Genomic DNA, 57,671 nt, shown 5'->3' with positions numbered 1-57,671 from the left:
TATTATCCACACTGTCAGCCCAGCCGTGCAATTGCACGAGAAATTGCGCGAATTCCGGGTACGACGCGGAACACGAGCAGCGAGGAGATCGCCGTGCCGTCCATACCGAACGGAGTCCGGGCCAGCTCCCTGGACGTCGACTGGATCAAGAGCCGTCACAGCGGCGCCGAGGGCAACTGTGTCGAGGTCGCCCCCCTGATCGACGGAAGCGTCGCGATGCGCAACTCACGCGATCCCGACGGACCCGCGCTCGTCTACACCCCCGCCGAGGTCGCCGCTTTCCTGGCCGGCGCCAAGGACGGGGAGTTCGACCATCTGACCTGAAATCGCCGTCGCCGGAGCCGGCTCCGGCGCTCCCGGGACGGTCCGGTCCGGGTGGCCCGGCCGTGGTACGGGTGACCCGGATCCGGCCCCGCCCCGGGGCGATCACGTCAACTCCCCGTCTGCCGACGGCACCTGCGCGGGTCCGCGGCCCGCGCGGTGCGATAGTGTCGATGTCCCTTTTGCTGTCTGCCGGGAGTCAGGATGTCCGCCGATTCACCGCGCGTCTCCCGCCTCCAGCCGTATCTGGACCGCGCCGAGCCCGCCCCGACCCTGCTGAAGATGCTGGTCGGTGTGCAGCTCGCGGGTCTGCGCGAGGACGCGGAGCTGAGTCAGGAGCAGGCCGCGCGCAGGGTGGGCTTCAGCCCGGCGAAGCTGTCGCGGATCGAGGCGGGCAAGGGCCGCAAGCCACCGACGGAGACCGATGTCCGCGCGCTGCTCGCTCTCTACGAGGTCGATGCGTACGAGACCTCCGTGCTGATCGAGCTGCTTCAGCGGGCGGGGCGGCCGGGCTGGTGGCAGCGCTATGACAAGCGGCTGATGCCGGAGTGGTTCGACCGGCTGGTGGGGCTCCAGGAGGCCGCCGCGTCCATCCGTACGTTCGAGCTCCAGTATGTGCCGGGCCTGTTGCAGACGCGGAGGTACGCCGAGGCGGTCGTCCGCCGGGGTCTGCCCGTGGCGCCCGAGCACGAGGTGCGGCGCCGGGTCGAACTGCGGACCCGGCGCACCCGGCTGCTGGACCGTGAGGATCCGCCCCGGCTGTGGGCGGTCCTTGATGAATCGGTACTGCTGCGGGTGCTGGGCGACCGGGCGGCGATGCGGGAGCAGCTCGCGCACCTCATCGAGATGGCGCAGCGTCCGCACATCACGGTGCAGGTGGTGCCGCTCGATGTCACCGACGCCTCGGCGCCGGTCATACCGATCACCTTTCTGCGCTTCGACGGACTCGATCTGCCGGACATCGTGTATCTGGAGCACATCAAGAGCGCGAACTTCCTGGAGGACCGGGACGAGACGGAGGAGTACCGCCTCACCCTGGACCGGCTGGCCGACGACGCGCTCACCCCGCGCGAGACCCTGAAGCTGCTGCGGTCGACGCGGGAGGAGCGCTACCCGGAGCAGTGAGGGCGCCGCGTGGGGCGAGATCGCCGGCCCCCGGCGGGACAGTCGCCGGGGTCTGTCACCGGACGCGGCCGACGCCGCCGTACTCGATCCATTCGTGGGTGAGCTGGCGGGGGGCGACCTCGGAGTCGGGGCGCCAGGTGGAGACCTCGACCAGGCCGGGGTCCAGGATCTCCAGGCCGTCGAAGAGGGCGGCGACGTCGCTCGGCTCGCGGACCCGGCCCCAGTGGCCCTGGGTGGCCTGGTTCATGAAGTCGGTGACGAACGTGCGTACCTCGGGGTCCTCGCTGACCAGCTGGCACATCACCAGGTAGCTGCCGGGCGCGAGGCGCTCCTTGAACCGCTCGACCACGGCCTGCGGGCCGTCGGTGTCGCTGTCCGGGATGCAGTGGAAGACCGAGTTGAACAGCACCGCCACCGGCTGGTCGAAGTCGATCAGCCGCCCGGTGTCGGCGTGGCCGAGTATCTCGGCGGTGCCGCGCATGTCGGCGTGGATCACGGCGGTGCGCTCGTCCTGCTCCAGCAGGGCCCGGCCGTGCACCAGGACCATCGGGTCGTTGTCGACGTACACCACGTGCGCGGTGGGGTCGTGGCGCTGGGCGACCTGGTGGACGTTGTTCTGGGTGGGCAGGCCGGAGCCGTGGTCGAGGAACTGCCGGATGCCGAGATCCTGGGCGAGCACCTTGACGACCCGCTGGAGGAAGCGGCGGTTGTTGACGGCGAGGCGGCGGGTGCTGGGGACGACCTTGTCCAGCTGCTCGCAGGCCGCGCGGTCGGCCGCGTAGTTGTCCTTGCCGCCGATGTAGTAGTCGTACATCCGGGCGGCTGTCGGGACATTGGCGTCGATCTCCGTGGACAGCTTCTTACCCGTGCTCATCGATCCCCCAGCTCCGTACCGCGCCCTGCGTACTGGCCTTGCAGGCTGTACATCCTAGGGACCCCGCAGTCACCCGGGCCAGTGCGGGGCGAAGATCACGGCAGGGATTCGGTCACGGTTCCGGGTCGGCGCCGAAGGGTCAAGTCGGCCGGGGTGCAATCGAGTTGAGCCCGGGAGAGGCGGATGGGGGTGGATGCCCTGGTCACAGGCGGCGGCCCGGTCCGGCAGAGGACGCTTAGGGTAGGCTAACCTTCTCCGCGTGAGTACTGGTGAAGAGCGGCCGGGCCTGCGCGGCCATCAGCTGTCGGCCACCGCCGTGACGGTGGCGTACGACGGTGTCGACGTCGTGCACGACGCGGCCCTCACCCTGCGGCCCGGCCAGGTGACCGCGTTGGTGGGGCCGAACGGCAGCGGCAAGTCGACGCTGCTGCGGACCCTCGCGCGGCTGCAACGGCCGCGCCGGGCCGAGGTCGTCATCGACGGCGGCATCGACGCACTGGCCCTGTCGCCGCGCGCGTTCTCCCGTCAGGTCGCCCTGCTCACCCAGGCCCGGCCCACGCCCAGCGGGCTGACCGTGCGGGACGTGGTCGAGTTCGGCCGCTACCCCTACCGGGGCCGCTGGGGCGGCGCCGACCCGGGCGGCCGGGCCGCCGTGGACCGCGCGCTGGCGCTGACCGGGGTCGCCGAGCTGGCCGGGCGCGGGGCGGAGCATCTGTCCGGCGGCCAGCTCCAGCGGGTGTGGCTGGCCGGCTGTCTCGCGCAGGAGACCGGCGTGCTGCTGCTCGACGAGCCCACCACCTATCTCGACCTGCGCTACCAGGTGGAACTCCTGGACCTGGTGCGCGACCTGGCCGACGGGCACGGCATCGCCGTCGGGGTCGTGCTGCACGACCTCGACCAGGCGGCGGCCGTGGCCGACCGGATCGTCCTGCTGGCCGCCGGGCGGATCGTCGCCGACGGATTCCCCGAGGACGTACTGACCCCGGAGCGCCTGGGCGAGGTCTACGGCATCCGGATCGAGGTCGACACCGATCCCCTCACCGGCCGGCTGCGCACCCGCGCGATCGGCCGTCACCACACCCGAAGCGAAAGGCTCCGCACCACCTCATGAGACGACACACCCTGCTCACCGTCTGTGCCGTCGCCGCCGGGGCGCTGGCCCTGTCCGCCTGTGGCACCACCGAGCCCGCCGCCGACCCGTCCGAGTCGTCCGCCGGCGCCCTCACCCTGACCGACGCCTCCGGAGCCGAGGTCAAGCTCGACGGTCCCGCGAAGAAGGTCGTGGGCACCGAGTGGAACGTCGTCGAACACCTCGTCAGCCTGGGCGTGGACCCGGTCGGGGTGGCCGACATCGAGGGCTACGGCCTCTGGGACACCTCGGCCCCGCTGACGAACGAGCCCAAGGAGATCGGCACCCGGGGCGAGCCCAGCATGGACGCCATCGCCTCGCTGTCGCCGGACCTGATCGTCACCACCACCGACCTGCCGGACGCGGCCGTCGAGCAGCTGCGTGACGTCGCCCCGGTGCTCAAGGTGCGCTCCGCCGACTCGGCCGACCAGCTCGGCCAGCTGAACAAGAACCTGGATCTGATCGCCGAGGCGACCGGCACCACCGAGCAGGCCGAGCAGATCAAGAAGGACTTCGACGCGAAGATCGCCGAGGGCAAACAGGCCCTCGCGGACGCCGGGCTGAACGGCACCGAGATCGCCTTCGCCGACGGCTATGTCACCTCCAACCAGGTGTCCCTGCGGCCCTACACCAGCACCTCGCTGATCGGCGAGGTCAACGAACGGCTCGGGCTCAAGAACGCCTGGACCGTCGAGGGCGACGCGGACTACGGGCTGGGCGCCACGGACGTCGAGGGGCTCACCACGCTCGGCGACGACGTCCAGTTCGCCTACATAGGCAACGAGGGTGACGCGGCCAGTGACCCCTTCGCGGGCGAGCTTCAGGACGACGCGGTGTGGACATCGCTGCCGTTCGTGGAGGCCGGGGACGCGCACCGGCTGCCCGACGGCATCTGGATGTTCGGCGGCCAGCCGTCCATGTCGGCGTACGTCGACGGCGTCGTCGCCGCGCTGACGAAGTAACGCGATGGCGGTCACCGCACCCACCTCCACCGCCGACGCGGCGGCCGGGCCGTCCCGGGCGGGCGCCGCCGCGGTGACGGCCGGGCTGGTGCTGCTGGTGGCGGCCCTGGCCGTCGTCGACATCACCCAGGGCACGGCCGCCGTGGGACCGGCCGAGGTGGTCAAGGCGCTCACCGGCCGGGCCGAGGCGGGCGACGCGTCGGTCGTCATCGAGTCCCGGCTGCCGCGCATGACCGCCGGGATCCTGGTCGGGGTCGCGCTCGGCATGGCGGGCGCCGCGCTCCAGGCCGTGAGCCGCAATGTGCTCGCCGCGCCGGACACGCTCGCGGTCAACGCGGGCTCCTACGCGGCGCTCGGTCTCGCCTCCGTCACCGGTATCTCGCTGCCGCTGCTGGCGTCCTCCGGGGTCGCCTTCGCCGGCGGGCTGGCCGCGGCGGGCGTGGTGCTCGCCCTGTCGGGCCTGGGCGCCACAACCGTACGGCTGGTGCTGGCCGGTACCGCGCTCGCGCTGGGGCTCACCTCCATCACCGAGGGCATGCTGCTGCTGTTCCCGCAGGAGACCGAGGGTCTCTACCAGTGGAACCAGGGCAGCATCGCGCAGAGCGGCTTCGACGGGGTGGCGCAGATGGCGCCGCTGGTGCTGGCCGGACTGGCCGGACTGCTGCTGGCGGCCCGCCGGATGGACGCGCTGGCGCTCGGCGACGACGCGGCCGGCGGGCTCGGTGTCCCGGTCCGCGCCACCCGTATCACGGTGGTCGTGCTGGGTGTGCTGCTGTCGGCCGCCGCGGTCACGCTGGCCGGGCCCATCGGGTTCGTCGGGCTGTGCGCCCCGGCGCTGATGCGCGCGCTCGCCCGCCGGCGGCGGGGGTTGACCCGGAGCCGGGTGGGTGTGCCGGTCGCGGGGCTGATCGGCGCCGCCCTGGTGCTGGGCGCGGACGTGGTGCTGCGCGCCCTCGTCCCGGGGGACACGGCGGTGGCCGTGCCGACCGGGGTCGTCACCAGTCTCATCGGTGCCGTGTTCCTGGTCGTGATGGCGTCGCGGGCACGGGACACCGGGGGTACGGCGGCCCAGGACCGGCTGCGCATCCGCAGCCGTACGGTCTTCCTGGCCGTCACCGCCGTGCTGGTGGTGGCCCTGATCGGGGTCACCGTCGCCGCTGTTCTGCTCGGCGACAGCAAGCTGCTCCTCGGCGATGTCGTCAACTGGGCGCAGGGCCGGGCCGGGCGGACGGTGTCGTTCGTGCTGGACACCCGGGTGCCTCGGGTGCTGGCGGCGCTGGGCGCGGGCGCGGCGCTCGCGCTGGCGGGCACGCTGGTGCAGGCGGTCACCCGCAATCCGCTGGCCGAGCCGGCCGTGCTCGGTGTGTCCGGGGGTGCCGCGCTGGGCGCAGTGCTGCTGGTGACGACCGTGCCGGCCGCCGGGACCTGGGGGATCGCGGGCGCGGCCTTCGCCGGGTCGGCGGCCGCCGCGTTCGTGGTGTTCGGGCTGGCGGCGCGCGACGGCTTCCGGCAGAACCGGCTGGTGCTGGTCGGTATCGGTGTGGCGGCCGGTACGACGGCCCTGATCAGCCTGCTCATCGTGCTGACCGATCCGTTCAACGCGACGAAGGCGCTGACCTGGCTGTCGGGTTCGACGTACGGCAGGACCCTGCCGGATGTGCTGCCGATCGCCGGGGTGCTGCTGGCCGGGGTGGTGGTCGCGGTGACCCGGCGCCGGGAGCTGGACCTGGTGGCGCTGGACGAGGACACGCCCCGGCTGCTCGGGCTGAACCTGGCGCGCGGGCGGCTGGGCTTCCTGGTGCTGGGCGTGCTGCTGAGCGCCACGGCGGTGGCGGCGGCCGGCACGATCGCCTTCGTCGGCCTGGTGGCCCCGCACGCGGCCCGTGCCCTGGTGGGCCGTCAGCACAGTCGTGTGGTCCCGGTCGCGGTCCTGCTCGGCGCGGTCCTGGTCTGCGCGGCGGATCTGCTGGGCCGCACGGTCATCGCCCCCGCCCAGCTCGGGGCGGGCCTGATGACGGCGGTGATCGGGACGCCGTACTTCTTGTATCTGCTGGTGCGGAGCCGGTGAGGGGCGTGCGGGCGACCCGTGGCCGGTCCCGGACGCCGCCTGCGAGGTGCCGGGTCACCCGCCCGGCGGCCGCCTGAGTACGGTGGCCTCGCCGTCGTGAGTATCCGCGCTCAGGGCGGCGGGGTTGGGGCCGCCGAGACTGGCGGCAGGATCGTCGTCCGTCGTGGGAGGCAGTTGTGCTGAGTCGTGCCGCCGGGGTGCTGGCGCCCGTTCTGGGGCGTCTGACGGTGAGCCGTGAGGTGGTGACGGCGGTGCCGGCCGGGTCGGTCTTCGTCGCCAACCATGACTCCATGGCCGACCCGGTGGTGGTGCTGGCCGCGCTGCGGCGGCTCGGGGTGGAACCGGCGGTCATGGCGACGGCGGGGCTGTGGCGGGTGCCGGTGCTGGGCGGGGCGCTGACGCGGGAGGGGCACATACCCGTGCACCGCCGCTCGGCGCGGGCCGCCGACGCGCTGGACCTCGCGGTGGCGGCGCTGGCGGCCGGGCGGCATGTGCTGATCTACGGCGAGGGCGGTTTGCCGGAGCGCACGGACGCGGCGCCCGGCCCGCCGGAGCGGTTCCGCACCGGCCCGGCCCGGCTCGCGGCCAGGTCCGGTGCCCTGATCGTGCCGGTCGGACACGCGGGCGCCCGCCGGGTCTCCTCCGGTTCCACGGCGAAGCAACTGGCGGGGGTCGTCACGTCCCCGCTGCGGCGCCCGCACCTCCATGTCCATGTGGGCACCCCGCTGCGGCTTCCCTCGGACGCCGAGCACGCCACCCTCCTCGCACACCGGGCGGTGAGCACGGCGTGGGGGCGGGCCGTACGGGCGGTGGGCGAGCCGGTGTGACGCACAGGACGGTGCGGCCTCTCTCGCCGGGTGGCGTGGAGGGGGGCGGCGGGCCGGGGCGTGCCTACTCCGTCGGCGGGCGGCTGCCGGGGGCCATGTGCCGGGGCGGTCACGGGGTCGTGGAGCGCCGGGGAATCGGTCCGGACGGTCGTCCTGCGGGTGTTGAGGTCGATCGGCAGCACCATGTTGTCCTCGCTGCCGTCGTAGCGGTGATCGGTGGCGTGCTCGGTGGCGCCGAACGCGTCGAGCAGCCCCGGCAGGCACGACGGGGCCCGGCAGGCACGACGGGGCCTGGTGCGTCACGCGGCAGGCTCCGTCCCGGCATGGCGGAAGTCGGCGCGCGGGAGCGCGGCGGCGCGAGGACCACCACCGCGCCCGGCCACATGGTCAACGGCAGTGGCTGCCCGGCCCGGCGGGAGCGCGGCAGGCTCGGCGGCAGGCCCCGCCGGGACCGGCGCGAGCCCGGCCGACGAGTGGCGCAGCCTCCGCCCCGCCCGGTGGAAGCCCGGCGGCCGCCACCGACCCGGGGCCCGACGGAGGACTCAGCAGCAGTGGCCGTCGCCCGGCGCGGCCGGGGTCTCCGTCCGGCAGAAGCAGGACGCGGCGATCGGTACATCGGCCAGGGCCGTGGCGAACTTCAGCTGTGGTGCGACGACCGCGGCTTCCGCCGTACGCCCGAGCCGTACCAGGCACTCGTGGAACCCGTGCAGGGACCAGACATTGCCGGGGTGGCGGCAGGCACGCGGGAGGGTGTCGTCGAGGCCCAGGTCCGCGCGGTAGACGGCCTCGGCCTCGGCGACCCGTCCCTGTTCCAGGAGCAGGGCGCCATAGGCGTGCCGGGGCGGCTGCATCCAGCCCCAGGGCTCGTCGTACGGCAGGGTGTCGGACAGCTCGACCGACCGCTCCAGCGCGGCGAAGGCGGCGTCGAAGTCGCCCTTGCGGTACTCCAGTTCGCCGTCCAGCATGGCCGCGGCGATGGCGAGGATGTCGGCGCACGTGTTGTTGAACAGGATGCGCGTCTCCTGGACCCGGCCCACCGCCTCGCGGAACCGTTCGCGTTCCGTCTCGGCCTCGGCGACCCGCCCGGTCGCGGAGAGGGCGACCCCACGGCCGTAGCGCAGCATCGCGGTGGTCGTGCTGTACAGCTCCGGGTCGGCGGGGAGCGGCAGTTCGAGGAGGTCGGACCAGCGGCCGAACCGGATCAGCGCGTGCACGCGCATGGCCAGGAACCCCTCCAGCCAGTCGGCCATGGGCGGGCTCTGCACCCGTAGCAACTCCTCCGGTACGGCGTCCTCCAGTTGCCCGGCCGCCGCCAGGGCCACCTCCGACCGGCCGAGGAACATCGCCCCGTAGATCTTGAAGTGGATGTTGTGGCAGCGGTAGAGGGTGTAGAAGTTCATCGCGCCGGAGTGGGCGACGGTCTTCGCGTCGACGGCGATCGCGGCATCGTTGTCCGACACGACGCGCCGGTAGTCCCCGCACAGCACCTCCAGGTGCGAGGGCATGTGCGCGAGATGCCCGGCGTCGGGGACCAGTCCGCGCAGCCGGTCGGCGACGGTCAGCGCGCTCTCCGGGTCCGGGGACATCTCCATGAGGTGGATGTAGAGATGCACGATTCCGGGGTGGTCGCGTCCGCCGGGGGCGGCGAGCGCCGCGTCGAGGACGGCCTTCGCCTCGACCGTACGGGCGCCGGCGGCGGGCTCGCCGGTGCGCAGGTCCCACAGCTGCCAGGGGGTGAGGTTCATCAGCGCGTCCGCGTAGAGGGTGGCGACGTCGAGGTCGCCGGGGGCGCTCTCATGGGCGGCGCGCATGCGCTCGGCGTACGGCGCGTTCCACACCGCGCAGTCCTCGACGGGGGCCGCCTGCGGATAGCGGGCCCGCAGCGCCTCGATCAGCGCCCGCTCGGCCGGGGTGACACCGGCCGCCGCCCGCTCGTGCGCCCGCTCGACGGCCGCGTGGGTGCGCTCGACGGTACGGGCGAGGTCCCGCTCGTCGAAGAACTCCCAGGGTTTGTTGTAGTTGGGGCCGAGCGCGTAGGCGACTCCCCAGTGGGCCATGGCGCAGCCGGGGTCGGCCTCGGCGGCCCGCTCGAAACAGCGGACGGCTTCCTCGTGGTGGAAGGCGTACGTCCACACCAGGCCGCGGTCGAACCAGCGCTGGGCCTTCGGGGAGGTGGTGGTCACGGGACGGGTGTGGGTGCCGAGATCGAAGTCGTACCTGTCCTCGTCCTCGTACTCGTACTCGTACTCGCCGGAAGCTGTCTCGTCCCGTGCCTGGCCGTTCATGGGTACCTCCCGAGCCGTGCGCCGCGCCGGACCGGTGACCGGCTCTCGCGGGCACCCAGGGTAGACGTGATCTCCCGCATACGGTGAGGAATCACCCCGGCCCGACCCGCGCGGCCTCGGCTGAGCCCCGCCCCCCCTGGTCACCACGTCGAGGGGGGTAACCCCCTGCCCTTGGCCAACCGGACCCGCTCAGCGAAGTACCAAGGGAGGTACTTAGAGGTGAAGCACCCGCTGGGTCAGTTCCCGGTACTGCCTCAGCGCGATCCGGAACTCGGCGGACGACGCCTCAGGGTTCTGTTCCTCCCAGGCCGCGCGGAGGACCCGCCTGCGTTCCGCCAGGGCGGCGACGAGATGGGCGGTGGCCTCGTCGTACGCGCTCTCGGCCTCCTCCAGCGCCTGGAGCGGGCTCTCGTCGAAGGTGTTGAGGGCGTGGCCGAGGCGGACGGCGGTCTTGTCGCGCTCGGCGGCCGGAATCAGCGGCTCCGGGCCTCGGCCACGGCGCTCGGCGGTGCGGCGGGACTGGTCCGCGGGCTGCTGGGCGCGAGTCTGGTCGTACATCGTCATGTGCCGCTTTCGTTGCGATGGCGGTCACCTTGATGATCATCAGGATGACCCTGCTGGACCCTGCTCCGGGCTTTCGCGGTCACTGTGCGCACTGTGCGGGAGAACCCGGCCCTCTCGACCACCTGCCGCTCGGCATGCGGGATGGGCCGGCCCGCGGTGTCGTGCTGCCAGTCAACGTCCGGCGGGGGTTCATGTCAAAGGCGACGCATCCCGGGAGCGGCGCGGTTCTCGCGGCGATCTCCCTGCCGGGCGTCTCCCGTGCTCAGAGCCGCCGCACCCGTCGGCCCTCGGCCGTGCTCCCGGTGAGCGCGGCCAGAAGATCCGCGGCCTCCGTGCGGCAGGCGTCGGCCTTCGCCGTCTCTCCGGTGCTCGCGTGCAGGCCGGCCAGCGCGCGCAGCGTGTACGCCTGCCACTGGCGGTCGCCGAGCCTGCGGAAGGCGGTGAGGCTGTCCTCGTAGTACGTCACGGCGTCCTGGGGGTGGCCCATGTTCTGGTGGCCGCAGCCGACGTCCACCACGGTCCCCCGCGCTCCGGCCCAGCTGCGGGCCAGCGCCAGTGTCGCTTCCTCCACGTCGTCGGGGGGTTCGCTGTACGCCCGGTGGATCGCGCGCCGGGTCCGTAACGCCCCCAGATCCGCGTACTCGTGCCCGATGAGGTCCAACCGATCCGCCCCCGCCGCCGACCCGCACACCCCGTACCCGTACCCCGTAACTGGGGCTCCGCACCCTGCGCGGTGGGGCGTCCGTTTCTCGCTAGAGGTCGAGTTGGTACCTCAGGGTCGTGTGCGTGGGGACGTAGCCGAGGCTGTCGTTGATGCGTTTCATGGGGGTGTTGCGGGCGGCGGTGTCGGTGAGGAGGCCGCCGAGGTGGGGATGGCGGCCGTGGGCTCGTCTGATCGACTCGGCCTTCATCCAGAGGCCGAGACCGTGTCCGCGGTGCTCGGGCAGGACGCCGGTGCCGTAGTGCTGGGCGTCGCCCGTGCCGTCGCCGGGGACGACGAGTTCGGTGAACCCGGCGATCGAGTCGTCGGCGGTGTCGACGGCGACGACCGTGTGCAGGTGGTCGCCGCGGTCCTCGACAGCCTTCGCGGCGGCCCGGACCCGGTCCACGTCCCAGGTCACGGTGGCGTGGTCGGCGTCGTCCATGGGCATGTCGTCCATGGCACGGCGTGCGGCGGCGAAGGTCCGGGCGAGGCCGTCGGGGACAGTTCCCTGCCAGGAGGCCAGCCGGTAGCCCGGATGCGGACGCGCGATGATCTCGCCGAGGGCGGTGGAGTCGATGTCCGTCAGGGGCAGGCGGGTGTGCGTCAGGGTGAGGACCTTGCGGAAGCCGTGCGCGGGCAGGAAGTGATCGCCGGGCGATCCGGCCTCCGCCCCTGCGGCGACACGGCGTCTGCCGTTGTCCCGGGCGGCGGTCAGGACGGTGTCCAGGAGCCGCGAACCGACGCGCCTGCGTCGCTCCACGGGGTGGACGTGGAGCGTCAGTTCGGCGAGGTGCGCCTGTGCGGGGTCGGTGAACAGACGGAGGAAGGCCGTCCCGACCGGTACGGAATCGGCGTCACATGCCAGCCAGGCGAGGCGTCTGCTGTGCGGGCCGTGGGCGGGGTCGGTGAGTGGGGTGATGCGCAGGGACAAGGTGTCTCCGTCGGTCAAGTGGGCGCCGGTCAGCGGGCGTGCAGCAGGTTCTCTGTGTAGGCGGCCAGGCGGGTGGCTGTTCTCGGGTCGAGGGTTTTCAGGGTCCGGTCCACCGGGCGGCCCCGGTCGATCGCGGTCAGCGGGTCCGCGGGCGGCTGGTCGATCCACTGGACGACCGGCCGGACCGCGTCGGCCACCGGGCGGGCGAAGAGCGTCGCGAGCAGTTTGATCGAGCCTCGGATCACCGGGTTCGGGTGGCCGTCGGTGCCGCTGCGGGTGAAGCCGGGGTGGTAGAGGACGTAGCGGGCCCTGCTGCCGGACCGGGCGGCGAACCGGACGCCCAGCAGGTCGTTCGCCCGCCCCGCCTGGAGTTGGGCGCGGACCTGGTGGTAGCGGCGAGTCAGCTGGGGGTCCTCCCAGTGGATCCGGCCCGCCGTGTTTCCGACGCCGGCGACGTTGATGATCACGGGATCGGAGCCGGCGTCGAGGAGGGGGCTCAGCCGGTGACTGAGCAGATAGCGGCTCAGGTAGTACAGCGCGAAGGTGGACTCCAGTCCCTCTACAGTCTCCGTGCGTCTCGGGCTCACCCGGTTGGCGAACAGGGCGAGCGCGTCGAGGGTGTCGTACTGCTCGCCGATGCGGGCGATCACGCGCTCGGTCTCGGCGATGGAGGACAGATCCGCCCGGAGGAACCGCAGGTTCGGGTCCGCGGCCCGGTCGAGCAGCGCACGGCCCTTGGCCTCGCTGCTGCCGATCACGGTGACGCGGTCGCCCCTGGCCAGCCGTTCCAGGGCGGTCAGGCGGCATCAGCGAGGCGCGGGCGCGGCACGGCGGCGGGTAGCCGGTAGCCGGTCCTGAGCAGGTCGTCGGACCTGGCTGTCGGTGATCAGGCGGTCAGCGGGGCCGCCCCGCCTCACCTGGTCCGCCGCGGACGAGTCAGCGGGGCCGTCGCTTCACCTGGTCCGCCGCGGACGGCGGGGCGACGGCCTCGTACCGGTGGCTCGGAGCGGTGGCCGCCGCGTGGCCGGCGCCGCGGCCCTCGGCTCGGGCGACGATCAGACCGGCGCTCACCCGGATCGCGGTTTGGGTGAAGTCGTCGGCCGGGTCCGGGCCGATGGCCGCCGCGAGTGTGCCGTCGTCGTCGAACACGACGCGTGGCCGGGGCAGTTCCCCGGTCGCGAAGACCCGGCGCAGACAGCCGACGAGATCGGCGACGCGGAGTCGGGCCAGTCGGCCGAGTTCAGCGGGGTCGCCCGTCACGACGACGAGGGTCACCTTGTCGTCCGGGCGGGCCGAGCGCAGTGCCTCGTCGGCCGCGGACAGACGGCGTACTCCCAGGACGACCACCACGCCGTCGTCGCCGAGGTCGACCGGGCGGCCGTCGATCTCGTCGCGCAGGCCGTCGGGGGCCTGCCACTCGTCCTGCGTCGGCCGTGCGGGGGCGACGAAGGGCAGGTGGGGCGGGACCGCGTCGTCTAGGGGGGCGAGGTCGGCCAGGTGTTCGGCGGCACGGGCCAGGTCGAACGGGTCGCCGGCCCCGGGGGCGTTCTCGGCGAGACTCGCCGCGCCGTGCAGGAGGGTGAGCGCCAGCCCCGCCAGGCGTACCGTCCGGGTGCGCGGCGGGGTGTGCGGTTCGAGGGCGAGGGCGAGCAGGAGGGCTTCGAAGCGGACGAGTTCGGCCAGGGCCGCCCGGGTCGGCTCGGTGTCGAGCACTCCGGACAGTGAGCGCAGTTGAAGATGCCCGCTCCCCGGGGTGTCGCCCGCGAGGGGCAGTCGTTCGAGCCAGACCCGGGCGAACGCGCCGAGTGCCCGGGCCACGGAGTCGGGGGATCGCGCCGGAGGCTCGGCGGCGGCGCGGGCCCGCTCGGCGAGGTCGGCGAGCACGGCGAGGTAGAGCGCGCGCTTGCCGGTGAAGTTGGAGTAGACCGCTCCTCTGGTCAGTTCGGCCCGCTCGGCGATCCGGTCGATCTTGGCCTCGCCGTAGCCGTGCTCGGCGAACTCCCGCCGGGCCGCGACCAGGACCGCCGCGCGGGTCCGTTCCTGCTGCTGGGCCCGGGTCAGCCTCACCATCGTGTTCCCTTCCGGTCCTGTTCCGTTCCGGTCCTGTTCCGGTCCTGGCGTGTCATGATACCGAGAGCATCCGAATGACAGCATCATCCGAGTGATGGAAACATGGGGATCACTCCATAGGGAGCCAGACATGAACAGGCCCGATACCCGCACGGTGGACACCAACCTTCTCGTGCTGCACGCCCTGCGCTGCGTCGGCGCCTCCGGCTTCGGCCGGCTGAGCCTGGTCACGGGGCTGGACGAGTCCGCCGTCGAGTCCGAGGTGCTCGATCTCGAAGCCGTCGGGCTCGTCAGGCGGGTGCCCGGCGCCATGTCCGGCTGGTGGCTGACGGACGCCGGTCGGGCCGCGGACGCCGAGCGGATCACCGCCGAACTGGAGGCGGCCGGTGCGCGCGGCGCGGTGGGGGCGGCCTACGACCGGTTCCTCGTCCTCAACCCGGAACTGCTCGACCTCTGCACGGCCTGGCAGCTCCGGTCCGTCGACGGCAGCACGGTCGCCAACGACCACGGCGATCCCGGCTACGACTCCCGGGTCCTGGACCGCTTCGCCGATCTCGACCGGCGCGCGGCGACCGTCCGGGCCGAACTGGCCGCGGTGCTGCCCCGGTTCGGCCGCTACGGCGTCCGTCTCACCGATGCCCTCGATCGCGCCGCCTCCGGCGAGCTGGAGTACGTGACCGACAGCCTCGCGTCGTACCACACCGTCTGGGCGGAGCTGCACGAGGACCTGCTCGCCACCCTCGGGTTGCGGCGATGACCTGGATTCGCGCGCTCGGTGCCCAGGTCGAGGAGACGGCGGAAATCCTGGGTGGCAAGGCGCACGGCCTCGTCCTGCTGCACCGGCTCGGCCTGCGGGTGCCGCCCGGATTCGTCGTCACCACCGGGGCCTGCCGTGCCTTTCTGCGGGCCGGACGCCTCCCCGAGGGACTGGACACCGAGCTGACCGCCGCCGTCGCCGGTCTCGAACGCTCCACCGGGCGGGTCTTCGGCGGGCCCCGCACACCACTGGCGGTGTCCGTCCGTTCCGGAGCCGGGGTGTCGATGCCCGGCATGATGAGCACGATCCTCAACCTCGGCCTCACCACCGGGGCCACCGCGGGGCTGGCCGAGGAGACGGGTGACCGGGCCTTCGCCGAGGACGCGCGGCGGCGCTTCCTGTCGAGTTTCACGTCCGCCGTCACCGGCGCAGGGACGGCCGATGAGCCGGGCGGCGGCGGCACGGGATGCGCTCGTCCCGTCCCGGACGACCCGAACCGGCAGCTGGAGCAGGCCGTCCGGGCCGTCTTCTCCTCCTGGAACACCCCCCGCGCACAGACCTACCGCACGGTGCACGGCCTCCCGCACGACCGGGGCACCGCCGTGATCGTCCAGGCGATGGTGTTCGGGAACCGCGACGATCACAGCGGCAGCGGGGTCGCGTTCAGCCGCGATCCCAACACCGGCGAGAAGATCCCCTTCGGTGAGGTCCTCTTCCGGCGCCAGGGCGACGATGTCGTCTCCGGGCGGTCGACGACCCGGCCGCTGCGCGCACTCGCCGCACGGGAACCGGCCGTGTGGACCGCGCTGCTCGACGCGCTGACGCGGATCGAGGGGCATTACCGCGACGCCTGCTACGTCGAGTTCACGTACGAGGCGGGTGAGCTGTGGATCCTCCAGGTCCGGCCCGGCCGGTTCGTCGGCGGTGCCGCGATCCGCGTCGCCACCGAACTCGCCGACGAGCGGGTCATCGGGCGTCACGAAGCGCTGCTCAGGGTCTCGCCGCGGCAGCTGCGACACGCCCGCACCCCACGCATCGCGTCCGGCGAGGAGGCCGATGTCCTCGCCCGGGGGATCGGTGCCTGTCCCGGCGTGGCGGTCGGCCGGGTGGCGACCTCCGCGGACACGGCGGTACGGATGGCCCGGGACTCGCCCGTCATCCTCGTACGCCCGGAGACCTCCCCGGACGACATGCACGGTCTTGCCGCCGCCGCGGGAATCGTCACCGCCCGTGGCGGCCCGGCCAGCCATGCCGCGGTCGTCGCGCGCGCCATGGGAAAGCCCGCGGTGGTGGGCGTCGCCGGCCTGACCTTCGGCATCGACGGCGGCGACGGCTCGGTGAGATGCGACGGGCGCGGCATCGGCGACGGCACGCTCATCACCCTCGACGGAACCAGTGGCGAGGTCGCGCTGGGCCGTCCCCGCGTTGTCACCGACGCGGCCGGTGAGCACCTCCGCCGGCTGCTCGCATGGGCCGACGATGTCTCGGGCGACCACCGTGAACGCGATGAATCCCGGCGCCTGGAGGCGGCCCACGCCGTGCTGCGCCCTACACCGGCTCACCCCAACCCCACCGTGCCCTGATGGCGAGCGGCAGCCGGAACTGATCATGACGGCGGTGCGGCGCGGGATGCTTCTCGCTCAGGTGGCAGAACCGCGCGTCCGTGCCCCGCGCCGTGCGGGGCACGGACTCCCGTGCGGGTGGGAAAGGGTCAGCGGCGGGCCGCCGTCGCACTGATCGTGAAGGTGGTGGGTGAGTCGTTCTTCGTGGCGCTCTGTCCGGGACGGAGGTTGGTGATGGTGGTGCCGGTGAACGTGCCGGTGCCGGTCACCCCGGTAGTGACCCAGATGCCATGGGCGGCCGGGCCGTCGATGGTGTTGTTCGTGAGCGTCACATTCACGTTCTTACGGTCGATGTAGAGGCCGGACCGCAGCGCGCCGCGCAGCACATTGTCCTTGAGCGTCACATTCGTGTACGCGTTCGGGAACTGCGAGGTGGTGGAGGGCGAGCTGATGCGCACCCCGTGGCGGGTGCCGTTCCAGCCGCCTCCGCCGTTCAGGACGTTGCCGGTGACGGTGGCCGACTCCAGCGGGTGGCCGCTGTCGCCGAAGACACCGATGTCCAGCGCGCTGTTCGAGGACACACTGTTGACCAGGTTGTTGGTCATCTGGATGTTGCGGCCGCCCGCGATGCGCAGCCCGTTCGCCCACCACGTCGCGACGGCCGTGTTGCCGATCACCTTGGCGTCGCTGAGCTGCCCGTTGGTACCGGACGCTCCGGCGTCCGCGTAGACCGCGAAGGAGTCGTCGCCGGTGCCGCGGGCGAAGTTGTTCTGCACCGTGATGTTGTAGCCCAGCTTGTCCGGGTTGGGGGTGTTGCTGTTGTTGATGTTGTAGCCGTCGCCGTAGGTGTCGGCGGTGCGGCTGTCCCGGATGACTCCGTTGCTGCCGGACAGCCAGTTGGCGTCGGTGTGCCGGGTCCACAGCCGCTCCACGAGCCAGCCGCCCGCACCCGAGGCGTTGATGCCGTAGTCCGCGCCGCCTGCGCCGCCGATCCCGCGCCACACGGCGTTCGTGTCGATCTGGAGATCACTCAGCTTCGTACCGGAGCCGACCAGGACCTGCGAGCGCTGCGTCGCGGGCAGCGGCACCTTGCGGTACAGGGTCGAGTGCCACATGCCCGCGCCGCGCACGGTCACCCCGGTGAAGTCCAGCGGCTTGCTTCCCACGAGGCTGTTGGTGAGGTACTTGCCCGACGGGATCCACACCGTCTTGCCCTGCGTACGGGCGGCGTTGACGGTGTTCTGGATGGCCACGGTGGAGTCGGTCGTGAAGCCGGGGTCGGCGCCGTAGTCGACCACCGACAGGGAGTTCGCCGGGCGGGCGACGGCCGCGCCGACCTGCTCCAGGTCGATCGAGTCGACCGCGTAGAAGGCGGCCGTGTTCGCGGCGTCCTTCTTCAGCGTGATGGTGGCGTTGGCGGGGATCGCCGCGCCGGTGACCCGGACCGGGAACTCGTTGTAGAAGTGGTACGCCTCGCCGCCCGCGTTCGGGTCGTCCGGGTTGGTGGTGGCGTTGCGGTAGTTCCATGCCTGCTTCGAGCTGAGGGTGATCGCCTGCCGGAAGCTGCCGTTCACATACAGGTTGAGGGTCGCGTCGAGACCGCCACCGCCCGCGGTGTCCGGGATCGCCGCCCTGACCACCAGCGAGTTGGCGCTCTTGCCCGAGCTGTTCTTGACCGATATCGCGTGCCCGGTCGCCTTCAGCTCGGCCAGCGCGTAGCCGGATGCCTCGCTTTCGAGGGTGGCCTTCGTCGGTGCCGGGTCGCCCGGCTTGATCGACCGGACCAGCGCGCCCCCGGCCAGGGTGCCGCCCTCCGCCTCGACGGTGGTGAACGGTGTGGTGGCTCCGGCCTGTGCGGCCACCGCCCGGCTGCTCGCCTCGGCGGGGACCGCGGCCTGCGCTTCGTTCTCGGGCAGGACGGTCAGGACTCCGCCGCCGAGCATTGCCGCTCCGGCGAGCCAGACGGACAGTCGCTTCGTCGTGCCTTGCCTGACTGTTGTGCCTTGCCTGACTGTTGTGCCTTGCCTGGCTGTCGTGCCTTGCACAGCTGTCTTGCGTTGCATGGCATGCCTCTCAAGGTGAAAGGTGCGTGGACTGGACGTGGTGCGGTGGCGACGGCGGAGGTGAGCCGCCGCCCGTGCGGAAAGCGGAGCGGGATCACTCCGCTCCTCGGTTCCTCCGCTCGGCTCACGCCGAGACACAACCGGTCGCCGGTGTCGCGGCCGGGGCGAGGTGTGTGAGGGGTGCGGGGCGTGCGTCGTACGGGTGCGATCAGCACGCCGCGCCGGGGTGGGGCCATGTCCTCGGGTCGAGGACAGCTCGTGTCGGCCGAGGGGCAGTTGGGGGCGTACTAGGGCCGCCCGGGGATGGCGCGGCGACCGCCCAAGGGCCCTTCAGGCCCAGGTGGTCCGGGCAGGACCCCGCCTCAGCCGAGCAGCAGCGACCTCGGCTGGACGGACAGGACTTGGTCGAGGACCAGGGAGGCGGCGCCGATCGCGGCGACGTTCTCGCCGAGGGTGGTGGAGGCGACGACGGTCGGATGGGTCGCCTTGACGAAGGGCGAGCGGGCCACCATCGCCTCGATCGGCGGGAACATGTGCTCGCCGAGCACCTGCCACGCCGGTCCGCCGAAGACGATCGTGTCGACGTCGAGCAAGGTCGCCGCCGCGCAGACGCCCCGGCCGACCCTGAGGGCGAGGCGCTCGATGATGCCGCCCGCCCGCCGGTCCCCCTCGGCGGCCAGTTCGGCCAGCCGCCGCAGACCGCGCTGGGCGTCCGCCGGATCGACCACGGAGAACTCGGCACCGAGGACACCCAGCGCGATGGCCTCGTCCACCAGGGTGTGGATCGAACAGGCCGCGCCCAGCCCGCCGACCTCACCCGCGTTGCCGGACACCCCGCGCAGCACGGTGTCCTCCACCACGAGCCCCATGCCGGAACCGGTGCCGAGGTAGAAGAAGAGCAGGTTGCGGCTGTCGCGGGCGGCGCCCGCCCAGCGCTCGGCGACCACGGCCGCGGTGACGTCCTTGTCGAGCAGCGCCGGGAAGCCGGTCGCCTCACTGAGCCGGTCGCGCAGCGGGTAGCGCCCCCACCCATGCAGCTCCGGCGGGTCCACGACCGACCCCGCCGCGGCGTCGATCGGGCCCGGCGCGGCGATACCGAGGCCGAGGACCCGGTCCGCGTCGATGCCCGCCTCCGTCAGCAGCTCGGCCACCGAGGCGGCCATGTCGGCGACCGTGCCGTCGGTGTCGCCGCCGCTCGGGGTGCGCCGGCTGCGCTGGGCCACGACCGTGCCGAGCAGGTCCACCAGGATGCAGGTGATGACGGCCGGGTCCAGGTGGATGCCCACGGCGTAGCGAGCCGCCGGGACGATCTCCAGGAGGGTGCGCGGTTTTCCGGTGCCGGTGCTGTGCTTGCCGGACTCCCGGGCCACGCCCTGGTCGAGGAGGCGGCGGGTGATGTTGGAGACGGTCTGGGCGGACAGCCCGGTGGCCTTGGCCAGCTCCACCCTGCTCAGGCCCGAGGTGTGACGCCGTATGGCGTCGAGTACGACGGACTCGTTGAAGTCAGCCATGCGCGGCAGATTGGTGCCACGCCGGACGGCGGGCTTCGCGGTGCTCTCCGCCGTACCGGAGCCGGCCGCCTTGCCGGTGCGCGCCACTTTGCCGGTGCTCGCCACTTTGCCCGTGCTCGCCGCCTTGCCGGCACTCGTCGCCCCACCGGCGCTGTCGGCTCCACCGGCGCTGTCCGCCAGGCCGGCGCGCTCCGCCGTACCGGCTGCCGCCGCCTTACCGGCGCGCGCCGCCTTACCGGCTCTCTCCGTCTTGCTGGTCACCAGGTCCCTCCGGCTGCCCATCGCAGGAATCGTACACACAGAGAACGCACAGGCCAGGCGGGTGTACGCGGCTCGCCCGCCCGGCCGTGCGGCGGATCAAGTGCTCTCGTCCGCGCCCGCCGGTCGCAGGCGCAGGGTGCGGATCTGGAAGGGCCGCAGCCGCAGGTCGACGGCGTCCCCGGTGCGCGGCAGCTCCCGCTCGGGCCGCTCCAGGAGGTCACAGTCACTCACGGCGGCGAGCGGGAAGCCCGCGGTCAGTCGCGCCGACGCGGCGCCCCCGAACGCCTCGTACAGCCGCACCACCACATCGCCGCTGCGGTCGTCGGCGAGCTTGACCGACTCGACCACCACGTCGGTGGTGTCGAGGCCGATCAGCGCCTCGGCCCGCGCGGGCGCGGGGCGCAGTGGCAGGTTCAGGGCGTAGCCGCCGGCCACGGCCTCCTCGATGCCGGCGCCCGCGAGCAGGGCGTACGTGAATTGGTGCCGGCCTCGGTCGGCGTCGGGGTCCGGGCTGTGCGGGGCGCGCAGCAGGGAGAGCCGGACCGTGGTGGTGGTGCCCCCGTCGGAGTCGCGGGTGTCACGGCGCACATCGTGGCCGTACGTCGAGTCGTTGAGGAGGGCCGCGCCCCAGCGCCGCTCGCCCACATGCACCCAGCGGTGCGCCCACAGTTCGAAGCGGGCCGCGTCCCAGCTGGTGTTCTCGTGCGTGGGCCGCTGGACATGGCCGAACTGGATCTCGGCGCTCTCCCGCTCGGCGTGCACGTCCAGCGGCCAGGCGGCCTTGAGGACGGTGTCACGCTCCTGCCAGTCGATGTCGCCCCGGACGGTGACCTGCCGGCTCTCGGCGGCCAGCTCGACGTACTGGACGAACCGCGAGGCCCCGTGGACCCGCTCGACCCGGACCGAGGCGAGCAGCGGCCCTTCGTCCACGAGGGTCACCGACTCGGCCCGGTCGAGATCGCGGACCACGTCCCGGTAGTACGTGTCGATGTTCCACGCCGACCACAGGTTGGGGTCGTCGGGGTGGAGCTGGAGGAGGTTGCCCGCAGAGCCGGGGGCGATGGCCTCGCGCCGCGCCGCGTGGTCGTACACGGAGGTGATCAGTCCGCGCCGGTCCACCTCGACGGTCACGACGCCGTTGCCGAGGACGAAGCCGCCGTCCTTGGCGGTGGCGGAGACGGGCTGCGCGGGGGCGTCCACCGCACCGCCCGAGGCCAGCGCGTCCACCTCGGCGAGCACCGCGGTGCGCCCGTCGGACAGCGGCTGCCCGGCCGGGAACGGCTGTCCGCCGGTCGTCGGTTCCCCGGCGATGACGGCGACCTCGCGGCGGGCGTAGGGGCCGGCGTTGAGGAACGCGGGGCCGCCGGGCAGGTGCCCGGCCGCGTCCGCGATCAGCGTCTCCAGCTCCGCGCGGATCTCCGCGTACTCGCGCTCGGCCTGCTGATGAACCCAGGCGATGGAGGAGCCCGGCAGGATGTCGTGGAACTGGTTGAGCAGCACCCGCTGCCACAGCGACGCGAGGTGCTCGTACGGGTAGGGCGCCCCGGCCCGCAGCGCGGCGGTGGCCGCCCACAGCTCGGCCTCGCGCAACAGGGCCTCGCTGCGGCGGTTGCCGCGCTTGGTGCGGGCCTGACTGGTGTACGTACCGCGATGGTTCTCCAGGTACAACTCGCCGCGCCACACCGGCAGTTGGTCGCGTTCGGCGCGGGCCGCCGTGAAGAACGCGTCGGGGGATTCGATGACGACCTTGGGTGAGCCTTCGAGGTCGCGCAGGCGGCGGGCCTTCTCCAGCATGGAGCGGCTGGGGCCGCCACCGCCGTCGCCGTAGCCGAACGGCACCAGGGAGCGGGTGGCCACGCCCTTGTCGGTGAAGGTGGTCTCCGCGTGGGCGAGTTCCGCGCCGGTGAGCGCGGCGGTGTAGCTGTCGACGGGCGGGAAGTGGGTGAAGATGCGGGTGCCGTCGATGCCTTCCCAGTCGAAGGTGTGGTGCGGCAGCTTGTTGGTCTCGTTCCAGGAGAGTTTCTGGGTGAGGAACCAGCTGGCACCTGCCAGCCGGGCCAGCTGCGGATACGCGGCGGTGTAGCCGAAGGAGTCGGGGAGCCAGACGCCGTGCTGCTCGATGCCGAACTCCTCGGCGAAGAAGCGCCTGCCGTACACCAGCTGGCGGGCGAGGGCCTCGCCGCCCGGCAGGTTGCCGTCGGCCTCGACCCACATGCCGCCGACCGGGGCCCAGGTGCCGTCCTCGGCGGCCTTCTTCATCCGCGCGAAGATCTCCGGGCGCCGCTCCTTGATCCACGCGTACTGCTGGGCCGAGGAGCAGGCGAAGACCAGCTCGGGGTACTCCTGGGCGAGGGTGGTCATATTGGTGAAGGTGCGGGCGCACTTGCGGACGGTCTCGCGTACGGGCCACAGCCACGCGGAGTCGATGTGCGCGTGGCCGACCGCGGCGAGGGTGTGCGCGGAGGCGTGCGCGGGCCGGGACAGCACGTCGGACAGGCGCTCGCGGGCCGCCGCCGCGGTGTCCGCGACGCGGGTCGGGTCGATGGCGTCGGCGGCGCGGCGCAGGGCGTGCAGGATCTCGTGGCGGCGTGAGGAGCCGATGGGCAGCTCGTGCATCAGCTCGTCGAGCACCTCGATGTCGTGGATGAGGTGCCAGACGGCGTCCTCGCGCACGGCGATCTCGGCCTGTTCGAGGCGGTAGATGTGCGCGTCGCCGGAGGTCTCCAGGGAGCCGTGGTGCAGATGCAGGCCCGCGCTGCCGACGATGGGCGGGTTGGCGGCCAGTTCGATCAGCAGGTCGATCCGGTCGCCGCCGGTGGCGTGCTCGGTGAGCAGCACCGTGCGGTTGTAGGGGTGCAGGCCCTGGAGCGGGGCGCCCTCGGCGTCGTGGACCAGGCCCTCGGCCTGGCCGCCGGGTCCCTTGGTGAGGTCGAAGCCGAGGTCGAAGACGGCCTCGACGCGCCGGCCCGTCCAGTCCTCGGGGAGGTCGGCCCGCGCCCGCAGCCAGGTGGTGGCCCAGGGGCGGCCCCAGGTGGAGCCGAGGGTGAAGGGTTCGTAGTCGGCGGCCAGCGCGTCCGCGACCGGGACCGGTTCGCCGTCCACGAACCAGGCGCTCAGCGTGAAGGGCCGTGCGGCGCTGTAGAGGGCGGGACGGATCACCCGGTCGAGGAGTTTGCGGATCCGGTCCTCGATGATCCGGCGGTCGTCATGCACGGCGGAAGTCCTTCCAGGGGTCGTACGAGGGGTCGGGCGCGGGCAGCCGGATGGTGTCGCGGGCCCCGTCCGGCCAGGTCACCTCCGCGCACAGGTCGGTGTCCTGGGCACGGGTGGCGACCTCGGGCAGGGCGGCGGGGTCGGTGCCGCCCAGATGGATCAGGGCGATGTGCAGGGTGCCGGGGGTCGCGGGCCCGTCGGTCGTGACGACGGGTGTCGCCGACGCGGCCCCCATCGCGTTGCTGTCGATGCCGGACACGACGGAGGCGTGGGGGAGGTGATGCGTCCCGATGATGACGGAGACGGGTCCGGCTTCGGCCGCGACCCGGGCGGTGGCGGGGTGGAGGGCTCTGTCCCCGGCATTCCCGTCCCGGGCATCCCTGTCCCCGGCGTTCCCGTCCCCGGCATTCCCGTCCGGGGCATCCCTGTCCCCGGGACGCCCGTCCTCGGCGTTCCCGCCACCGGCAGACCCGTCCCCGGCATTCCCGCCACCGGCACGCCCGTCCCCGGCAATCCCACCACCAGCATCCCCCAGCCCGGGAGCCCCTCCCCCGCCGGCCCTCGCCCCGGCAGCCCTCGCCCCCGGGGCGACCGCCCCGGTGTCGGCCGCCCCGGTCGCGACCGCCCACCCCCCGATCCGCAGCACCTGCCCGTCCGTGCTGCCCGGCGCCGGGTCGACCCGCACGGCGCGTACCTCGATCGTGCCGCGGAGTGCGGAGCCGACCGTGATCCAGGGGCCCAGTGTGTACGGGGTGTCGGGGCCGCCGAAGGGGTCCCAGGTGGCGTCGGCGGGCCAGTGGGCGCGGCTGCGTGAGACGGCGGTGGTGTCGCCGAAGGAGACGCGGGTCGCCGGGCGCCGGTGCGAGGCGCGTCCGGCCGCGTCGAGCAGCACCACCGCGCTGTCCAGCGGGTCGGCGTCCGCGCAGGACCCCGTACCGGCGGTGGGGTCGCCCGGGGTCTCGGGCGCGGTGTGCGTCGAGTAGGCGAACCGCGCGTAGCAGGGGTCGTCGGCGTGCGGCCGGATCGGGTCGGCGTGGTCGCCGCCGTGGTTCACGACCCGGACGATCCCGTCGGCCGAGGTGCCCGAGACCAGCCAGCCGGGTGCCGCCAGCGCCCGCCCGAAGTCGCCCTGTTCGACGGCGAGGGGGGTTTCCGGGCTGGTCCACACGGGGTGGTCCGGCGGGAGTGCGAGCCCGATGAAGCCCTTGCTGGCCCAGTACGGGGACGCCGGTCCCGAGTACACCTGGAGCACACCCCGGTACGGCCGGTGCCAGCCGAGGGTGAGCAGGCCGTTCTCGTCGGTGGCGCCGTGCCGCGTGAAGTGGTCCAGCATGCGGGTGGCGAGCGCGCGGGTCTCGCCGGGCGCGAGCGGCGTGGCCTCGAACAGGGCGCCGGTCCACAGCGAGGCGAGGGCCGCGTGCCGGTAGGTGAGCGAGCGGCCCTGCACCAGCGGTGAGCCGTTCGCGCCCACCAGGAGACGCTGGTCGGCGAGGAACCGGGTGAGCCGGGCCCGGTAGCGGTCGAGCAGCCCGGCGGGCGTGGCGTCCCCGAGGATGCGGCAGAACCACAGCGGGTACAGGTGCATGGCCCAGCCGTTGTAGTGGTCGAAGTTGCGCGGTTCCCCGCCGGTGAGCCCGTCGGAGTACCAGCCGTCGCCCGCGTACCAGCCGTCGGTGAGGCCGATCGTGCGGTCCAGGTCCTGCTGGTGCCACTGACCGCCCACGGTGCGGGCGAAGGCCTCCGTGATGCCCTGGAACCAGATCCAATTGTTGCCGGGCATCAGATTGCCGGTCATCGGGGCCAGCCAGTCCAGGATCCGCTGTCTGACCTTGTCGTCGAGCCGGTCCCAGATCCATGGCCGGGTCTCGTGCAGCGCGAGCGCGATGGACGCGGCCTCCACCTTGGCCTGGTTGCACTCGGCGAAGACCGGCCAGCGCTCGGGGTGCGCCGGGTCGGTGCCGGTGGCGAGACCGGCGGCGTACCAGCCGGCCAGGCCGTGCGGATCGGCGCCGCGCGCCCCCGCCAGCCGGAAGGCGGCCAGCAGGAACGTACGGGCGAAGCCCTCCAGGCCGTCGCTGAGCACACCGTTGGCGCTCGGCACTCCGGGCAGATGGATCAGGGAGTGCCCATCGGTGGCGTACGGCCGTACGGCGAGCAGCATCCGGTCCGCGGTCCGCTCCCAGTGGGCGCGGTCCTCGGCGGGGGTGCGGGTCATGGCGTGCGGGTCTCCCTCGTCATGAGGTGCGGGCTTCACTTGTCATCACGGTCAGGTCTTCCTCGTTATCGGCTACGGCCCTTCCGGTCATCAGCTACGGGCTTCCCGGTCATGAGGTACGGGCTTCCCGGTCATCAGCTACGGGCTCCCTCGTCACGGGGTACGGGCTTCCCCCGTCACGGCGTACGGACTTCCCGGGGTCATGAGGTACAGGCTCCCTGATCATGCGCTCCGCGCCTCCCACGCCTGCTCGTACTCGGCGCGGATCTGGTCGCCGGCCTCCTTGCGCCAGGTGTTCATCGCGTCGTCCCAGTCACTCACCGGGCGGCGGCCCTGCATGATGCCCTTGCGGATGTCGTCCAGGCCGGTCTGGAGCAGGCCCGACTTCCTTGCGTTGGTCGGCGAGTACAGCGCCTCGGCCGGGTTGGGCCGCCGCTGTCCGATCGCCTGCTTCTGGAAGGCGTACTGCCGGCTCACGATCTCCGGCTTGGCCGGGTAGTAGAGCGTGAAGGGCGCGTCGGTGGCGAAGATCGTCGGCAGGGTGACTTCGGCGCCGCCCTGGGCGGTGAGGATCGGGTCGGTGCCCCGCAGGGTGTGGTCCGGTCCCTGGACGCCGTACTTGCGCAGCAGATAGCCGTCGGTGCCGAACGGGGTGGCCAGGGCGTCGAGAGCGCGCAGGATCTGCTGGATGCGCGCCTTGGGCGCCTTCTTGAGGATGAGCGTGGCGTAGCTGGACTGGCCCTGCCACTGCACCCCCGGGCCGCCGTCCCAGCCCGGCGCCATCATGTAGCCGATCTCCATGTCCTTCGCGTTGGGGCCGTAGACGGTGTAGTAGTCGTTCCAGGCGACCGGGCCGTCGGGGTTCATGACGGTATGTCCGGTGCCGAACCACTCCTTGGCCTTGCCGATCACCGTGTAGGTGTCCGGGTGCATGAGCCCGGCCTTGGTGAGCGAGCGCACCGCGTCCAGGGCCTGCTTGGCCTCCTCGGTCTCGTGGTACCAGGTGAAGCGGCCGTTCTCCTCGCCCCACTTGTTCGGGGCGCCCAGGGACTGCATCGCGAACTCCCAGGCGGTGACGCTCTCGCCGAGCGCGTACCGGTTCGCCTTGGGGTCGGTGACGTCCTTGCAGAGCTGCTCGAACTCGCGCCAGCTGGTCGGGTTCGGGTCGACGCCGAGTTGCTTGAGCAGGTCGAGACGGACGAAGTTGGGGCCGCCGGACAGCGGCCGGGGCATCGGGACGGAGTAGATCCCGCCGTTGAGGACGGTCATGCCCCAGGAGGCGGTGGGGATGTTGGCGAGGTGCGGGTAGTCACGTACGGCGTCGCCGGACAGATACGGGGTGAGGTCCTCGAAGAGGGTGCTCAGCATGTCAGGGGAGGCCGCGGCGTTCGAGTTCGGCGGCAGCATCAGCATGGCGTCGGGCAGATCGCCGCCCGCGATGGTGACCGCGAACTTGCTGGGGTAGTCGGCGACGGGGGTGATCTGGAAGTTGAGGTCGCAGCCGACGTACTGGTTCAGGGCCTGCCACATGGTGTTACGGTCCACGGGCGGCGGCACCGGGTTGAAGATGAGGTTCATGATGTCGATCGGGTCGCCCTTGGCGGGCGGTCCGTCGGGGAAGGCCCGGACGGGGTCCTTCGGGTAGTTCAGATAGCCGGGGGCCACGCCGTCCGCGGTCGCGGGCATGGAGGTCTCGACGCCCTGGTACGGGAGGTACGTGGGCAGCGGCACCTGGGCGTTGGCCGCGGCGGTCGACACCGGGCGGTGGTCACCGCAGGCGGAGAGCGTCAGGCCCGCCGCGACACCGGCGGCCGAGGCGAGGAAGCCGCGGCGGCTGAGTTTGTTCGTCACCGTGTTGATCACCGTGTTCATCCCTTCACCGCTCCGACCATCACGCCCTTGTTCATGTGCCGCTGGAGGAACGGGTAGATCAGCACGATGGGCACGATCGAGAGCATCAGAATCGCCGCTTGCAGGGACTGCACGGGGGGTATGGCGGCACCGGCCGCCACATCCACCTGACCACCACTGAGCTGCGCGTTGTTGACGACATAGGTCCGCAGCACCATCTGCATGGGCCATTTGGCGGTGTCGTTCATGTAGAGCATCGCGTTGAAGAAGGCGTTCCAGTACGTCACCGCGTAGAACAGGCCGATGACGGCGACCGACGCCTTCGACAGGGGCAGCACGATCCGCAGCAGGATCTTCAGTTCGGAGGCGCCGTCGATCCGGGCGGCGTCGATGAGTTCCTGCGGCAGCCCCATGAAGAACGACCGCAGCACGATCACATTGAAGGCGTTGATCACGCCGGGCAGGATCAGTGACCAGTAGCTGTTGATCAGGCCGAGTTGCTTGACCATGAGGTAGCTGGGGATGACGCCGGGCACGAACAGCATGGACATCAGCAGCAGCATCAGGACCGGCTGGTGCCCGAAGGACCCGGGCCGGCTGAGCCCGTAGGCCAGGAAGATGGAGCAGACGAGGCTGAGCGCGGTGCCGACGACGGTGACCCCGACACTGACCAGCATGGCCTGGGAGACCAGGCCACCGGAGAGCAGCGCCGAGTAGGAGTCGAAGGTGATGTCGTCGGGCCACAGGACGTATCCGCCGGCCTCGGTGACCTGAGCCGAGCCGGCGACCGATGTCGAGATGATCGCGAGGAAGGGCAGCACGACCAGGATCACGCAGACCAGCAGGATCACGGACTTCAGCGCCCGCCACGGCAGCGCGCCGGGGGTCTCGCCGGGTATCGCGCTGTAGTGGCGCTGGGGCCGCTTCCCCTGCTGGGGAGGCTTCGGCTTGCGGCGCACCGGGTGCGCCGGATCGAGCGTGGTCACTTGCGGTACACACCTTCCTCGCCGAAGAAGTGGGCGATCTTGTTGGCGCCCAGGACGAGCACGACTCCCACGAGGCCCTTCACCAGGCCGACCGCGGCGCTGACGCCCCACTGCCCGCCGATGACACCGTTGTTGTAGACATAGGTGTCCAGGACCTCGCTGTTCTCCAGGCCGACGCCCTGCTGTTGCAGCACGATCTGCTCGAAGCCCACGGACAGCGCGTCGCCCAGGCGCAGGATGAGCAGCAGGATGACCAGGCCGCGCAGGGCGGGCAGGGTGACATGCCAGGTCTGCCGCCGGCGGCTGGCGCCGTCCATGGCGGCGGCCTCGTAGAGGTTGTGGTCGACGCGGGACAGCGCGGCGAGGAAGAGGATGGTGCCCCAGCCGGTGTCCTTCCAGATCACCTGGGAGGTCAGCAGGGTCTTGAACAGTTCGGGGTCGCCGATGATGCTCCAGGTGCCCATGTCCTGGGCCTGGAGGAACAGGTTGAGCATGCCGGCGTTGCCCAGCATCTGCTGGAACAGGGCGACGATGACCACCCAGGACAGGAAGTGCGGCAGGTACAGGACGTTCTGGACCCACTTCTTGATCCGCTCGCTGACCAAACTGTTGAGCGTCAGGGCGAGGAGGATCGGCGCGGGGAACACGAACACGACCTGGATCAGGGTCAGCTGGAGGGTGTTCGACAGGGCCCGCAGGAACCCTTCGTCACCGTTGAAGATGACGGAGAAGTTCTCGAATCCGCTCCAGGGGCTGTGCAGGATGCCGATGTAGGGCTGGTAGTCCTGGAACGCGATCACATTGCCGAGCAGCGGCACATAGTGGAACAGCAGCAGGACGGCGAGGCCCGGGAGCACGAACCTGAACAGGGCGAGATCCCGGCGGCGGTGCGGCTTCGGTCGGCGCAGGCGGCCCCTGTCCGGCCGCCGGCCCTTCTCGGCCACGTCCGTGGCCGGTGGTTGCAGAGTTGTCATGTGGTACGGCCTTTCGAGAGACGGGCACCTTCGGCCGATCCCTGGGCGGGTGGGTTGATCGAGTCGAGGGGGGAGCCCCTGCCATGGGGGTGCGGGTGCGGGGTGTCCTGGTGGAACGTGTGGTGTCCCGGGCGGTGGACGCTCAGGCCAGGCGTTTGAGGCGGTCGCGGGTGACCTCGCCGAGCAGTGGCTCACCGGCCAGCCAGCGGGCGGTCTCGTCGACGGCGTAGGCGCCCAGGCGGCGTACCTCGCTGCCCTGCGCGCCCGCGATGTGCGGGGTGAGCAGGACGTTGGGCAGGGAGTACAGGGGGTGGCCCGGCGGGAGGGGCTCGGGGTCCGTCACATCGAGGTAGGTCTCCAGGCGGCCCGAGACACACTCCTCCGTGAGGGCCTCGGTGTCCACGAGGGCGCCGCGCGCGGTGTTGATGAGCGCGCCGCCGTCGGGGATCAGGGCCAGCATCCGCGCGTCGAGCAGTCCCGTGGTCTCGGGCAGCAGCGGTGCGTGCACGCTGACCACCGTGGAGCGCCGGCACAGCTCGGCGAGTCCGACGCGCTCGGCACCGAGCCGCCGGGCCTCGTCGTCGGTGACGTACGGGTCGGTGACCAGTACCCGGTAGCCGGCGTCGGCGCGGCGGAGTCCTTCGATGACCCCGCGGCCGATCCGGGAGGCGCCGATGATGCCCACGGTGAGCCCGTCGCCGCCGGGGCGGCCCGCGAAGTCCGGCCAGTCGTCCCGGTATCCGGCGGCCGTCGTCAGGGTGCGGCGGGCGGCGAGGGTGATGAGGGCGAGGGTGTACGAGACGACGGGACCGGCGTTGGCGTCGGCGGCCGACGAGACGGTGATCCCGCGGTCCCACACGGCGTCGCTGACCAGTTCCTTGACGGTGCCCGCGGCGTGCAGCACGGCTCGTAGCCGGGGTGCGCGGGCGACGACGTCGGCGGTCAGTCGCGGGCAGCCCCAGCCGGTGAGCAGGATCTCCGCGTCGGCCAGTGCGTCGGGGCAGGTGGCCGGTGACCAGGGCTCGACGGTGACGAGGTCGGTGAGTTCGGCGAGGCGCGCGTAGGTGTCCGGTGGCAGGACGAGGTCGATGATGCCGGGGTTCATGACGCAGACCGCCCTGGGGCGTGCGGGGTGTTCGGCTCGTGCGGTCATGAGCGGTCCTTAGTGGTGCGGGAGGAGAGGAGGCGAGAGGAGTGGGGCGGGGCGGTGTGCTCCTCGGGCTGGGGGTTGGTGCCGCGCGGGTACGCCGGCCGTCAGGTGCCGCCGTACCCGCGCGGGGCTTCTCAGGTGCGGGGCAGGCGCAGGGTCAGCAGCTGGAAGGGGCGCAGGCTCAGCACCAGCGCGCCGTCCCGCTCGGCCGGCCGTTCCTCGTCCGGGAGCGGGCGTTCCAGCAGGTCCGCCGGTACGGCCCGGTCGGCGGCCACGCCTTCGACCCGGAGCGTGGTGCGGGCCCGGCCGCCGCCCGCCTCGTACAGCCGGACCACCAGGTCACCGCTGCGGTCGTCGGCGAGCTTCACGGCGCTGACCACCACGGCGTCGTTGTCCACGCTCACCAGCGGGGCGACCTGTTCCACGGATCCGGTGACCCGCCGCTCGGGCAGGTTGGCCCGGTAGCCCTCGCGGACCGCGTCGCCGATCGTGGCGCCCGGCACCAGCGCGTGGTGGAACCGGTGAACACCCTGGTCGGTCTCCGGGTCGGGGTAGCGCGGCGCCCGCAGCAGGGAGGCCCGGACGGTCGTCGTGGTGCCCCCGTCGGCGCCGGTACGCACCGCGCGGGTCACATCGTGGCCGTACGTGGCGTCGTTGACGACGGCGACGCCGAAGCCCGGCTCGTCGACGTGCACGAAACGGTGGTTGCATGCCTCGAACTTGGCCCACTCCCAGCTGGTGTTCTGGTGGGTGGGCCGGTAGGTGTGCCCGAACTGGGTCTCGGAGGCGTACCGGTCGGCCTTCACATCCAGCGCGAAGGCCAGTTTCAGGAACTTCTCCGTCTCGTGCCAGTCCACCTCGGTGGCGATGTCGAGCCGCTTGGCGCCCGCCGGGACGGTGAGCCACTGGGTGACGGTCGAGTGACCGAAGGCCCGCTCGATCCGTACCGCGCCGCCCTCGGCGCCCAGTGCGGTCACCTCGGTCAGATCGCGGCCGACGTTGCGGTAGAAGGCGTCGACGTCCCAGGCGTCCCACTGGTTCGGGAAGTCGGGGTGGAGCTGGAGCAGGTTGGCCGCCTGCCCCGGCGCGACGGCCTCGCGCCCGGCCTCGTGGTCGTAGGCGGAGACGACCAGGCCACGGGCGTCGATCTCGACCCGCAGCCGGTCGTTCTCCAGGACGTAGCCGCCCTCGGCGCGCGGCACCGGGGTCACCGCGCCGCCCTGTCCGCGCACGGCGGCACCCAGCGCGGGGGCGGAGCCACGCCCGTGCGGAGCGGAGTTGAAGACCAGCTCCACGTTCCCCTCCCCCGCCAGGGCCCGCTGTGCCGCCCCGATGATCCGCTCCAGCTCGCCCGCCAGCCGGGCGTAGGTCTCGCGCGCCTCGCGGTGCACCCAGGCGATGGACGACCCGGGCAGGATGTCGTGGAACTGGTGGAGCAGCACCGTCTTCCAGATACGGTCCAGATCCTCGTACGGATAGCGGAATCCGGTCCGTACGGCGGCCGTGGCCGCCCACAGTTCGGCCTCGGTGAGCAGTGACTCGCTGCGGCGGTTGCCGCGCTTGGTCTGCGCCTGGCTGGTGAGGGTGGCCCGGTGCAGTTCGAGGTACAGCTCGCCCACCCATACGGGCGGATCGGGGTACTCGGCCTGGGCCTTGGCGAAGAACTCCTGCGGGGTCTCCCACACGACCTTCGGGGCGCCGTCGAGGCTGCGCATCCGGGCCGCCTTGGCGACCATCTCGCGGGTGGTGCCGCCGCCGCCGTCGCCGAATCCGGTCGGCGCCAGGGAGCGGGTCGCCGCGCCCTTCTCCTTGAAGTTCCGCGCCGCGTGGGCGAGTTGGCTGCCGGTCATCTCGCAGTTGTAGGAGTCGACGGGCGGGAAGTGGGTGAAGATCCGGGTGCCGTCGATGCCTTCCCAGGTGAAGGTGTGGTGCGGGAAGGAGTTGGTGCGGCTCCAGGAGATCTTCTGGGTGAGCAGCCGGTTGGAGCCGGCCGCCTTGATGATCTGCGGCAGACCGGCCGCGAACCCGAAGGTGTCGGGGAGCCAGACCTCGTCGCTCTCGATCCCGAACTCTTCGAGGAAGAACCGCTTGCCGTGCACGAACTGCCGGGCCATGGCCTCCGAGCCCGGCATGTTGGTGTCGGACTCCACCCACATCCCGCCCGTGGGCACGAACCGGCCGTCGGCGACGGCCTTCTTCACCTTGGCGTAGACCTCGGGCCGCCGCTCCTTGAGCCAGGCGAACTGCTGCGCCTGCGACATGGCGAAGACGAAGTCCGGCTCCTGCTCCAGGAGGGCGGTCATGTTGGAGGCCGTACGGGCGACCTTGCGGACCGTCTCGCGCAGCGGCCACAGCCAGGCGGAGTCGATGTGCGCGTGGCCCACCGCGCTGACGCGGTGCGCGGCCGGGCCGGCCGGTGTGGCCAGCACATCGGCGAGTTCGTCGCGGGCGGCCTGTGCGGTCCCGCCGATGTCCTGGAGGTCGACGGCGTCCAGGGCGCGGCCGACCGCGCGCAGGATCTCCCAGCGGCGGGCGCCTTCCAGGGGCAGCTCGGCCATGAGTTCGCCGAGCACCTCCAGGTCCATGACGAGGTTCCACACGGTCTCGTCGAACACCGCGAGCCGCATCTCCCCCAGCACGTACTGCGGCTGGTCGCCCGCGGTCCCCTTGTCGCCGAGGTGCGTCGGCTGGAACGGCGGCCGGTCGACGCCGTCGATGTCCGGGTTGGACGCCGCCTCGATCCGCCAGTGCACCCGCTCGCCGCCGGCCACGGGCGCCCCGACACGGACGTAGTCGTTCCGCGGGTGCAGGCCCTTCACCGGGGTGCCGTCCGGGAGGTGTACGAGGCCCTCGCACTGGAAGCCGGGGGTGCGCGGTGTGAAGCCGAGGTCGAGGACGGCCTCGACGGTCAGGCCCGCCCAGTCCTCGGGCACGGTGCCGGTGACGTCGAACCAGCTGGTCCCCCAGGGCGTGCCCCACACGGTGCCGGGGGCGATCGGGCGGGTGGCCGCCGTCAGCCCTTCGGCGACGGGGACGGGCTCGCCGGTGGTGGACCAGATCTCGACGGACAACGGGATCGACAGGGGGTGGACCGCCGGGCGGATGCGCTCTCTGAGAACGCGTTCGAGGCGGGCTTCGACCAGATTCCGGTCGTCGTGCATAAGAGGAGGTCTCCTGTACGGCGGGGGTGGGGGGAGGGGGACGGTGAGGGGCGGGCGAGGGGAGCGGCCGGGGGTGGGGTCGGGGGCGGGGTCGGGGCGGGGTCGGGGCGGGGTCGGGGCGGGGGGTGGTCTGAACACAGGAGCGTGGCCAGATCAGAGGAGCGGGTCAGCTGACAGGAGCGGGGTCAGATCACGAGGGCGGGGTCAGATCACGGGAGCGTGGCCAGATCAGAGGGGCGGGGTCAGATCACAGGGGCGAGGTCGGATCACAGGAGCAGGGTCAGATCACAGGGGCGGGCCGTTCGCAGGTGCTCGTCACCGGGAGTGCGCGTTCCTCGGCGGCGGCGTCCAGGAGGGTGAGCATCACGTCCAGGACATGGGCGGCGAGTTCGGCGGAGGCCCGGTGCGGGCGCCCGGCCTCCAGCGCCCCGGCCAGGTCGGCGAGTCCGGTGCCGCGGCCCGCCTCCCGGTAGCCGGCGGTCACGGGCAGCGGCTGCCAGCCGTCACCGCTGTGGATCTCGACGGGGCTGGCGAACCCATTGGGGTCCGGCACGGACAGCGAGGCCACGGTGCCGTGCACCTCGATCCGGGGCAGGTGGGCGGCCCGTACGTCGAAGCTCATGATCAGCGTGGACAGGGCCCCGCCCGCGTGCTCCAGGACACCGGTGATGTGGGTGTCCACCTCGACCGGGAACGTCTGCCCGGCGCGCGGACCGCTGCCGATGGTCCGCTCGGCGCGCGGCCGGGAGGCGGCACCCGTCACCTTCACCACCGGACCGAGCAGATGGACCAGCGCGGAGAGGTAGTAGGGACCCATGTCGAGCAGCGGGCCACCGCCCGGCCGGTAGTAGAACTCGGGGTCCGGGTGCCACTTCTCATGCCCGGCGCTCGTCATGAACGCCGTGGCCGACACCGGAGTGCCGATCAGCCCGTCGTCGACCGCCTTGCGGGCGGTCTGTGTCGCGGTGCCGAGCACGGTGTCGGGGGCGCAGGCGACCCGCAGCCCCGTCTCGCGCGCCGCCGTGAGCACCGCGTCGGCCTCCTTGCGGTCCGCCGCGAGGGGCTTCTCCCCGTACACATGCTTTCCGGCCGCGAGCGCGGCGAGCGCCACGTCCGCGTGCGCGGCGGGAATGGTCAGATTGAGTACGGCGTCCACGTCGTCCCTGGCCACCAGGTCGGCGACGGACGGCGCCACGGCCACCTCGTGCTCGACCCGGGCGGCGAGGGACTCGGCGCGGCCCCGGTCCAGGTCGGTGACGGCCGTGAGCCGCACCGACGTCAGCCGCTCCAGGGTGGCCAGATACTCGCCGCTGATCTTCCCCGCGCCCACGATGCCGATCCTCAGCGGCTCGCCCACAGCAGTCCCCTTTCGGTGAGCGTGCGCACCTGCGGCACGTCGAAGTCGTCGGGCTTGTGCCCGATGGTCGAGACGAACACCCGGCCCGCGCCCCAGGTCCTGGTCCACACGGCGGGCATCACCGCGGGCCGGTCGCGCAGTTCGTCGGGCGGGAAGGTGGTGGTGGCGAGCACGTCGATGTGCGGGTCGGTGAGCACCCAGTACTGCTCGGTGTGCACGTCGAAGTCCGTCAGGCCCTCGATCACCGGGTGCTCGGCGTGCTCGGGGGCCAGGGTCACGGTGTGGTCGTGGAAGCCCGGCGGATGCATCACGAACCTCCCGCCGGTCAGCAGGTGGTAGCCATGGTCGAGGAAGCTGTCGACGATGCCGCCGTGCCAGCCGGCGAGGCCCGTCCCCGCGGCGACCGCGGCGGCGAGTCCGGCGCTCTGCTCACGGGTCAGGGTGCCCATGGTCCAGCATTGGACAACGATGTCATTGGCTGCGACACGCTCCGCGTCCTCGTACACCGCGAGATCCTCGCTGGTCTCGACGGCGAAGCCCTGTTCCTTGAGGAACGGGACGAACAGGTCGCTGATGGTCACGGGCTGATGCCCGTCCCAGCCGCCGCGGACGACCAGCGCCCGTCGGGTGTGGGTGGTCAAGTGGATACACGCTCCCTTTCGGCGCCGCGCGGGGAGGGTGCGGCGGTCGAAGTGGTGAGTAGTGGTTCTCTCGGAAGGTATGAACCGCCGTCGTCGTTTGTCAATACGTTGGACTAACTCCGGCGGGGCTCTTGCGGACACTTGAGAAAGCGCTTTAGATCTCCCCCTACGACCCCGCCGGGGACCCCCCGCCCACTCGACGCGACGGACCCCCTACCCCAGTTGCGTACGCGAACGAGGCTACGCCCGATGGCCGGACAGCCGGGCGAGGAGCCCGATCTCCGGTGCCAGCACGCCGGGCTGCCCGAGGGACCGGAAGTCGGCCTCGACCGCCGCCAGGTCGAGGTTCTTGGCGCGTATCGCCTGGTACCGGACGACGGACCACAGGAACGCGTCGAGACTGTCGTACCGCGTATGCCCCTCTATGACCTGCTCTTCGTGGAACCACAGCGCGACCTTGCCGCTGGTGAGCACGACGTAGTAGTTGCTGGAGCCGTCGCAGCCGAGGGACCACACATCGTCACCCGACAGCTCCGTCTCGTAGTCGGAGTCCAGGATCCGGCAGTCGTTGGCCGCGAAATCGAAGCCGTACGACCAGTCGTGGATGTCGAGGAACTGCGCCAGGCCGCCCGATCGGACCTTGCGATCGAAAACGGCCAGCGCGGTTGCGGCGTCGTGCGGGAGCCGGGACAGGAAGGGGGCGATCGGCCGGGTCGAGGCCGGTAGGTCCACCCGGGGTGCGTCGGGGAACCAGCGTGCCAGATCGGCGTCGAGACTCCGGTCCACGTACCCGGTCAATCGGTCAGCGGTGAGAGACATGCGGGGAGAGTAACCGGGTGCGTATCCGGGCCGGTGACGCCATCGGCGAGGACGGCGGGGCGGGGCCCGAGTACCCCTGCCCGGGGCCCGAGTACCCCTGCCCGGGGCCCGAGTACCCGTGCCCGGGGCCCGAGTACGCCTGCTCGGGCCCCGCCCCTGCGCATCACACCCTGCTCAGGTGGTCCTCCACCCCCTCGCCCCGGCCGGAGGACAGCGCGGCCAGTCCCACCAGGTCGTCGGCCTGGGCGTCGGGTACCTCGTGGTCGAAGCGGGCGAGTCTGCGCACCCGCAGGGAGACCACGCCCAGCAGCAGGATCGCGGCGCCCAGCAGCACATACAGCAGCCCGATGCCCCGGCCGGGCCCGGTGCCGAGGACGGCGCCCACCGTGTCGGCGAGGGCGCCGCCGGAGGTCATCAGCGGACCCAGCAACTCGGTGCCGAGCGGGGCGATCACCAGAAAGCCGACCGGCAGGGTGGACCAGGCGACGAGCTGGTTGAGGGCCATCACGCGGCCATGGAACCGCTGCGGAACCTTGACCTGAACGATCGTCAGATAGATGCCGTTGAGCAGGGACAGTGACGCGGACATCCCGAACACCCCGGCGCCGACCACCAGCAGGTCGGGCCGCAGCCCGGTCAGTGCGCAGAACAGGGCGAGGACCGGGACGACCAGGAGCATGCCCCGCATCCGGCGGCGCCGGGGACCGCCCCACAGGCCCATCGCCAGCCCGCCCACCACCGCGCCCAGGCCCCCGGCGAGGGAGACCGAGGCCACCGAGGCGAGCGAGGAGAAGCCGAGGACCAGCGGCGAGATCATCTGGAAGAGCACCGGCAGGAACAGATTGAGCACCGCGAAGAAGACCAGCATGGCCCGGAAACCCCGCTCCGCGACCACCAGCCGGAACCCCGCGACGATCTCCTGGCGCAGGGTCTCGCGGCGGGTGGCGGGCAGCGTACGGGGGAACCGCACGGTCAGCAGCACGGTCGCGGCGACCGCGTAGCTGATCACGTCCAGGAGCAGCACCCCGCCGATACCGATCGCGGCGAGCAGCCCGACGGCGGCCAGCGGGGCCACCACCTGGGCGATGCCGCCGGAGATCTGGACGACTCCGTTGGCGTGACCGAGGTAGCGCTTGGGGACGAGTTGCGGGATGGCCGACTGGAAGGCGAGGCGCTGTCCGGTCAGGGACACCGACAGGACGGCCATCAGCGCCCCCACGTGCCAGGGGTGCAGGGCGCCGAAGGCGTGCAGCAGGGCGAGGGCGGCCTCCGTCGAGCCGGAGACCAAGGTGGTGACGAGCATGACCCGGCGCCGGTCGACCCGGTCCACGAGACTGCCGAGGACGGGCGCGGCGAGCAGTCCGGGCACGATACCGAGGACGGCGAACAGGCCGAACCAGGCCACGGATCCGGTGGTGAGGTAGATCCACAGCGGCAGCGCGAACTCGGTGAGCGCGGAGCCGGTCTGGGAGACCGTCTGGGAGGCGGCGACGGCGACGAAGCGGCGGGTGTCACGACGGGTGCGGACCCGCCCCGCGGCATCGGCGGCGGCATCGGCTTCACCGGCCGCCGCCGGCTCGTCGTGATGGGCCCCGTCCAGCCACCAGGTGGCCCCGGCCGGACGCCCCTCACGGGTCAGGCCGTCCGGCTCCCCCGCGCCCCCGGCCGACTCCCCCACCGCCGGATGGACCGTGGTGACGATCTCGGCGAGTTCGGCCGCCCGGTGCTTGAGGAAGTAATGGCCGGCCTCGTCGAGCACGGCCACCGCGGTCGTGGGACCGACGAACCCCCATTCGCGGAACCGTTCGCGGTGGAACTCGGTGCCGGGGTCCGCCGAGCCGACGACGGAGACCACGGGGCCGGTGAGCCGGGCGGGCGGCTGGGCGAGCCGCTCGGTGAAGTACGCCTCGGCGGCCCGGGAGTCCTCCCGCACATTGCGGACGACGGTGGTCACCTGCTCGGGTTCGAGCCCTTCGAGGTCGGCGCCCATGGACCGGAGCCAGTTGAGGTGGAGCCGCCCGCTGCGCCGCCGGTCGAGGACGGAGAACCGGGACAGCAGACCGAGCAGCCCCTCGGTGGGCCGGGCGAAGGGAAAGATGCCGCCGAGGTAGACGGCGGCGGGTTCGCGTCCGGCGGCGGCCAGCAGCCGGGCCGTCTCGACGGCGAGTGCGGCACCCACCCCGCAGTGCCCGTAGACGGCGACGGGTCCGGGCACGGACTCCAGCACCTCGTCGGCGCAGCGCCGGGCCACCTCCGCCAGCGGCAGTGACTCCTCCGACATACCGAGGTCATGGCCGGGCACGGCGACGGCGTGCAGCGCCACTGTGTCCGGCAGGGCATCGGCGAGCGGCTGGTAGACGACGGCGCTGCCACCCCCGTACGGCAGACAGACCAGGGAGAGGGTGACCTCGCGCCCGGGCCGGGGCGGGGTGAGCCGGTGCAGCAGACGGCGTGGGCCGCGCTCCTGCTCGGTGCGGTCGGCGAGGGCGGCGACGGCCGCGACCGTGCGGTGCTGGAACACGTCCATGAGGGTGATGCCGGCCTCGGGGCCGAGCAGGCGGCGCAGGGACGCGACCATCCGCATGGCGAGCAGGGAGTGTCCGCCGAGGTCGAAGAAGTCGTCGTGCGCGCCGACGCGTTCGAGCCCGAGGAGGTCGGCCCACAGGGCGGCGACGGTCCGTTCGGCGTCGGTACGCGGTTCGACGTGGTCGGCGCCCTCGCCGGGGCCGGGCTGTCCAGGCTCCGGCAGGGCCCGCCGGTCGGTCTTGCCGTGGGCCTGGCGGGGCAACTCGCTGAGCACGACGAAACGGGAGGGGACGAGGTAGTCGGGGAGGTGCTCGGCGAGCAGGCGGCGCAGTTCGGCGGTGGGCGGGGGCGGGGTGTCCGGGTCGGCGGGCACGAGGTAGCCGACGAGGGTGAGTTCGCCCGCGGGGCCGCGCGCGGCGGCCACGGCCTGTCCGACGCCGGGCAGCCGCGCGAGATGTGCCTCGACCTCGCCCAGCTCGACCCGGTAGCCGCGGATCTTGACCTGGTCGTCGCCGCGCCCGAGGAACTCGACGGTGCCGTCGGGGCGGTGCCGGGCGAGGTCGCCGGTGCGGTACATGCGGGGCGGTGTCGGCCCCGGCGGGTCCTGGACGAAGGGGTCGGGTCGGAAGCGGGCCGCCGTCAGGTCGGGCAGGTGGAGATAGCCGCGGGCCAGCCGGTCGCCGCCGATCCACAGCTCACCGACCGTTCCCGGCGGCACCGGGGCGCCCTGGGCGTCGAGGACGTAGACGCGGGCGCCGGGCAGCGGCCGGCCGATGGGGGTGGTGGGCCCCTCGGCGGGACGGTCGGGGTCGATCAGATGGGTCGTGGCGCCGACCGTCGCCTCGGTGGGCCCGTAATGATTGACGACCCGGCAGCCGGTACGGGCCCCCGCCCGCGCCAGATCCCGGCTCCACTCCCAGCCGGACGCCTCCCCGCCGAGGATCAGCAGCCGCCGGGGCAGCAGTTCGGCCGGGTCGTCGACCTCGGCGGTGAGGGCGGCGAGATGGGAGGGGGTGAGTTTGACGCAGTCGATGCGGTGCCGGGCGAGGTGGGCGGCGAGTTCGGGGCCGGGGGTGCGGGGCGGGAGCAGGTGCAGGGTGCCGCCCGTGGTCAGCGCCAGATAGAGCGTGGTCAGGCCGAAGTCGAAGGCGAGTGACTGGAGGAGCAGATAGCGGGCGCCGTCGGTCAGTCCGGCCTCGGCGAACCGCTGCCGCACCCCGTCGAGATAGGTGAGCACCTGCCGGTGCTGCACCGCGACGCCCTTGGGGGTGCCGGTGGACCCCGAGGTGTAGATGACATAGGCGAGATCGTCCGGTCCGGCCCCGCCGTCCGGGTCCGGCGGGGTGTCCGGCGCGACGGCGAGCGGCCCCGCCGGGTCGTCCAGCAGGAGTACGGGGCTGTCGGCGCCGTCCAGCAGGGCGCGGTGGGCGGCGGTGGTGACCAGGACGACCGGGGCGGAGTCGGTGAGCATGTGGGCGAGGCGGCGCGGGGGCTGCTCAGGGTCGAGCGGGACGTACGCGGACCCGGCCTTGAGGACCGCGAGCAGGGCGACGGCCTGCTCGATGCCCTGGTCGAGACAGACCCCGACCAGGGCATCGGGGCGGGCGCCCGCGTCGCGCAGCACCTGGGCGAGCCGGTTGGCACGCCGGTCGAGGGCGGCGTAGGTGAGGGTGTGTCCGTCGTGGACGAGGGCGGTGGCGTCCGGGGTGCGGACGGCCTGGGCGGTGACGGCGTCGGCGAGGGTCGCCGCGCGGGGGGTGGCGGTGCCGGTGTCGTTCCATTCGGTCAGGACGCGGTGGCGTTCGGCGGGGCCGAGCAGTTCCAGGGCGGCGACGGGGGCGTGCGGGTCGGCGGCGGCTCCGGCGAGGACGCGTTGCCAGTGCTCGGCGAGGCGGGCGGCGGTCTGCGGGTCCCACAGGTCGGTGCGGTAGGTGAGGAAGGCGTCGAGTCCGTCGTCGGTCTCGGTGCAGTACAGGCCGAGGTCGAGATGGACTGCGGTGCCGTGGAACGGGAAGGTGCGCCACGTGAGGTCGTGGGGCGCGCATCGCTGGGCGCGATGGTTCTGGAGCGCGAAGGACACCTGGAACAGGGGCGGGCGGCTGACATCGCGCGGCAGGTCCAGGGCCTCCACGAGGCGTTCGAAGGGGGTGTCCTGGTGCTGCTGGGCGCCGAGGGCGGCGGCCCGGACCCGGGCGAGGACGGTGTGGAAATCGGGGGACGGGCTGTCGGGGAGGTCGGGCTTCAGGTCGGCCCGCAGCGGGAGCATGGTGCTGAACAGGCCGATCACCCCCTCGGTCGCCTCACTGGGACGGCCCGCGAACGGCGTCCCGACCGCGAAGTCCGGCTGCCCGGACCAGCGTCCGAGCACGACCTGGAAGGCGGCGAGGAGCGTCATGTAGAGGGTGGCGCCCCGGGCCCGGGACAGCGCGCGGGCGGCGGCGTACGTCGCCGGGTCGAGCCGGAAGGTGTGGGTGGCGCCGCCGGGCCCCGGCAGGGCGGGCCGGGGCCGGTCGGTGGGCAGTTCGAGCGCGGGCACGCCGGTCATCGCGTCACGCCAGTACCGCAGACCGTCCCGCGCGGCCGGGAGTTCCTGGCGCTCGCGCTGCCAGTGCGCGACATCGGCGTAACTGACGGGCAGCGGCGCACGGGCGGGCTCGGCGCCGCGCACCAGGTCCTGGTGTCCGGCGAGGAGTTCGTCGAGCAGCAGGGACGCGGACCAGCCGTCGCCGGTGAGGTGGTGCTGGCAGACGGCGAGGACATGGTCGTCGGCGGCGAGGCGCAGCAGCAGCGCGCGCACCAGGGGCCCGGCGGCGAGGTCGAAGGGCCGGGCGACCTCGGCCTCCACCTCGGCGCGTGCGGCGGCCTCCCGCTCGGGCTCGGCAAGCGCGCTCAGGTCCAGGGTGCGCCAGGGCACGGTGAAGGTGTCCGGCGGCGCGATCCGCAGCAGCGGTCCACCGTCGTCATCGGCCGGGAAGGACGCCCGCAGCGTCTCGTGCCGTACGGCGATCAGCCGCAGCGACTTCGCGAGCGCGTCGGCGTCGAGCGCGCCCCGCAGCCGTCCGGCGATGGGCAGCACGTAGGCGGCGGTGCCGGGGGTGAGCTGCTCCACGAACCAGAGGCGTTCCTGGGCGAGGGACAGGGGCGCGGGGGTGCCGGGCGGACGCGGCGGGACGGACGGCGTGCGGGCGGCCGAGGCGGGGCGGTTACGGAGGCGGGCGGCGAGGAGGGCCTTCTGTTCGGGGGTGAGGGTGCGGCGGGGTCGGGGGGAGGGGGGTGAGGGCGGGGTGGATCTCTGCGGGGGTGGGGTGGATCTCTGCGGGGGTGGGGGCGGGGTCGAGGCCGGCGCGGGCACGGTCGTCGGGACGGGGGTCCCCCGATCCAGGGAGGCGGGCGCGGGCTGCTCCGGGAGGGCCATCAGCGCTCCTCCGCCAGCAGTTCGAGGGTGACGGCGTCGGCGACGGCGGCGACGGTGGGGGCCTCGTAGAAGATGTGCAGCGGTACTTCGGCGCCGAGGCGGTCGCGGATGCGGGCGGCGACCTGGGTGATCGTCAGGGAGTGGGCGCCGAGGTCGAAGAGGTCGTCGTCCAGGCCGAGGGACGTGAGCCCGAGCACCTCGCGCCAGATGGCGGCGACCTCGGTGGTGACCTCGTCCCAGGGGTCGTCGTCGGGTATCTCGGCGGCACCAGGTGTCTCGGCGGCACCGGGTGTCTCGGCGCCATCGCCGGCCGGCAGGTCGCGGTCGGGTTCGGGCAGGGCGCGCCGGTCGGTCTTGCCGTTGGGGGTGAGCGGGAGCGCGGGCAGCGCGTGGACGGCACCCGGCAGCATCACAGCGGGCAGCGTGAGGGCGAGGAAGGCGCGCAGTTCGGCGAGGGTGGGGACGGGGACGCCCGGCCGCCAGACCGGGTAGACGGCGAGGAGCTGCCCGCCCGGGGCGTCGGGGGTGCCGCGTACGGCGACAGCGGCGGCGGCGACCGACGGGTGCTCCTGGACGCGGGCCTCGATCTCGCCCGGCTCGATGCGGTGACCGCGTAGCTTCACCTGGTCGTCGAGGCGGCCCAGGCAGTCGAGGGCGCCGTCGGGGCGGACCCGGGCGAGGTCGCCGGTGCGGTAGAGACGGGTGCCGGTCGCCGGGTCGGTGATGAACCGTTCGGCGGTCAGGGCGGACCGGTCACGGTAGCCGCGGGCCAGTCCCGCGCCGCCGAGGGCGAGTTCGCCGAGGACTCCGTGGGGCGCGGGTCGTCCGCAGCGGTCCAGGACGAGGGCGGTGGTCCCGGCGATCGGGCGGCCGATGGTGATCTCCGTGGGCGACGGGGGCACTTCGGCGGCGGTGGACCAGATGGTGGTCTCGGTGGGGCCGTAGACGTTCCAGAGCCGTCCGACCCGGTCGCGCAGGACGCGGGCGAGCGGCAGGGGCAGTGCCTCGCCGCCGCTGAGGGCGGTGAGGCCGGGGGCGTCGAGCCCCGCGTCCAGCATCAGGCGCCAGCCGGACGGGGTGGCCTGGAGATGGGTGACCGGGTGCCGCGCGACCAGGCCGGTGAGGGCCCGGCCGTCGCGTACCTGTCTCTCGTCGGCGAGGATGACCCGCCCGCCGGTGATCAGCGGCAGCAGGAGTTCCAGCGCGGAGATGTCGAAGGAGAGGGAGGTGACGGCGAGCCAGACGTCCCCGGGACGGGAGTCCAGCGACGTACGGAAGGCGAGCAGCAGATGGGCCAGGGCGCCGTGGGGCACTTCTACGCCCTTGGGGTGGCCGGTGGAACCGGAGGTGTAGATGAGGTAGGCGAGGTCGGAGGGGTGGGGGTGGGGTACACCTGAGGATTCCCCGGAAGCAACGGCACTCCTGGCGTCCTCCGGCGGCGCCCCGGCGTCGAACAACCCGTCGATGAACACCGTACGGACCCCGGCCGGAACCCGGTCGGCGGTGTGTCGCTGCACCAGGGCCACGGGGGCGCCGGAGTCGGTGAGGACGAACGCCACCCGGTCCGGCGGATATCCGGGGTCGACGGGCAGGTAGGTGCCCCCGGCGAGGGTGACGGCGAGCACGGCGGCCACGGTCTCGGCGGACCGTTCGGCGCAGACCGCGACCACGGTTCCCGGCCGCACCCCGTCGGCGACCAGCGTGCGGGCCAGTCCGCGTGCGGCGCGGGCGAGTTCTCCGTAGGTGACGGTCCGTTGCCCGGCGGTGAGGGCGGGGCGGGTGTGGTGGGCGGCGAAGGCGGCGGTGAGCAGGGCGGGCAGGGTGGCGCCCGTGGTGTCGGCGTCCGGCGCGGGTCCGGTGAGCGGGGCGAGTTCGGTGTCGTCGAGGAAGGGCAGGTCGGCCAGGGCGGTGCCGGGGGCGGCGGCGATCGCGGCGAGCAGGCGCCGCAGATGGGCGCCGATCCGCTCGGCGCGCGAGGGCGCCAGCCGGTCGGTGCGGTGGATCAGCAGGACGCTGAGCCGGTCGGGACCGTCGAGCAGATGCAGGCGCAGGGCGCCGCGCGCGGTGCCGGGGAACACGAACCAGTCGGTGGTCGTGCCGAGGCCGGTGAGCGCGACGGGGGCCATCCGGCGCCGGTAGGTGAGGGACACCGGGGCGAGGGTGACACCGGGCCGCACGCCTCGCGCGGCGCGGGCCAGCGGGATCCGGCGGTGCGGGTAGGCGGCGCGCAGTTCGGCCCGGATCGCGCGGGCGAAGGTCCCGAAGGGGGTGTCGGGGCGGGGCGTGCTGACGACGGGCAGTTCGTTGACGTGCATGCCGATCCGGCCCTCGTCCCGGGGGCGGCGGGTGCCGAGGTCGACGGCGACGGCGGGCCGCTCGTTGCCGTACCGCAGCAGCAGGGTGTGCACGGCGGTGAGGAGCAGTTCGAAGGTGGTGACGCCGATCTTCCCGGCGGTGATGTCGAGATCGGCGCGGAGCCCGGGATCGAGGTCGAAGGAGACGAACGCGCCGGGTCCGGTGCCGGGGCCCGAGGGGCCGTCGGGGTCGGCGGCGAGACCGGGGAGATGGACGGTGGGGTCGGGCAGTTCCCGTGCGCCCCAGTGCTCGGCCGCGGCGGCCAGGTCGCCGGGTCCGTAGGAGGGTGCGGTGCCGGGGGGTGCGGGCAGCGGGTCGGGGGCGGGGCCGTGGCCGGTGCGGTGGGCGTAGCAGGCGGCGAGATCGGTGAGCAGTATGTCGGTGGAGGTGCCGTCATACACAAGGTGGTGGAGGACCGCCAGCAGGGTGGCCCGGCGGATGCCGGTGCGCAGCAGCGTGAAGCGGGCGAGCGGTCCGGCGGCGAGGTCGAAGGGCGCCGCGCTCTCCTCGGCCGTCACGGCGTCCCGCGATCCGGGCGCGATGTCCCGCACCCCGAGCGAGGGGGCCGGGCCGGGGACGAGGACGGGGCTGCCGTCGTCCTCCCGGACGGTGCGGGAGAGCGCGGGGTGCCGGGCGCTCACATCGGCGACGGCGGCGGCGAGCGCCGGTTCGTCGAGGGCGCCCACGATGTGCAGGGCGAACGCCATGTGGTGGACGGAACCGAGCGGGGCGAGCCGCTCGTTGATCCAGATGCCCTGCTGGGCGGGGCTCGCGGGGATGCTGGTCACAGGTGTGGGTTCCTCGGTGGGTCGGTGGTGCGGGCGGGCGGGCTCGGAGAAGGACAGCGCGGCGGGGGAACAGGGCGGAGAGGGACAGGGCGGAAGAGGGCGCGGGGTGCCGTACGGCCGGGGCGGCGGACCCGGCCGGTCCGGTCACTCGTGTCGATGGGCGGTTACGGGAGTCGCGGGAGGGGAGGGGCGTACGAAGGCGGCGGGCGGGGCGTACGAAGGCGACGGGCGGGGCGTACGAAGGCGACGGGCGGGGCGTACGAAGGCGGCGGGCGGTACGGGTCTCAGGCGCCCGGAGTCGCCACGCCCCCCGCGGCGGCCGTGAGCGCCGCGGTGAAGCCATCGGCCAGGGCGATGATGTCGCCCTCCTCGAAGGCCAGCGCGTTGAACTGGATCCAGCAGTCCAGCGAGCCGTCCGGCTGTTCCACGACGGTGAGTTCGGGCACGCCCAGGTCACCGCCGGGCAGCGGCCAGGGGACGGTGGTCCCCCGGGGCAGCGTCCACGGTTCGCAGCGCAGGCCCGGGAGGTGGGCGTCGGCGGCCCAGTTCTCGTACCGCAGCCAGGCCGGGAAGGCGATCCGGTGCGGCTTGAACTCGGCGTACGGGTACATCTGGTGGTCCAGCGCTGCGGTGGCGGCGAGCCGGACCCGCTCGGCGAGTTCGGCGAAGCCGGGGCCGCCGGAACAGTCGACGCGGACCAGCAGGGACTGCACCAGACAGCCCACGGTCCGCTGGGCCTCGGGCCGGGTGCGGCCGGGTACGGGCGTCATCAGCACCAGGTCGCTGCCGCCGGAGCGGGTGGCGAGCAGCCCGCACCACAGGGCGGCGACGGCCATGAACGGCGTACCGCCGAGGTCCCGGGCGCGCTCGCGCAGCCGGGTGGCGGGCCCGGCGGCGACGGTGAAGGGGTGGGCCACCGTGTGGACCCGGTCGACGTCCCGGCGGCCGGGGAACGGGTCGAGGGCAGAGGGGGCGCCGTCCAGCGCGGTGGCGAAGTGACGGCGTCCGGCCGCCCATTGCTCCGCCGCCCACCGCACCAGGTCCTGGTAGGGCATGGCGTGGGCGGGCAGCCGGGGGGTGCGGCCGCGGCGCAGGGCGTCGTAGGCGAGGCCGAGTTCGTGCAGGAGGACGCCGATGGACCAGCCGTCGGCGACCAGGTGGTGGACGGCGAGGAGGACGACATGGTCCGCGGGGCCGCGGGTGACGACCAGCAGCCGGGTGAGCGGGTCCTCGCCCAGGTCGGTGAGCCGGTCGCGTTCGGCGATCAGCAGCGCGTCGGTCTCGTCGTCGGTGGCGCCGGGGGCGTCGTGGAGGGTGATCCGGACCCGGGGTTCCGCGTCCAGGACGGTGCGGACCAGTCCTGGTAGGTCAGCGGGTCCGCCGCCGGGTATGACGCCGGGTCCGTTGCCGGGCACGGGGACGAAGCGGGTGCGCAGGGCGGGATGGCGGTCGGCGAGCGCGGTGACCGCCCGGCCGAGGGCCTCGGTGTCGAGCCGGTCGGTGACCCGGAAGAGCGCGGTGACCGCGCCGACGTCCCGCCCGGGTTCCTCCGCCATCCAGTCCAGGAAGTTCTCCTGCTGGCTGGTGAGGGGGACCTGGTGGGGCTGGGCGCGCAGGGCGCGCAGGTACGGGGGCATGGTCGGCGGGTCGTCGGGGGCGGACGGGTCGGCCGCCGGGTGTGCGGCGTCCGCGTCGGCGGCCCGCTGGTCGATCCAGGCGGCCTGGGCGCGCAGCGAGGGGCGGCCGAAGACGAGGGCGGCGCTCGCGTCGACGCCGAACCGCTCACCGAGGGCCGAGGCGAGCCGCACCGCGCGGAAGGAGTCGCCGCCCAGCGCGAAGAACTCGTCCTCGGTGTGGGCCGCCCGGCGCCCGAGCACCTCGTACCAGAGCGTGGCGAGGGCCTGTTCGGTGGGGGTGCGGGGCGGGGAGGGGGATACGGCGTCGGCGTCGGTGTCGTCGATGTCGGGGGCGTCGAAGAGGGGTCTCAGCCGGTGTTTGACGGTCTTCCCGGTGGCGTTGCGGGGCAGTTCGTCGGCGAGCAGGATCCGCACCGGCAGTTCGGCGCGGCTGAGCCTGGCGGCGAGGAAGAGTCGCAGCTCGTCCAGGTCGAGCCCGTCCGGGGCGGGCACCACGACCGCCGCCGGGACCGCGCCCATGACGGGGTGCGGGACGCCCAGGACGGCGGCGTCGGCGACCCGGGGATGTTCGTGCAGGACGTCCTCGACGCGCAGGGTGGAGACCTTGAGGGCGCCGGACTTGATGACGTCGCTCTCGCGGTCCACGAGATGGAGGTATCCGGCGTCGTCGATCCGGCCGAGGTCGCCCATCCGCACCCAGCCGCCCCGGAACACGGCGTCGGAGGCGGCGGGGTCACCGGCGTAGCTGCGGGGCGGGCCGGGCTGCCGGAGCCAGATCTCGCCGGTCTCCCCGGGCGCCGCCGGCGTCCCACCGGGGCCCAGGAGGCGCAGGTCCCGGGGGTCGGTGGGGCGGCCGACCGACCCCGGGCGGGCGAGGTCGACGATGGTGGAGAGCTGGGCGGGGGACGCCTCCGCCGAGGTGTAGGCGTTGACGACGGTGGCCTTCGGCAGGGCCTCGGTCAGGGCCAGGGCGACGGGTACGGGCAGCGCGGCGGCCGAGGAGGAGAGCAGCAGCACGCTGGAGAGGTCGTGGCGGTCGGTGACACGGGAGTTGAGGAGTTCGATCGCCATGGAGGGGACGAGGAAGACGGTGCCGATCCGCAGTTCCGCCACGGTCCGGCCGAACTCCTCGGCGTCGAACCGGGGCAGGACGACGGTCGTGGGCGCGCCGGTCAGCGCACCGATGACCATCATCTGGGCCGCGTTGGTGCCGAGCGGGAAGGCGTGCAGGGCGTGCCGGGAGTGGGCGTACGGCCGGTGGCGCGGGTTCAGCCGCTGCCCGGCCGTCAGGCTGGCGTGGGAGGCGACGACCCCCTTGGACGCCCCGGTGGTACCGGAGGTGCCGACGATCTGGGCGGTGTCGGTGGGCGCGGGCATGTACGGGGGCGAGACACCACGACCGGCACCGCAACCGGCACCGGCACCGGCATCGGCGTCGGCATCGGCATCGGCATCGGCATCGGCTGTGCCTCCGGCACCGACGACCCTGGCACCGACCGACTCGACCTCGGCGAGCAGATGATCCGCTTCCCCCGACACCCCACCCAGAGACGGCAGTCGAGCCCCCCGTAGAACCGCTCCGGCACCGCACATCCCGGCGAGCCGGGCCGCCTCGGGTTCCGGAAGGTCGGCGCGGAGCGCGAGCGCGGCGGCCCCGGCGTAGTGGGCGGCGAGGAAGGCGACCGCGTAGGCGTCCCACTCCTCCTGGGTGAAGCGCAGGGCGAGAAGGTCACCGGGGCGCACGCCCGCCGCGGCGAGTCCATGGGCGGCGTGGACGGCCCGTGTCCGCCAGGAGCCGTAGGTGAGGGTGCCGCCGCCGCGTACCTGGATCGCGACGCCGTCGGGCTGCTGGGCGGCCCGGGCGTCGAGCAGCTCGGGAACGGTCGGCACAGCGGGCGGTGCGTTGATGACGCCTCCAAGTTCGTTGTCGTGTGCGGGAGTTGACCCGGACATGCGATGACACAGGAGTCGGTCGTTGGGCATGGCGCGCGAAGTCCGCCCTTGGGTATGGTCTGGACCATTCGGCGGGGCACGGCGAAGGATAGCGCGCCACTGTCGCACTTGTGTCGCAATGATGGAGAGTTCATGGACATCGGTGGGGATCGGCCGCGCGAGCCGGACCCCCAGGGCCCGGATCTCTCGGCAAAACCCCTAGTCACAAGGGGTGCAACTACGTAACCGGACACGCCGCCCTTCCGGCCCCCCATACCCCCACGCCCCCACGCGTCTTCACCATCACCTTCATCCGGCTCCCGGGTACGTGGCCGTACCCGGGCGAGCGAGTAGGAATCACACAGATGCTGTACGCGGGAATCGCCTGGTCCGCCGATGGCTATCAGGTCGAAGTGGTGGACGCCGACGGCGTACGCGCCATGGCGGCCATGTGCTGGGGCGCGGAGCGGGTACCGGAACTGACCCGGTGGCTGTGCGGCGACGGGAGAACCCCCAAGGGCCCCTGCGCGGTGGCCCTGGAGAGCACCAACGGCCTGGTGGACGGGCTGCTGACGGCGGCCGGGCTGGAGGTGTACCGCGTCGATCCCTGGCAGCTGGGCGAGCGCCCCGACTTCGGTTCGGTACCGGCCCTCGTCCTCGCGGAGCTGGCCAGGAGCGGGCGCGAGACGCTGTCACCGCTGACCGCGCAGGGCGGCGGCCAGACCGGGCGGGACGCGGACTATCACGAGGGGATCCGCCGCAGCGCGCCGGTCGAGGCGAAGCTCACCGAGGCGGGCCGCTGGTTCCGGCACGGCCCGCGCGACCGCCGGGAGGTCTCCCTCACCTTCGACGACGGCCCGGACCCCGTGTACACCCGGCAGGTGCTGGACATCCTGGCCCGCTACGGGATCCAGGCCACCTTCTTCTGCGTCGGGCTGCACGTGAACGCGCTGCCGGACGAGGTACGGCGGATCGTGGACGCCGGACACGCCCTCGGTAACCACACCTGGTCGCACCCTTTCCTGCCGGACCTGACCGCCCGCCAGTTCCGGCTCCAACTCGACCGCACCAGCGAGGCGTTCGACCGGGCCGTGGGCCGCGTCCCGGCCGTGTTCCGCCCCCCGTACGGGTCGCGCACCCCCGAAACCCTCACCGAACTCCTCGCGGACGGCCCGGCGCTGGCCCTGTGGGACGTCGACTCCTGGGACTGGGCCCGGCCGGGCCCCGAGAAGATCGCCACGACGGTCCTCGACCACGCGGGCCCCGGTTCACTGATCCTCATGCACGACGGGGGCGGCGACCGCCACCAGAGCGTGCGGGCGCTGCCCGCCGTGATCGAGGGCCTCCTGGAACGGAACCTGCGCTTCGTCTCGACGGAAGCCCTCGCGGGCCTGCCGGGAACTCCCTGACCGGCTGTCCCCGACGCCGGGCGGACCGCCTCTCCATGCGGACCACCTCTCCGTGCGGACCGCCTCTCCGTGCGGGCCAATTCTCGGCGCGGACTACTTCTCGGCGCGGACTACTTCTCGGTGGAGCAGGGGGCGCAGCAGGAAGGGGCCGGTTCGACGCAGATGGTGGTGGAGTCGGTGTTGTCGGTGGGGTCGGGGTCCTTCTCGTCGGCGGTGACGGTGGCGGTGTTGTCGATCCGGCCGGTCCTGGTGGCTTTGGCCCGCAGGACGAGGGTGGTGGTGGCGCCGTCGGGCAGGTCGCCCACGGTCCACCGGCCGGTGGCCGGGTCGTAGCCGCCGGGGCCGTCGGCGGACAGGAGGACGAGGCCGTCCGGGAGCCGGTCGGCAACTGTCACGCCGGTGGCCCGGTTCGGGCCGGTGTTGCGCACGGTGATGCGGTAGGTCACCGTCTGCCCGACGGTGACGGTCGTCGCGTCGGCGGCCTTCACGACACTGAGGTCGGCGGCCGGTTCGACCTCCGTGATCTCCTCGTCGGAGGTGGCTGTCAGGGGCTGGGGTGTCTCGCCGAGCCGGTTCTCGTAGGAGGCGGTGGCGGTGTTCCTGATCCGGCTGCCGCCGGCGGCCCGGTCGATGACGACCCGGTACTCCGCCGTGGTCCCGCCGGGCAGGCTCTCCGTGTTGGGCAGACTGCCCCCGGCGGCGCCGGACGCTCCGGCACCGAGATGGAAGACGACCTGGTTCGCGCCGGGGTCGTAGTACGCCTGGTCGTCGCCCGGCGAGTCGCTGAACGCTCCGGTGTTCGGGCCGTCGACGATCCGCAGTGACCCGGGCAGATAGGTCGTCCCGGGCGGGATGGCGTCGGTCAGGACCAGGGTCTCGGCCGCGCCGCCGCCCTCGTTCCTGGCGGTGATCCGGTACGTGATGACATCACCCACGTCCAGCGGCCCGGCGGGGATCGCGGTCTTGCCGAGCACCACATGGGGGGCGGTGCCGAAGAAGATGCCGTCCAGGAAGTTGCCGACGCCGCGGTTGCCGCCCGCGGCGGCGATGGAACGGAACGCGAACCGGGTCAGTGTCTGCCCGGCCGGGACGACATAGGTGCCCGTGTAGTGACCCCAGGCGCTCTTCCCGTCGGAGAAACGCCGCTGCTCCACCGCCGCACCGGGCACGCCGATGTCCAGCGCCATGGTGTCCTCGCCCAGTCGGCCACGGTGATACAGCCGCCAGTACAGCGTCGTGCCCGGGGTGGTCGGCAGGTCCTGGTAGAGGGTGGAGACCTCGTTGGCGTTCAGTTCGGCGAATTGGCTTCCCTCGGCGGAGGGCACCCCGAGGAAGCCCGAATGCCACAGCTCGACCATGTGGTCGGAGGCGGTGGTGAGCCAGCCGGGGACGCGCTTGGGCGCCTGGGTCTGGCTGGCGTCCGGCAGGATCTCGTAGTCGGTCACGGCGGGCGCTTCGAAGCTGCCGTTGACGAGGGCGACCCGGAGCGGAGCGGAAGGAACAGGAGGAATGGACATCGTTCTTCCCCTTGGAGTTGACGCTGCTGGAGGGCACGCCGACCGGCTCCACACCTGATTGCCGGGGCGGAACCGCGACGCTCAGTAGCGCATCGCAGGAGAAGAGTCACGTACAGTGCCGCGTGCATGGCTCCGGCCAACCCGGCACGGCAGGTTTGCGCACCCGCCCACCCCCTCGGCCCCCACGCCGCACGACACCACCAGCGCCGCCGACCACCACAGCCGCCTCACCCACCCCGCCCGTGGTCTCCCGCCACCCCCGTCCTGACCGGAAACCCCCGCTACCGGGCGAGAACTCACCCCCCGCCGGGGTGAACCAGACATGCCCGCACTGACCCGGAAACTGGAGTGAGCGCGCTGGGGTGGTCCCTCAGGGAGACACAGGTCTGGCGGGCAGGGGCTGCTCGGTCCAGATGATCTTGCCGTTGGGTGTGTAGCGGGTGCCCCAGCGCTGGGATAGCTGGGCGACGAGGAACAGCCCGCGGCCCCCCTCGTCGGCCGCGCCCGCCCGCCGCAGCCGGGGCGAGGTGCCACTGCCGTCCCGCACCTCGCAGATCAGGACGCTGTCGTCACGCAGCAGGCGCAGGGAGATGGGGGTGCCGCCGTAGCGAATGGCGTTGGTCACGAGTTCGCTGATGATCAGCTCGGTGCTGAACTCGTACTCGCCCAGCTCCCACTCCTCCAACTGCTTGAGAGCCCGCTCCCGCACCGCGGAGACCGCCGCCGGATCACTGGGAATGTCCCAGCTGGTACACCGGTCGGCCGCGAGACCCAGCGTGCGGACGACGAGCAGGGCCACATCGTCGCGGGGGCGGCTGTCCGGCATCGTCGCCATGACCGCCTGACAGGTCTCCTCCGGGGAACGGTCAGGGGCACCCTCCAACGCCTGGCGAAGCACCTCCATCCCGGTATCGATGTCACGGTCACGCGCCTCGATGAGACCGTCGGTGTACAGGACCAGCCGACTCCCCTCCGGCACCGGAATCTCCACCGCCTCGAAAGGGACACCGCCGACACCTAGGGGCGGCCCGGCAGGCACATCGGGAAAAGTCACCGAACCGTCGGGAAGGACCAGGGCCGGTGGCGGATGCCCCGCCCGGGCAAGGGTGCACCGGCGCGCCACAGGGTCATACACCGTGTACAGACAGGTCGCGATGTACTCGTCCAAACCCAGACGCTTCACCAGGTCATCGAGATTGGTCAGCAGATCCTCCGGCGGAAGATCCAGCGCCGCGTAGTTGTGCACGGCGGTCCGCAGCCGCCCCATCGTGGCAGCGGCATGCACCCCATGACCCATGACATCCCCCACCACCAGCGCCACCCGGGCACCGGACAGCGGGATCACGTCGTACCAGTCACCACCGACCCCCACCTGCGCGGGCAGATACCGGTGAGCGGCCACCACCGCACTCTGTTCCGGAAGACCCGACGGCAGCAGACTGTGCTGAAGCGCCAACGCCGTCAAATGCTCCCGCGCATAACGACGCGCATTGTCCACACACACCGCGGAACGCGTACCGATCTCCTCCGCCAGCAACAGATCATCCGCATCGAACGGCACCCGACCCGCCGCCCTCACAAACGTCGCCACACCCAGAGTGATCCCCCGAGCACGCAACGGAACCACAAGCGCCGAACCACCACCGAGGCCGGTGAGGGGCACATCGGCCCGGGCGAACCGGCCGTCGACGGCGTCCGCGTCCATGACCTCGCCACGGACCGGGCGTCCCGACAGCAGGGCGTCGCCGGGCAGGGACCCGGGCGCGTAGGTCTGCGGACCGCCGGAGTCCGGGACCGGCTCCGCCCCCGCGCGGGAATAGGCGACCCGCTGCACGGTGACCGGCTCCGCGGCCGGCGGTACGGGGGGTTCGTCACCGGACATGATGGTGCCGAAGAGGTCGACGGCAGCGGCGTCGGCGAATTCCGGTACGGCCACGTCGGCCAGCTCCTGGGCCGTGCGGGTGACATCCAGCGTCGAGCCGACCCGCTCCCCCGCCGCCGTGAGCAGGCTCAGCCGGTCCCGGGCGATCATCAGCCCCTTGATGCGCTCCTCATGCGCCAGGCGGATACGCAGCACCACGACGCTGGCGGCCGTGCCCAGCGAGACGATCGCGATGGTGAGCAGGCGCTGGAGCATCGGCAGCCCCGGAATGACACCGCCGTAGAGGATCACCACGGCCACCATGGTCAGCCCGCAGATGATCAGCGCCCGCCGGTACGGCAGGAGCGCGCTCGCCGCGAGGGGGCCCAGGATGGAGAGCCCGCCCAGCCGGACCACACCGCCCTGTGACGTGGGGTACTGGGTGGCCGAGACCGCGGCGATGTAGACGATGAGGAAGATGAAGACCCCGGTCCTCCCGCCCGGCTGTGACCGCCCCACGTCCGCTCACCTCCCTAGACCGGGCCAACGCCCACACCCAAGTTCCGACCGGTGCAGGAAGCCAGGGCCCCTTGGAGTTCGCCGTGAATCAACCGTAACGCGGACATCGTCCGGAATGATCGCATTGAGAGGCTCCGACACGCGGGCCCGCCTCAGCGTCGCTGCCGATTTGGGGACGTTGTGGGCGACCATGCGCGGCCACCACGACCATGGCTCGGCGCGGGTGCCCGGCCACCACCCGACGTGGAACGACGACGCCCACTGCGGGGAGAACTTCGTCGCCAGCGAGCAGGTCGCGGCCGTCCAGTGCCAGCAGTTCCGCCACCTCGACGAACTGCTCGCCGGGCTGGAGCGGATGTACGCGATCGCCATGGCCGAGCCGCCCGGCCGGCCCGGCCTGGAGGCCCTGCCGCGGGCCGCCGGAGACGTGAAGGTCAGCCTGCGGTTCCGGTGCGAGAGCAAGGAGGTGCGGGACGCCGTGGTGGCCGGGCTCACCGCGGCCGGCATCGCCAACTGGACGCTCGGGAAGTATCTGCCGCCCGAGCATCCGGTGCTCACCGGCCGTCGTTCTCTCCTGCTCACCCGTCCCCGGGCCGTCCGGGCCGGGGGCACGGCAAGGACGACAGCGTCGATCCCGGCGAGTTCACCACATCGCCCGCAGGGCTCGCCGCCTGGCTCCGAGATCCGGGCCGGGCGGCGGACGACACCTCGCCGGTTCAGCCTGACTGCACGTCAACGGCGCAGAGCCGCTGCGTGGCGCGGGTGAGGGCGACGTACAGGTCGCGTTCGCCGCCGGGGTGAGCTGCGGCGATCTCCGGCGGGTTGAGGACGACCACGGTGTCGAACTCCAGGCCGCGTACCTGGGAGACCGGCACGATACGGGCCCACCGGCCCAGCCCGGCAGCCGCCAGGGCGGCTGTGCGGGTGTCCGCGCAGATCACCGCGAGGGAATCGCCCGGGTGCGCCGCCGCCCGGGCCCGGAGTTCGGCTGCCAGGACATCGGTGAGCCGGTCCGGGTGAACGGTGAGCCGGCTCGGGGTCCGGCCGTGGCGGATCGCGCGGGCCGGTGCCCGGCCGGGGGCGATCCGGGCGAGCAGGCAGCGGCTGGCGGCGAGGATCTCGTGGGTGCTGCGGTAGCTGACGGTCAGGGTGTGCAGTCTGTACCGGGTGCCGAGGTGTGGCTCCAGCGCCTGGGCCCAGGTGCGGGCCGTGGCGCCGGGACCGGCCTGGGCGAAGTCGCCGACCAGGGTCATCGACCGGGAGGGGCAGCGGCGCAGGGCCATGCGCCATTGCATGGCGGTCAGTTCCTGGGCCTCGTCGACGACGACATGTCCGAAGGTGCGATCGGGCGGGCCCTCGACGAGGGCGGCGGCCTCGTCGAGCAGGGCGGCATCGGCGTCGCTCCAGCGGGTGTCGGGGGTCCGTACGAGCCGGGACCGTTCGGGGTCGGTCAGCGACGGCAGGTGCAGCGCCAGCGCCTCCGCGTCCGCCAGCAAGGTGCCGACGAGGCCGGCCGGGGTCAGCCGGGGCCACAGCGCCTCCACCGCGTGGTCGAGGTGAGGGTCGTCGAGGAGGCCGGTCCGGACGGCATCCGCGTCGAACTCCGCCGTCGGCACCGCCATCGGCGTGCCGTCGAAGCCGAGGGCGCGCAGGTCGGCCCCGACGGCCTGGTCGAGGTCCAGGCCGGTGCTTTCCGCGGCCTCGGTGTCGATGGCTTCCAGGGCGGCGGTCGTGGCGCGTCGCAGTGCGTCCGTGATCCGGTCGGCGAGGTGGTGCTTGAACACTTCCCTGGCCGCGTTGTGCGCCAGGCCGCCGGTGGTGGCCGCGTCCCGGGCCCCGGCCACCTCCTCGTCCGGGAGACGGACCAGTTCCCGCCCGACCTGGAGGGCGAAGCGGCAGTGCGGGGCCTGCCGGGAGCGGACCAGGGCCGCCAGGGCGCCGGCCAGTTCCGGCCCGCCCTTGAGACGCGCGGTCTCCGGCGGCTCCACGGCGGCGGGGGCCACCGGTGCGAGACCGGCGCATGTCGCCAGGACCACGTCGTTCTCGCCGAGGGAGGGCAGGACCTGGGAGATGTGGTCGAGGAACCGCGTGTTCGGGCCGAGGACCAGCACGCCCCGCCGGGCGACCCGCGGGAACGCGTACAGCACATAGGCGGCCCGGTGCAGCGCCACGACCGTCTTGCCCGTACCGGGGCCACCCTGCACCACGGTCACCCCGCGGTGCTCCGAGCGCACGATCGCATCCTGTTCCGCCTGAAGGGTGGCCACCGCGGCGCGCATCCGCCCCGTCCGCCCGGCCTCGAGCACCTGCACCAGCGGTCCGTCACCCACGACATCCCCGGCCGCCGGTGCCGAGCCGTCCAGGATCTCGTCGCTCACCGCCCGCACACGGCGACCCCCGACGCGCAGATGACGGCGTCGTCGCAGCCCCAGCGGACGCAGCGGTGTGGCCTCGTAGAACGGCCGCGCGGCCGCAGCCCGCCAGTCCACCACCACAGGCGACTCGCACCCGTCCACGTGCAGGCCGATCCGCCCCAGGCGCAGCACCGAGCCGTCCGCCCTGTCGATCCGGCCGAACACGAGCCCCTCCTCGGCCCCCTCCAGCTGCCGGACCCGCCCGGCCAGACTTCCGGCGGCAGCCTCCCGCGCAGACACCGCGCCCGGATCCACAGCACCGGCCCTCAGCACATCCGCCAACTGCGCCCGCGCTTCGGCGAGCCGCTCGTCCAGCAGCCGGTACGCGGCAGCCACCCGCACCTGTTCCGCCTCCATCTGGCGCACCGCACCCTCGTCATCGAACCGCATCCGTGGCCGGCCCTTTCCCTCGTCAAGGCCCTCCACTATGCGGCCCGATTCCCGGGAAAGTAAGGCTTGACTTACCTAGGCTCGTCAGCCGCCCCACGGCCCCTGGCCAGCGCCTACGACTCACCTGGTACGGCAGCCTCCTGTTCGCGTCCTGCGCGTCCTGCGCGTCCTGCGCGGCGATGTCGGAGACCGAGCGGGGGAGTATCCGCGCATCGACGCTCACCGCACAGGTGGCGAGGCGGTAGAGCAGATCAAGCCCAACCTGTTCAGCCCCACAGGCAGGCGCAAGGGGCAGAACCCGGGCCCAGCCGGACATCGGCCCGTCGGGGACCGCGTCCGCGTCCGACACCGATGGATCGTGTGCGTGGAACAGGCCCCGCGCTTCCGGGCGGAGAGCCCTTTCCACACGGAGCCAAAGCGAACGGGACCCCAAGTGGCTTGAGATCACCGCTAGTTGGGCGGTCTCCCAGGATCGGCCGCTACATTCCCGCGTCATGACTCAGGACACACCCCACCCCCGGTCCTCCG

The 57,671-nt window shown here is 72.8% G+C and carries 36 protein-coding genes (1 of these 36 cut by a window edge); 11 read left to right on the top strand and 25 right to left on the bottom strand.

The window, feature by feature from the left end; translation table 11 throughout:
* Window positions 1-93: 93 nt before the first annotated feature.
* Together ACFRFC_RS19105 and ACFRFC_RS19100 are read left to right on the top strand one after the other, a co-directional pair.
* Window positions 94-324: a DUF397 domain-containing protein gene (locus tag ACFRFC_RS19105; protein WP_382688319.1), complete on the top strand. Its 231-nt coding sequence runs from the start codon at window positions 94-96 to the stop codon at window positions 322-324.
* A gap of 201 nt (window positions 325-525) precedes the next feature.
* Entirely contained in the window at window positions 526-1,446 is a 921-nt protein-coding gene (locus ACFRFC_RS19100; RefSeq protein WP_382688316.1) for a helix-turn-helix domain-containing protein, read from the top strand.
* A 55-nt stretch (window positions 1,447-1,501) separates the two neighbouring features.
* Here the strand turns inward: ACFRFC_RS19100 and ACFRFC_RS19095 are convergent, their stop codons facing one another.
* Window positions 1,502-2,320, bottom strand: coding sequence for an SAM-dependent methyltransferase (locus ACFRFC_RS19095; RefSeq protein WP_382688313.1), 819 nt, complete (start codon window positions 2,318-2,320; stop codon window positions 1,502-1,504).
* A gap of 259 nt (window positions 2,321-2,579) precedes the next feature.
* On the opposite strand from ACFRFC_RS19095, the gene ACFRFC_RS19090 reads away from it, so the two are divergent.
* From ACFRFC_RS19090 to ACFRFC_RS19075, 4 genes are all read left to right on the top strand, one after another.
* A complete protein-coding gene (locus ACFRFC_RS19090; protein WP_382688310.1) occupies window positions 2,580-3,431 on the top strand; it encodes an ABC transporter ATP-binding protein in 852 nt (283 codons plus the stop codon).
* A complete protein-coding gene (locus tag ACFRFC_RS19085; protein WP_382688307.1) occupies window positions 3,428-4,411 on the top strand; it encodes an ABC transporter substrate-binding protein in 984 nt (327 codons plus the stop codon). The genes ACFRFC_RS19090 and ACFRFC_RS19085 overlap by 4 nt, the downstream gene beginning before the upstream one ends.
* A 4-nt stretch (window positions 4,412-4,415) precedes the next feature.
* Window positions 4,416-6,479, top strand: a complete 2,064-nt coding sequence (locus ACFRFC_RS19080; protein ID WP_382688304.1) for an iron ABC transporter permease — start codon at window positions 4,416-4,418, stop codon at window positions 6,477-6,479.
* Between the two features lie 176 nt (window positions 6,480-6,655).
* On the top strand, window positions 6,656-7,306 hold the full coding sequence (locus ACFRFC_RS19075; protein WP_382688301.1) for a lysophospholipid acyltransferase family protein: 651 nt from the start codon (window positions 6,656-6,658) through the stop codon (window positions 7,304-7,306).
* Window positions 7,307-7,848: 542 nt separating this feature from the next.
* Here ACFRFC_RS19075 and ACFRFC_RS19070 read toward each other — a convergent pair.
* The 6 genes from ACFRFC_RS19070 to ACFRFC_RS19045 all read right to left on the bottom strand — a co-directional run bounded on the left by ACFRFC_RS19070 (window position 7,849) and on the right by ACFRFC_RS19045 (window position 13,859).
* Window positions 7,849-9,591, bottom strand: a complete 1,743-nt coding sequence (locus ACFRFC_RS19070; protein ID WP_382688300.1) for a hypothetical protein — start codon at window positions 9,589-9,591, stop codon at window positions 7,849-7,851.
* 213 nt (window positions 9,592-9,804) lie between these two features.
* A complete protein-coding gene (locus ACFRFC_RS19065) occupies window positions 9,805-10,149 on the bottom strand; it encodes a hypothetical protein (protein ID WP_382688377.1) in 345 nt (114 codons plus the stop codon).
* Window positions 10,150-10,417: 268 nt separating this feature from the next.
* The gene (locus ACFRFC_RS19060; RefSeq protein ID WP_382688298.1) at window positions 10,418-10,816 is read right to left on the bottom strand and encodes a hypothetical protein; all 399 of its coding nucleotides are present in this window, start codon (window positions 10,814-10,816) and stop codon (window positions 10,418-10,420) included.
* 91 nt (window positions 10,817-10,907) lie between these two features.
* Window positions 10,908-11,789 (bottom strand): GNAT family N-acetyltransferase, encoded by an 882-nt coding sequence (locus tag ACFRFC_RS19055; protein WP_382688295.1) that lies wholly within the window; start codon window positions 11,787-11,789, stop codon window positions 10,908-10,910.
* Between the two features lie 29 nt (window positions 11,790-11,818).
* Complete coding sequence (locus tag ACFRFC_RS19050; protein WP_382688375.1) at window positions 11,819-12,580, bottom strand: SDR family NAD(P)-dependent oxidoreductase; 762 nt, start codon at window positions 12,578-12,580, stop codon at window positions 11,819-11,821.
* A gap of 145 nt (window positions 12,581-12,725) precedes the next feature.
* Complete coding sequence (locus ACFRFC_RS19045) at window positions 12,726-13,859, bottom strand: TetR/AcrR family transcriptional regulator (protein ID WP_382688292.1); 1,134 nt, start codon at window positions 13,857-13,859, stop codon at window positions 12,726-12,728.
* Between the two features lie 130 nt (window positions 13,860-13,989).
* On the opposite strand from ACFRFC_RS19045, the gene ACFRFC_RS19040 reads away from it, so the two are divergent.
* Complete coding sequence (locus ACFRFC_RS19040) at window positions 13,990-14,616, top strand: transcriptional regulator (RefSeq protein ID WP_382688289.1); 627 nt, start codon at window positions 13,990-13,992, stop codon at window positions 14,614-14,616.
* Window positions 14,613-16,199, top strand: coding sequence for a pyruvate, phosphate dikinase (locus tag ACFRFC_RS19035; RefSeq protein WP_382688287.1), 1,587 nt, complete (start codon window positions 14,613-14,615; stop codon window positions 16,197-16,199). The genes ACFRFC_RS19040 and ACFRFC_RS19035 overlap by 4 nt, the downstream gene beginning before the upstream one ends.
* Window positions 16,200-16,327: 128 nt before the next feature.
* Here the strand turns inward: ACFRFC_RS19035 and ACFRFC_RS19030 are convergent, their stop codons facing one another.
* The 15 genes from ACFRFC_RS19030 to ACFRFC_RS18960 form a co-directional block, all read right to left on the bottom strand.
* Entirely contained in the window at window positions 16,328-18,121 is a 1,794-nt protein-coding gene (locus ACFRFC_RS19030) for a glycosyl hydrolase family 28-related protein (protein WP_382688284.1), read from the bottom strand.
* A 482-nt stretch (window positions 18,122-18,603) separates the two neighbouring features.
* Window positions 18,604-19,752: an ROK family protein gene (locus tag ACFRFC_RS19025; RefSeq protein ID WP_382688372.1), complete on the bottom strand. Its 1,149-nt coding sequence runs from the start codon at window positions 19,750-19,752 to the stop codon at window positions 18,604-18,606.
* Window positions 19,753-20,109: 357 nt separating this feature from the next.
* Entirely contained in the window at window positions 20,110-23,226 is a 3,117-nt protein-coding gene (locus tag ACFRFC_RS19020; RefSeq protein WP_382688281.1) for an alpha-mannosidase, read from the bottom strand.
* Complete coding sequence (locus tag ACFRFC_RS19015; protein ID WP_382688279.1) at window positions 23,219-25,441, bottom strand: DUF2264 domain-containing protein; 2,223 nt, start codon at window positions 25,439-25,441, stop codon at window positions 23,219-23,221. The genes ACFRFC_RS19020 and ACFRFC_RS19015 overlap by 8 nt, the downstream gene beginning before the upstream one ends.
* A gap of 222 nt (window positions 25,442-25,663) precedes the next feature.
* Entirely contained in the window at window positions 25,664-27,313 is a 1,650-nt protein-coding gene (locus ACFRFC_RS19010; RefSeq protein WP_382688277.1) for an extracellular solute-binding protein, read from the bottom strand.
* Window positions 27,310-28,278 (bottom strand): carbohydrate ABC transporter permease, encoded by a 969-nt coding sequence (locus ACFRFC_RS19005; protein ID WP_382688274.1) that lies wholly within the window; start codon window positions 28,276-28,278, stop codon window positions 27,310-27,312. The genes ACFRFC_RS19010 and ACFRFC_RS19005 overlap by 4 nt, the downstream gene beginning before the upstream one ends.
* Window positions 28,275-29,252 (bottom strand): ABC transporter permease, encoded by a 978-nt coding sequence (locus ACFRFC_RS19000; RefSeq protein WP_382688272.1) that lies wholly within the window; start codon window positions 29,250-29,252, stop codon window positions 28,275-28,277. Before ACFRFC_RS19000 ends, ACFRFC_RS19005 begins: the two co-directional genes overlap by 4 nt.
* A gap of 142 nt (window positions 29,253-29,394) precedes the next feature.
* Window positions 29,395-30,405 carry a hydroxyacid dehydrogenase gene (locus ACFRFC_RS18995; RefSeq protein WP_382688270.1) on the bottom strand — a complete coding sequence of 337 codons (1,011 nt, stop codon included), beginning with the start codon at window positions 30,403-30,405 and terminating at the stop codon, window positions 29,395-29,397.
* 131 nt (window positions 30,406-30,536) lie between these two features.
* Window positions 30,537-33,563: an alpha-mannosidase gene (locus ACFRFC_RS18990; RefSeq protein ID WP_382688267.1), complete on the bottom strand. Its 3,027-nt coding sequence runs from the start codon at window positions 33,561-33,563 to the stop codon at window positions 30,537-30,539.
* 280 nt (window positions 33,564-33,843) lie between these two features.
* Window positions 33,844-34,920, bottom strand: coding sequence for a Gfo/Idh/MocA family protein (locus ACFRFC_RS18985; RefSeq protein WP_382688264.1), 1,077 nt, complete (start codon window positions 34,918-34,920; stop codon window positions 33,844-33,846).
* Window positions 34,905-35,561 carry a ThuA domain-containing protein gene (locus ACFRFC_RS18980; protein ID WP_382688261.1) on the bottom strand — a complete coding sequence of 219 codons (657 nt, stop codon included), beginning with the start codon at window positions 35,559-35,561 and terminating at the stop codon, window positions 34,905-34,907. Before ACFRFC_RS18980 ends, ACFRFC_RS18985 begins: the two co-directional genes overlap by 16 nt.
* 240 nt (window positions 35,562-35,801) lie before the next feature.
* On the bottom strand, window positions 35,802-36,380 hold the full coding sequence (locus tag ACFRFC_RS18975; RefSeq protein ID WP_382688258.1) for a hypothetical protein: 579 nt from the start codon (window positions 36,378-36,380) through the stop codon (window positions 35,802-35,804).
* A 163-nt stretch (window positions 36,381-36,543) separates the two neighbouring features.
* On the bottom strand, window positions 36,544-42,321 hold the full coding sequence (locus ACFRFC_RS18970) for an amino acid adenylation domain-containing protein (protein ID WP_382688255.1): 5,778 nt from the start codon (window positions 42,319-42,321) through the stop codon (window positions 36,544-36,546).
* Window positions 42,321-45,464, bottom strand: coding sequence for an amino acid adenylation domain-containing protein (locus ACFRFC_RS18965; RefSeq protein WP_382688253.1), 3,144 nt, complete (start codon window positions 45,462-45,464; stop codon window positions 42,321-42,323). Before ACFRFC_RS18965 ends, ACFRFC_RS18970 begins: the two co-directional genes overlap by 1 nt.
* A gap of 284 nt (window positions 45,465-45,748) precedes the next feature.
* A complete protein-coding gene (locus ACFRFC_RS18960; protein WP_382688251.1) occupies window positions 45,749-49,054 on the bottom strand; it encodes an AMP-binding protein in 3,306 nt (1,101 codons plus the stop codon).
* A gap of 344 nt (window positions 49,055-49,398) precedes the next feature.
* Between ACFRFC_RS18960 and ACFRFC_RS18955 the strand changes: the two genes are divergently transcribed.
* Complete coding sequence (locus tag ACFRFC_RS18955; protein ID WP_382688249.1) at window positions 49,399-50,442, top strand: polysaccharide deacetylase family protein; 1,044 nt, start codon at window positions 49,399-49,401, stop codon at window positions 50,440-50,442.
* A gap of 110 nt (window positions 50,443-50,552) precedes the next feature.
* On the opposite strand, the gene ACFRFC_RS18950 is transcribed toward ACFRFC_RS18955, so the two are convergent.
* Both ACFRFC_RS18950 and ACFRFC_RS18945 read right to left on the bottom strand, forming a co-directional pair.
* A complete protein-coding gene (locus tag ACFRFC_RS18950; protein WP_382688246.1) occupies window positions 50,553-51,959 on the bottom strand; it encodes a CARDB domain-containing protein in 1,407 nt (468 codons plus the stop codon).
* A gap of 370 nt (window positions 51,960-52,329) precedes the next feature.
* A complete protein-coding gene (locus ACFRFC_RS18945) occupies window positions 52,330-54,339 on the bottom strand; it encodes a SpoIIE family protein phosphatase (RefSeq protein WP_382688244.1) in 2,010 nt (669 codons plus the stop codon).
* A gap of 115 nt (window positions 54,340-54,454) precedes the next feature.
* Between ACFRFC_RS18945 and ACFRFC_RS18940 the strand changes: the two genes are divergently transcribed.
* On the top strand, window positions 54,455-55,105 hold the full coding sequence (locus ACFRFC_RS18940) for a hypothetical protein (protein ID WP_382688241.1): 651 nt from the start codon (window positions 54,455-54,457) through the stop codon (window positions 55,103-55,105).
* On the opposite strand, the gene ACFRFC_RS18935 is transcribed toward ACFRFC_RS18940, so the two are convergent.
* Window positions 55,056-57,143 carry a HelD family protein gene (locus tag ACFRFC_RS18935; RefSeq protein WP_382688239.1) on the bottom strand — a complete coding sequence of 696 codons (2,088 nt, stop codon included), beginning with the start codon at window positions 57,141-57,143 and terminating at the stop codon, window positions 55,056-55,058. The genes ACFRFC_RS18940 and ACFRFC_RS18935 overlap by 50 nt on opposite strands.
* A 494-nt stretch (window positions 57,144-57,637) precedes the next feature.
* Here ACFRFC_RS18935 and ACFRFC_RS18930 point away from each other — a divergent pair, with 494 nt between their 5' ends.
* A protein-coding gene (locus tag ACFRFC_RS18930; protein WP_382688237.1) for an intradiol ring-cleavage dioxygenase crosses the window boundary here: on the top strand, window positions 57,638-57,671 show its start. The gene runs 806 nt beyond the window's last position; only the first 34 of its 840 coding nucleotides appear in the window; it begins with the start codon at window positions 57,638-57,640; its stop codon lies beyond the right edge, outside the window.

It is taken from the genome of Streptomyces sp. NPDC056734, assembly GCF_042790455.1.
Taxonomy (GTDB): Bacteria; Actinomycetota; Actinomycetes; order Streptomycetales; family Streptomycetaceae; genus Streptomyces.
This window is presented reverse-complemented; position numbering and strand designations above follow the sequence as displayed.

Bases quoted from the DNA above. Each gene is read 5' to 3' on its own strand.
- ACFRFC_RS19095 (WP_382688313.1), bottom strand. From the start codon at position 2,320: ATGAGCACGGGTAAGAAGCTGTCCACGGAGATCGACGCCAATGTCCCG.
- ACFRFC_RS18960 (WP_382688251.1), bottom strand. From the start codon at position 49,054: ATGTCCGGGTCAACTCCCGCACACGACAACGAACTTGGAGGCGTCATC.
- ACFRFC_RS19070 (WP_382688300.1), bottom strand. From the start codon at position 9,591: ATGAACGGCCAGGCACGGGACGAGACAGCTTCCGGCGAGTACGAGTAC.
- ACFRFC_RS19100 (WP_382688316.1), top strand. From the start codon at position 526: ATGTCCGCCGATTCACCGCGCGTCTCCCGCCTCCAGCCGTATCTGGAC.
- ACFRFC_RS19000 (WP_382688272.1), bottom strand. From the start codon at position 29,252: ATGACAACTCTGCAACCACCGGCCACGGACGTGGCCGAGAAGGGCCGG.
- ACFRFC_RS19080 (WP_382688304.1), top strand. From the start codon at position 4,416: ATGGCGGTCACCGCACCCACCTCCACCGCCGACGCGGCGGCCGGGCCG.
- ACFRFC_RS18970 (WP_382688255.1), bottom strand. From the start codon at position 42,321: ATGGCCCTCCCGGAGCAGCCCGCGCCCGCCTCCCTGGATCGGGGGACC.
- ACFRFC_RS19025 (WP_382688372.1), bottom strand. From the start codon at position 19,752: ATGGCTGACTTCAACGAGTCCGTCGTACTCGACGCCATACGGCGTCAC.
- ACFRFC_RS18940 (WP_382688241.1), top strand. From the start codon at position 54,455: ATGATCGCATTGAGAGGCTCCGACACGCGGGCCCGCCTCAGCGTCGCT.
- ACFRFC_RS18990 (WP_382688267.1), bottom strand. From the start codon at position 33,563: ATGCACGACGACCGGAATCTGGTCGAAGCCCGCCTCGAACGCGTTCTC.
- ACFRFC_RS19035 (WP_382688287.1), top strand. From the start codon at position 14,613: ATGACCTGGATTCGCGCGCTCGGTGCCCAGGTCGAGGAGACGGCGGAA.
- ACFRFC_RS19045 (WP_382688292.1), bottom strand. From the start codon at position 13,859: ATGGTGAGGCTGACCCGGGCCCAGCAGCAGGAACGGACCCGCGCGGCG.
- ACFRFC_RS19065 (WP_382688377.1), bottom strand. From the start codon at position 10,149: ATGTACGACCAGACTCGCGCCCAGCAGCCCGCGGACCAGTCCCGCCGC.
- ACFRFC_RS19015 (WP_382688279.1), bottom strand. From the start codon at position 25,441: ATGACCCGCACCCCCGCCGAGGACCGCGCCCACTGGGAGCGGACCGCG.
- ACFRFC_RS18975 (WP_382688258.1), bottom strand. From the start codon at position 36,380: ATGTCTCTCACCGCTGACCGATTGACCGGGTACGTGGACCGGAGTCTC.
- ACFRFC_RS18955 (WP_382688249.1), top strand. From the start codon at position 49,399: ATGCTGTACGCGGGAATCGCCTGGTCCGCCGATGGCTATCAGGTCGAA.
- ACFRFC_RS18935 (WP_382688239.1), bottom strand. From the start codon at position 57,143: ATGCGGTTCGATGACGAGGGTGCGGTGCGCCAGATGGAGGCGGAACAG.
- ACFRFC_RS19010 (WP_382688277.1), bottom strand. From the start codon at position 27,313: ATGAACACGGTGATCAACACGGTGACGAACAAACTCAGCCGCCGCGGC.
- ACFRFC_RS19085 (WP_382688307.1), top strand. From the start codon at position 3,428: ATGAGACGACACACCCTGCTCACCGTCTGTGCCGTCGCCGCCGGGGCG.
- ACFRFC_RS19030 (WP_382688284.1), bottom strand. From the start codon at position 18,121: ATGCTCGGCGGCGGAGTCCTGACCGTCCTGCCCGAGAACGAAGCGCAG.
- ACFRFC_RS19040 (WP_382688289.1), top strand. From the start codon at position 13,990: ATGAACAGGCCCGATACCCGCACGGTGGACACCAACCTTCTCGTGCTG.
- ACFRFC_RS18995 (WP_382688270.1), bottom strand. From the start codon at position 30,405: ATGACCGCACGAGCCGAACACCCCGCACGCCCCAGGGCGGTCTGCGTC.
- ACFRFC_RS18950 (WP_382688246.1), bottom strand. From the start codon at position 51,959: ATGTCCATTCCTCCTGTTCCTTCCGCTCCGCTCCGGGTCGCCCTCGTC.